Raw genomic sequence first — 55,953 nt, forward strand, 5'->3', positions numbered from 1 at the left:
TCGCTGGCGCGCTTCATCGCCGCGTTGATCTCCTTGGCGTCGGTGGCGCGCTTGGCGACGATCTTGAGGTCGACGACCGAGACGTTCGGGGTCGGCACGCGGATCGCGACGCCGTCGAGCTTGCCCTTCAGCTCGGGCAGCACGAGGCCGATCGCCTTCGCAGCACCCGTCGAGGTCGGGATCATCGACATCGCCGCCGCGCGGCCGCGGTAGAGATCCTTGTGCATCGTGTCGAGCGTCGGCTGGTCGCCGGTATAGGCGTGGATCGTGGTCATGAAGCCGGTCTCGATGCCGACGAGATCGTTCAGCACCTTGGCAACCGGCGCAAGGCAGTTGGTGGTGCAGCTGCCGTTGGAGACGACGAGGTGATCCTTGGTCAGCGTGTCGTGGTTGACGCCGTAGACGATGGTGGCGTCGGCGCCGTCGGCGGGCGCGGAGACCAGCACGCGCTTGGCGCCGGCGGTCAGATGCGCGCTAGCCTTGTCCTTCGAGGTGAAGATGCCGGTGCATTCCATCGCAATGTCGACGCCGAGATCCTTCCAGGGCAGCTTCGAGGGATCGCGCTCGGCGGTGACCTTGATCTTGCCGTTGCCGAGGCTGATGGAGTCGCCGTCGACGGTGACGGTGCCGGGAAAGCGGCCATGGACGCTGTCGAAGCGGAGGAGATGAGCGTTGGTCTCGACCGGGCCGAGGTCGTTGATGCCGACGACCTCGATGTCCTTGCGGCCGGACTCGGCGATAGCCCGCAGGATGTTGCGGCCGATGCGGCCAAAACCGTTAATTCCGACGCGGACTGCCATGTTTCGTCTCCTTCAATGACCGTTGTCATCCCGCACAACGCGCTATACGCGCCTGCGAGGGTTTTTTAGGGGCGGACGCCCGGTTCGGCCGGGCGGTGCTTGATCATATGAGAGATTAGGTAGTCCTTTTTTGCGGCAAGCTCAACTCTCAGGAAACGCGCTTCAGCACAGCGTTAACCGCGGCCTCGGCGGTAATGCCGAAATGCTTGTAAAGCTCCTTGGCAGGGCCGCTTTCGCCGAACGAATGCATGCCGATGAATTCGCCATCCTGGCCAATCACGGCGTCCCAGCCCCAGCGCACGGCGGCCTCGATCGCGATCTTCACCGGCGCGTTGCCGATGATGGCGGCGCGCTTGGCCTCTGGTTGCGCTAACAACAGCTCCAGCGAGGGAACGGAGACAACGCGCGAAGCGACGCCGCGTTCCGCCAATTGTTTCTGGGCCGCGACCGCGATCTCGACCTCCGAGCCCGAGGCGAACAGCGTCGCCTTGGCTTCGCCCTGGGCGGCGACCAGCTCGTAGGCACCAGCCGCGCAGGGATTGTCGTTCGGTGCGGTGGTCCGCAGCTGCGGCAGGTTCTGCCGCGTCAGCGCCAGCACGGTCGGGCCATCGACGCGGTTGAGCGCGAGCTCCCAGCACTCGGCGACCTCGATGGCATCGCAGGGACGGAACACGCGCATGTTGGGAATGGCGCGGAGCGCTGCGAGATGCTCGACCGGCTGATGGGTCGGGCCGTCTTCGCCGAGACCGATCGAGTCATGGGTCATGACGTAGACGACACCGGCGCCCATCAGCGCGGCAAGGCGCATCGCCGGACGCGCATAATCGGTGAAGACGAGGAAGGTCGCGCCGTTCGGCGCGAAACCGCCGTGCAGGAAAATGCCGTTCATCGCGGCCGCCATGCCGTGCTCGCGGATGCCGTAATGGATGAAGCGGCCCTTCGGCGTCTTGGCCGAGAAGGCGGTCGCCGACTTCGCCTTGTTGTTGTTGGAGCCGGTGAGGTCGGCCGAGCCTGCCAGGAATTCCATCGGCATGGCGCCGGCGATGACTTCGATCACCGCTTCCGACGACTTGCGGGTGGCCGCGGTCATCGGCTTTTCCAGCAGCTCCTTCTTGTAGGCGCGAACGGCCTTGGCGAGCGAAGCGGGACGCTCGTGACGCAGGCGGCGCTCGAACTCGGCGCGCTTGCGGCTGCCGAGCTCACCGAGCCGCGCTTCCCATTCCTGGCGTGCCGCGGCGCCTCGGCTGCCGGCCGCGCGCCATGCCTTCAGCACGTCGTCGGCGACCGCGAACGGCTCGAGCGAAATGCCGAGATTTTCCTTGGCAGCCTTGAGCTCGTCGGCGCCGAGCGCTTCGCCGTGCACCTTCGAGGTGCCTTGCTTGTGCGGCGCGCCGAAGCCGATCGTGGTGCGGCAGGCGATCAGCGTGGGCTTGCTGGATTTCTTCGCGCGCGTGATCGCATCGGCGATCGCGGCCTGGTCGTGGCCATCGATCTTCTCGGCCGCCCAGCCCGCCGACTTGAAGCGCTTCACCTGGTCGACGGAATCGGAGATCGAGGTCGGGCCGTCGATCGAGATGCCGTTGTCGTCGTAGAGCACGATCAGCTTGTTGAGCTTCCAGTGGCCGGCCATCGCGATCGCTTCCTGCGACACGCCTTCCATCAGGTCGCCGTCGGAGGCGAGCACATAGGTGTGGTGGTCGACGATCTTCTTGCCGAATTCGGCGGCGAGCATCTTTTCGGCCAGCGCCATGCCGACCGCAGTCGAGATGCCCTGGCCGAGCGGGCCGGTGGTGGTCTCGATGCCCTTGGTGCGGAAGTTCTCGGGGTGGCCGGGGGTCAGCGAGTCGACCTGGCGGAACTGCTTGATCTGGTCCAGCGTCATCTCGGCATTGCCGGTCAAATACAGCAGCGAATAGAGCAGCATCGAGCCGTGGCCGGCCGAGAGCACGAAGCGGTCGCGGTCCGGCCAGGCGGGCGCAGTGGCATCGAATTTCAGGAACTGCGTGAACAGCACGGTGGCGATGTCGGCGGCGCCCATCGGCAGGCCGGGATGGCCCGATTTCGCCTTCTCGACAGCGTCCATCGAAAGGCCGCGGATCGCGTTGGCCATACGGGTGTGATCGACCTGCGTCATGTCTGAAATCCGTCTGAAATGAAGCGCTTGGCGATGGTTGCCCGCGCGGGGAGAAGCCTGGCGGCCACTGAAGGTTGGCGCTGGGATAGCACCTCGGTTCCGGGAGTCCAAGGCAATCGAACGCCGGTTTGGCCGCAAAAGTTGCCTGTGTGGACATCGGTTTTCCGCCGGGATCGCGCCGGGCGGAAGCGACGCAGCGACACGTCGTCCCGATTGAACAGTGCATAGTTTTGCGGCGGCGTTGCGCTTGGCTAGCTTGCTTTGTAAATTTCTGCTTCTAACCGCTTGCCGAACCGAGTCTTTTGCCGGACGGCAAGCTCCAGGGAAAGGCCACTGGGCAAAGGCCGCCAGGTTCCGCCGCTGACTGCATGAACGATCGCGTATCCAACAGTTCCGCCATGACGGAGTCGTCCGCCGTCGAGATCGAGATTGCGACCCGCAGACTCATGGCGGCGCTCGATGCGCTCGAAAGTGCGGTGGAGCGGCGTCGCGATGCCGATCGCGACGAGAACGAGCTTGCGGCGCGCATCCAGGCGCTCGGCGCGGATCGCTCGCGTCTTGCCGACGAGCTCGACGGCGCGCTGGTGAAGGCACGCAAGCTCGAGCGCACCAATCGCGAGATTTCTGACCGGCTGGATTCCGCGATCGTGACGATACGCTCGGTGCTCGATACCGGAGAGGACGGATGAGCCACATCAACGTCACCATCAACGGCCGGCAATATCGCATGGCCTGCGAGGAGGGCCAGGAGGTGCGGCTGCTCAAGCTCGCCGAGACGCTGGAGACGCGCATCCAGTCGCTGCGCGGAAAATTCGGCGAGATCGGCGATGCGCGCCTCACCGTCATGGCTGCGCTCACCGTGTGCGATGAGCTGATCGACACCACCAACCGCGTCCGCACCCTCGAGCAGGAATTGACCGAGCTCAGGGATTTCCGCAATGCCGCCGTCGAGCGCGCCAGGATGACGCAGACCGCGGTGGTCAACGCGCTGAACGCCGCCGCCGAGCGCATCGAGAAATCGACCCAGGTCCTGAACCGGACGGTGGGGAACGGCATCGCGATCGGCTGAAGCTCGATAGGAGCCGTGCCCTTACCCTCCCCTGGAGGGCCCTGGAGGGGGAGGGTCGATCGCGCGTAGCGCGAGCGGGGTGGGGTGATCTCTCCACACGGACAGTGCCCGTGGGGAGAGATCACCCCACCCCGCTCACATTTCGCTGCGCTCCATGTGAGCCGACCCACGGGCGAGCTTCGCTCGTCCCGGACCCCTCCAGGGGAGGGTAAGAAAGCGCGCAGCGGAAGCCGCACTCTCGTCGCACTGGCGATTCGTCAGTACAGTTGTTACATTGCCTCCGCGAGGCTGCGACGTGCGTCAGGAGCCATATATCCCCGGGGCCTTATCGATCCTTTAGGGAACTGTCCCTGGCCGGGCCCGTGGGCTCGGACATATGGTGCCCACCTACTTTCGTAGGGAACTCCGGGATCGAGTGCTTCAACGGCGTTCGCGGCTTCGCACTTTCGTTTGCTTCGTTTGTGCTTGTTGAAACGACTGCGGCCAATTCAACAGGTGTCATTCCCCCCGAGTGCGCAATTGCGCACGGGGCGGGGAATCCAGTACGCCGCGGCCCTTGTGTGAATCACCACCGCCTCTGGAATACTGGATCACCCGCATTCGCGGGTGATGACGTGGGGACCAAAGCACATGTCCAACTCCAAAGCCGAGCTCCGTGCCAAAGCCCTCGCCAAGCGCGATGCGCTGAGCGAGAAGAAACGCATCGCGGCCGCCGCAAAGCTCGCCAAGCGCGGGCTACCGTTCAAGCTGCTGCCCGACAGCATCGTCTCCGGCTATTCGCCGATCCGCAGCGAGATCGATCCGATGCCGCTGCTCGCAAAGCTCGCGGAAGAGGGCGCCAGGCTGGCGCTGCCCTGCGTCACCGCGCGCGGCCAGTCGCTGATCTTCCGTCTCTTCCATCCGAACGACCGCCTGATGCTCGGCCCGCTCGGCATTCCCGAACCTTCACCTGCTGCGGCCGAAGTCATTCCCGACATCATGCTGACGCCGCTCGCCGCCTTCGACCGCCTCGGCCATCGCATCGGCTATGGCGCCGGGCATTACGATTTCACCTTCGCGCATTTGCGCAAAGCCAAGCACATCGTCGGCATCGGCCTTGCGTTTGCAGTGCAGGAGATCGAGGCGGTTCCGGCACTATCCCACGACGTGGCGCTCGATTATGTGCTAACGGAATCGGACGTGTTCGATTTCCGGAGTTCTGAAGTTGCGCATTCTCTTCGTGGGTGACGTCGTCGGCCGTAGCGGACGCGAGGCCGTCTCCGAATATCTGCCCGGCATGGTCAAGGACTGGTCGCTCGATCTCGTCGTCGTCAACGGCGAGAATTCGGCCGGTGGCTTCGGCATCACGGAAGCGATCTACCAGGAGTTTCTCGAGGCCGGCGCCGACGCGGTGACGCTCGGCAATCACTCCTGGGACCAGCGCGAGGCGCTGGTGTTCATCGAGCGCGCCGACCGCCTGGTGCGCCCCGCCAACTATCCGCGCGGCACGCCCGGCCGCGGCGCCGCCTTGGTCGAGACCAAGAACGGCAAGCACGCCCTCGTCGTCAACGCGCTCGGCCGCGTCTTCATGACCCCGTTCGACGATCCCTTCGCCGCGCTCGAGCGCGAGCTTGGCGCCTGTCCGCTCGGCGTCGCCGCCGACGCCATCGTCGTCGATTTCCATTGCGAGGCTTCAAGCGAGAAGCAGGGGATCGGCTTCTTCTGCGACGGCCGCGCCAGCCTCGTCGTCGGCACGCACACGCATGTGCCGACCGCCGACCACCAGATCCTGTCAGGCGGCACCGCCTACATGACCGACGCCGGCATGACCGGCGATTACGATTCCATCATCGGCATGCAGAAGGAAGAGCCGCTGCGGAGGTTCACATCAGGAATTCCGTCCGGCCGCTTCGAGCCGGCCGCAGGCGCCGCGACGCTCAGCGGCGTCGCCGTGGAAACGGACGATGCGACAGGGCTCGCGCTCAAGATCGCGCCGGTGCGCGTGGGTGGAAGGCTGGAGCCGACGACGCCGAAATTCTGGTTGAGCTGAAGCGCGAGCGAAATCACCCGGTGTCGTCCCCGGACGATTATATCAAACTTTGCCCTCAGCAGCGGACATCGACGGGCAACAAGGGAACTCCGCTTTGGGCCACAAGCGGAAGTCAACAGTCATTGGCGGCTGCGAGCCCTTCTCTTCGACAGATTGGATTCCGTTCAAGAAGCTGTCCGCAACATTGGTGTCATCGTCGGCGAAGAACCATGTTGTATCTCGCCGATGATCTTGAAGCCGTGGCGTTCATAAAGGGAGATGTTTCGCGGATTCGAACTTTCGAGGTAGGCGGCGATGCCCTCCTCGTCGCATCGTCGAAGAGCGTGCTTCATCAACAATGTGCCGAGACCTTGGCCGATCCAGTTCGGATCGGAGGCAATGAGAGGCAGATACCAATGGGGCTCGTGGGGATGATGTTCGGCCATTCCCTGGAGCATGTGTCCAATATCATCGGCGATCTCCGGACGCAGGGATTGCGCCATGAGTGCGTCCATGGCCGTTTCATCGGGCTCGACGCCGGGCGGCAGCCACAGGGCGGCCGCGCGAGCCCCTTCTGTGATGTAAGCTGTGCCATGCTCGAATGCCCGTCCGCCAAATGCCTTGACGAATTGAGGCATAATCCTGAGATATTCGGATGAATCGGGCCAAACCCAACGCGCCATCGGATCGGCTGCAAAGCCAAGTACAATGGTGCTGATAGTGCTTGCCTGAATGTTGGCGCCCGCAGATTTGATTTCCGAGTCTGCGCTCATGATATCGTCTCCAAGTCGTCGATGGCGTCGGCCACATTCATTCTAAGATGCAGCACAGGATAGTGGCCGGGCGCTACGGCGTCGCGCGCAATCACGCGTCAATCTCAGGTGACCGCGCCCCGCGCCGCGACTGGCCAAAGTGCCTCCACGCGGGAATCCGGCGTGTTGAAGCCGCGCACGCCGACATACCAGTCGTAGAGATTGACGGTCGGGTCGCAATGGCCGGGGATCAGCGTCACCTTGTCGCCGATCGCCAGTCGCGACGAAGCGCTGTCGAAATCGAGCAAGCCATGCTCGTCAGATGGCCGATGATAGCGCAGATCGGGCCGGCCGAGCACGACCGGAAATCCGCTGTCGTTCGACAGAGCCTTGTGGCCGGCATCGATGACCGCGTGTTCGCCGGCGCCTGTGCTCATCACCGTCGCGATCACGAACAGCGCATGCTCGAACGGATTGGCGTTGCGCGCCCCGTCGGCGAGGTTCTTGGCGTAGTCGGCGTCCATGAAGATATAGGAGCCCGCCTGCAATTCGTTCCAGATGCCGCTCGCGCCTTCGAGCTCGAATGTGCCGGTTCCCGCACCTCCAATCGTCCGGCACTGAAAGCCCGCGTCCTTGAGGACGCGCAGTGTCTCCGCGGTCGCGTTCGCGGCACCGGCGATGGCAGCGCGCCGCTCCTCCGGCGTGCGCAAATGCTGGGCAGAGCCGTGATAGGCCTGCAAGCCGCCGAACGATAGGAAGCGTGAAGCCGCCACCTGCCGCGCCAGGGTGGCCGCCGCCGGCCCCGGCCTGACGCCGCAGCGACCGGCGCCGACGTCGATTTCGACCAGGACTTCGATTTGCGATCCTGCCCGCTCCGCGGCGTGCGACAGTTGCTCGACCATGATCGCATCGTCCACGCAAACGCTGATGCGTGCGTGGCGAGCGAGGCCTGCGAGCCGTTCCAGCTTCCGCAGGCCCACCACCTCATTGCTGACGAGCACGTCACTCACCCCGCCCGCAACCAGGATCTCGGCCTCGGCGACCTTCTGGCAGCAGATGCCGATTGCGCCGCGCGCTATCTGCTTGGCCGCAATGATCGGTGATTTGTGGGTCTTCGCATGCGGACGCAAGCGAACGCCGAGCTTGCTCACCGCCGCCGCCATCGTGTCGAGATTGCGCTCGAAGGCGTCGAGGTCGATGATCAGCGCCGGTGTATCGATCTCGGAAAACGGCGCGCCGATTTGGGCGGGTGGACAGGACATCGAAAAGCCCGCTTGCTGTGTTCGGGTTCGCGCGGATGCGCGGCGGCATTTCTACGGCAACGTCGGCCGCCGCACCAGTGCAGTCGGCTTCTGTGCTCGGCGGACGGCGGGGAGAACCGCACGCCTCTCACAATTTCGGAATAATAGCATTTTGCCCCTGTTTTGCCCGACGAGTCAACGCGCGCCGGGGCCCGCCGGCGTAAGCCATTGATTCCGCACACCCCGGCTACTGTGCATGGGGTTGTTTTTTAGGTTTTGAGTCAAAGGCCTTAGCGCCGCCCGTCAGCCCTGCCGCAATCCCATCCGGAAGGCGCCCCAGTGCTTGCCGCGGATCATGATCGGCGAGGACAGGTCCTTCATCAGCACGAACTGCCCGCCGCCCATGTCGCGGCGATAGGTTTGCAGCAGGAAGGGTTTTGTGTTGGCCGCGACCTTCTTCACTGCGCGGTCGGTGAACAGGCGGCGGTTGCGGCAATTGGCGTTGTTCCAGACCGGGTCCTTGCCCTGCGGCAGGCGGTAGTTCGGATTGTGGGTCGGAAGGTAGCCGCCTTTGGCCCAGGCGACGCAGAACACGATGCGCGGATCGGAGTTCTGGATCGGGTCCTGGATCGCGGGCAGCACGCGGTCGGTGAACTCGACGTAGTTGGTCAGGTACTGCTTCGGATCGGTGCCTGATATCTCGCGGTAGGTCTCGTCCATGAGCTGGTCGAGCGTGATCTCGCCGCGGTCGATCGCAGCTTCGAACTCGGCCGAGATCCGCTTCGCGGTGTCGACGACGATGCGGATCAGCGGCGCGTCCGACGTCTCCACGCCGCTGTCGGCGATCAGCGCGATCAGGCCTTCGGAGACGTCGAGCAGCTTTGCTACCCGCTCGTCGGCGCTTCGGAGGTCGCGCGAGGAGAGGTCGACGCCCTTGGCGAGCTCGTTGAGCTCGCTGATCACGGTGTCGCAGTGGCCGAGATTGGAGGTCGCCGCGCGCGCGACGCCGTCGATCTCGGCTTCGACCGAGGCGAAGCCCTGCTGGACCCGCGAGATGATGCCGGAGATCGCTTGCGCGCCTTCGCCGGCGGTCTTGGCGCGCTGCGAGGCGTCGCTGCTCTCGCCGATCAGGCCTTCGATCTGGCCGTCGAGATCGCGCACGGTGTCGGAGATCTCATGCGTGGCCTGGCGCGTGGCCTCCGCGAGGCTCTTGACCTCGCTTGCGACCACCGCGAAGCCGCGGCCGGCAGTGCCGGCGCGCGCCGCCTCGATGGTGGCGTTGAGCGCGAGCAGATTGGTCTGCTTGGCGATCGCCTCGATCGAGCCGGAGACCTTCGCCACCTGCGCCAGCGCCGCGCCGACCGCGGACAGGCGTGCCTCGATCCGCTCCACCGCGGCGACGAGCTCGGAGATGTGGCTGACCGCGGTGTCGACGGCGCCGCGCGACTGCGCGATCTCGCCGACCGCGGCCGACGTCGTGGTTTGCACCGCCTGCGAGGCATTGGCGATGTCGTGGTTGGCCGAGACCATCGTCTCGGCCGTCTTCTGCAAATGGTGAAACCGTTCCGACTGGCTCGCGACGCGGTTGGCGACGTCCTGGACGTTGCCGGCGATGTCGGCGAGCTCGACGCCGAGACCGCCGATGCGGTCGGCGAGCTGGTCGATCAGGCGTTCGGCCAGCGTCCGGTTGGAGGCAGTGTCCAATACGGCAAGTTGTGCAGAGGACATGTACGGGCTCTCTCCAGTCGGAGCCGTTGATCGGCTCCTTGGCGGCATTCCGATTCCAGATCCGACCTTAGAGGATGATTCGCGCCCGGCGTCTTGCCCAGGAGTGCAGGTGCGTGCAGGTGCGTGCACGCGCGGGAGCGCTACAGCTTGTAGGCCGTGCGGAAGCCGCCCCAGTGCCGGCCCTGCACGCGGATCGGGACGTCGATCTCCCGCATCATCACCGTGTTCCCGTTGCCCATGTCGCGCGCATAGCTCTGGACCAGGTACGATCGCAGGTTGCGCGCGGCGGCCAGCCCCGCCGGATCGTTGAAGAGGCGCCGGTTGCGGCAGTTGGCCGTGTTCCAGGCGACATCGCCCGGCCGCTGCGGGTGCGAATAGATCTTGTTGTGCACCGGCAAGAAGCCGTTGCGGTCGACCATGGCGCAGAATGCCATCCGCGGCTCCCGCGCCAGGAAGGACTCCTGGAACGGCGGCAGGGCGCGGTCGGCCCAGTCGAGATATTTGGTGCGGTATTGCTGCGGATTGGTGCCGGCGATTTCCAAATAGTCCGTGTCGAAGAGGTCGTCGAGCTTGACCTCGCCGCGCGCAACCGCCTTCTCGAATATCTGCGTCAGCGCATTGCCGGCTTCCATGGCACGGGTGACGAACTCGGTGTTCTCCTCATGGATCGACCAGAGCTTGTCCTCGATCTTCTCGTTGAGAGCGGCGGTGGCGCCGACGAATTGCGCGCGGGCGCCGGCCTTGGATTGCTCGATCACGCGCAGGCGGCAGGCGCCGATGTCCTCTAAGCTGCCTTCGATCGTCGCTTGCGTTGCCAGCCGGCTTGCGTCCGCGCCGCCGATCAGCACGCCTTCCATCGCGATTTCATAGACCGGCATCACGGCGCGCGCGGTTTCGAATTTGAGGTGGCAGGGCAGCCGCTCGGTCTTGCGGCGGTCGTCGTGCTCGCTCTGGCGCAGCAGCACCGCGCAGCGCGATTTCAGCTTCTGGGCGAAGGTGGTGACGGCCTTGCCGGCGCTGGCGACGCTCTCGCCATGGGTCTCGGCCGCCTTGGTCGCCGCGTCGATCTCGGCCGCGCTCTCGCCGACCGAGATGATGAACTCCGAGGCGCTGGCGGCATTGCCGGAGACTTCGCTGGTCGTGGCATTCTGCTCGGCGACCGCGCCGTTGACGGTGTCGAACACCGGACGGATCGCCTCGATCGCCTGCGAGATGCGGTGCACGGCGTCCGCCGAACCGGCGGCGTCGCGCTGCAATGCGTCGATCTTCTTCGTGATCTCCTCGGTCGCACTCTGGGTCTGCACCGCGAGCGCCTTGACCTCGGTGGCAACGACGGCAAAGCCTTTTCCGGCTGCGCCCGCGCGCGCGGCCTCGATCGTCGAGTTGAGCGCGAGCAGCGTGGTCTGCCGCGCGATCTGCGCGATCAAATTGACGACGTTGCCGATGGCGGCGGAGGATTCGCGCAGGCGGTCGACATTGGCGCGGGCTTCCTGCGCGGCGGCGCTGGCCTCGTCGGCGAGCTTGCCGGCCGCGCGAACCTGTGCGCCGATGCCTTGCGCGGACTGGGTGAACTTGTCGGCGGCATGGGCGAAGGTGGAGGCGGTGGATTGCGCCGCGTTGGTCCGGCCGGTCAGGGCGTCGGTGCGGTCGCGAATGGCAGCGAGGGTCGCCGCGGTCGCCTCGGCGCCGCCAGCCACCGAATTGGCGGCGCGCTCAAGCTGGCGGATCATGGCGCCGAGCTCGAGTTCCAGCAATTCCAGGATTTCCCGGGCCGAATCACTTTCGGCGGTCGGGGCGGGTGCGGCAGGAGCCGCCGGCTGCGCAGCCTCCGGGGCTGCCGCGGGCGCGGCCGTGTCCGGCAGACGCTTCCGAAATAATCCGAACGCCATCGGGTCTCTCTTGTCGGGGGACGGTCGGGCGCTATTTTCGCACTCCGGAATGAAATCAGGGTTAACGGTGCCCATCTAGGCAGGCGCCGTTACGGCGGCTACCTTTACAGTGCTACCTCAGGCGCAGCCGAGCCCTTTGATTCCGGTGGGTTGGCGGCCTATAAGGCCGCGCTTCCCACGCTCATCTTTGGCTGACGATTTCTCAAGAGACCACGCATGGCCGGACATTCCCAATTCAAGAACATCATGCACCGCAAGGGGCGGCAGGATGCCCAGAAGTCGAAACTGTTCGGCAAGCTGGCGCGGGAAATCACCGTCGCTGCCAAGCTGGGCACCCCCGACCCCGCCATGAACCCGCGCCTGCGCGCCGCCGTGATCGCTGCGCGCCAGGAGAACATGCCGAAGGACAATATCGAGCGCGCCATCAAGAAGGCGCTCGGCAGCGACGGCGAGAACTATGACGAGATCCGCTACGAGGGCTACGGCCCCGGCGGCGTCGCCGTCATCGTCGAGGCACTGACCGACAATCGCAACCGCGCCGCCTCCGACATCCGCTCCTTCTTCACCAAGTCCGGCGGCAATCTCGGCGAAACCGGCTCAGTCTCCTTCATGTTCGACCGCACCGGCATCATCGAATACGACCGCAGCGTCGCCTCGGACGATGCGGTGCTGGATGCCGCAATCGAAGCCGGCGCCGACGACGTCGTGTCCGGCGAGAGCGGCCACGAGATCTACGCCTCCACCGAAAGCTATCGCGACGTCGCCAAGGCGCTGGAAGCCAAGTTCGGCGAGCCGCGCAAGGCTGCGCTGATCTGGAAGCCGCAGAACACGGTTGCGGTCGACGACGAGACCGGCGAGAAGCTCCTGAAGCTGATGGACCTGCTCAACGAGCACGACGACGTCCAGAACGTCTACGCCAATTTCGAGGTGTCGGACGCGCTTGTTGCGAAGATGGGCGGATAGGCCGCTCTCGTGTCCCGGACGCGCTGCAGCGTGAAACGCTGCGGCGCTGGGCCGGGACCCATTCCCCTGTTACTTCCGTTCTGTTTCTGTTTCGCATCCCGCAGCCAGCCGCTATCACTGGCGCATGACCGCGCTCCCGATTCGTGGCCCCGTTCGCATCATCGGCATCGACCCCGGCCTGCGCCGCACCGGCTGGGGCGTGATCGAGGCCGAGGGCAATCGCTTGGCCTACGTCGCCTGCGGCTCGGTGGAACCGCCGGACGATTTGCCGCTGGCGAGCCGCCTGCTCGCGATCCATGAGGGGCTCGCTTCCGTCTTGTCCGATCACCGGCCGGTGGAAGCGGCGGTGGAGCAGACCTTCGTCAACAAGGACGGCGTTGCGACGCTGAAGCTCGGCCAGGCCCGCGGCGTCGCCATGCTGGCGCCGGCAATGTTCGGCATCTCTGTCGCCGAATACGCGCCGAACCAGGTCAAGAAGACGGTGGTCGGCGCCGGCCACGCCGACAAGCAACAGATCGCGATGATGCTGAAGATCCTGCTGCCGAAGGCCGAGCCGCCGTCCGCGGACGCAGCCGACGCGCTCGCCATCGCCATCACCCACGCCCATCACCGCCAGAGCACCGCTCTCAGGCTGAAGGTGGTGGGGATATGATCGGCAAGCTCAAGGGCTTGATCGATTCCTACGGCGAGGATTTCGTCATCCTCGACGTTGGCGGCGTCGGCTATCAGGTACATTGCTCCTCGCGCACCTTGCAGCATCTGCCCTCGCCGGGTGAGGCCGCTGTGCTGTCGATCGAGACCTATGTCCGCGAGGACCAGATCAAGCTGTTCGGCTTCCGCACCGATCAGGAGCGCGAATGGTTTCGCCTGCTCCAGACCGTGCAGGGCGTCGGCGCCAAGGTCGCGCTGGCCGTGCTCGGCACGCTGTCGCCGGCCGATCTCGCCAATGCCATCGCGCTGCGCGACAAGGCCGCGGTGGCGCGAACGCCCGGTGTCGGCCCGAAGGTCGCCGAGCGGATCGTCACCGAATTGAAGGACAAGGCGCCGGCCTTTGCCAATGTCGATCCCGCCGTCGTGCATCTCGCCGGCGCCGTCGACGACCAGCGCGCGCCGCGCCCCGTCGCGGATGCGATCTCTGCGCTGGTCAATCTCGGCTACGGCCAGCCGCAGGCCGCCGCGGCGATTGCATCGGCCTCGCGCAGCGCGGGTGAGGGCGCCGAGACGGCGCAGCTGATTCGATTGGGTTTGAAGGAACTGGCCAAGTGAACAACGGCCAGCGCCTCTCCGAGTGGGGTCAAGGTGCGGCACGCCAGCATTTGCGGCGCCTCGGCCGTATGTTCGTCGTCGTCTTCTGCGGAACACTTTTTGCCGGGTATCTTGCAATGCTGGCGTTCTCGGCATCAGGTTGTTTTCTTAGTCGTGTCATTCGATGCTTTTCGGTCTCGCGCGACCTGATCGGGTTCAGCTGGTTTGCCGTGAAAGGCTTGTTCTTGCCTGCGGCCGTTGTGGCCTTGATGGTTGCAATCTTCCTGCAAATCCGAGGCTCCGTTGTCTGGTGGGACGTTCTCGTTGCAAGCTTGCTTTCGGCGCTGGTGATTGGCTCTGTTGGAAGAGCACTGAGTGAACCGGCTGAGGCATTTGTCTTGCTTGTGGTAAGTTTGATCTTCTTTGCAGGTGCTCAAGCTGCCCTTCTTATCGACAAGCGACTGTGCAGGACTTCCGCATGACCACTCCCCCCCGCATGGTCTCGCCGGAGCGCCGCAGCGACGATGTCGGCGACACCGCGCTGCGGCCGCAATCGCTGTCCGACTTCGTCGGTCAGGCGCAGGCGCGCAAGAATCTCTCGATCTTCATCGAAGCGGCGCGCAAGCGCGGCGAGGCGCTGGATCACGTGCTGTTCGTCGGTCCCCCCGGCCTCGGCAAGACCACGCTGGCGCAGATCGTGGCGAAGGAGCTCGGCGTCGGTTTCCGCGCCACCTCGGGGCCCGTGATCGCCAAGGCCGGCGATCTTGCCGCCCTCTTGACCAATCTCGAAGAGCGCGACGTGCTCTTCATCGACGAGATCCATCGCCTCAGCCCCGCGGTGGAAGAGGTGCTCTATCCCGCGATGGAGGACTTTCAGCTCGACCTCATCATCGGCGAGGGCCCCGCGGCGCGCTCGGTCAAGATCGAGCTGTCGAAATTCACACTGGTCGGCGCCACCACGCGCGCCGGCCTTCTCACCAATCCCTTGCGCGACCGCTTTGGCATTCCGGTCCGGCTCAACTTCTACACGATCGAGGAGTTGGAGAGCATCGTCAGCCGCGGCGCGCGCGTGCTCAACGTCGGCATGAGCGCCGATGGCGCCAATGAGATCGCGCGCCGCGCCCGCGGCACGCCGCGCATCGCCGGCCGCCTGCTCCGCCGCGTGCGCGATTTCGCCTCGGCGGCCGATGCCGACAAGATCGACCGTAAGATTGCCGACCATGCGCTGAGCGCGCTCGAGGTCGATGCCGCAGGGCTGGACGCGATGGATCGGCGCTATCTCTCGACCATCGCGCTCAACTATGGCGGCGGACCGGTCGGCGTCGAGACCATGGCTGCGGCCTTGTCGGAGCCGCGCGACGCCATCGAGGACATCATCGAGCCCTATCTGATCCAGTGCGGCTATCTGCAGCGCACGCCGCGCGGCCGCCTGCTGACCTCGCACGCCTTCCGCCATCTCGGTCTCGCCGAGCCCTCGCGCGATGCGGCGGCGCAGTTCGGCCTGTTCGGCACGGATGACAGCGACGAGTGATCTGCCGAACCTCGCGCTGTTCCGGCTTGATGAATTTCCGTTAACCTCGTGCAGACGATCTGCACGAACGCACCCCAATTCCGCTCCAATCGGATATCATCAAGGCGCCGCATCATCATCGGGCTTCCATGATCACGCGCCGTCATCTTATCCGTTCCATTGGCGGTCTGTCCGCCCTCGGCGTCTCGACCGCAGCCTACGGCGTCGGTGTCGAGCCGGTGCTGCGCCTTCGCGTCACGCGCTATCATCCGATGCCGCGGCAGTGGCCGGCGGATTTTCCGCTGAAGATTGCCGCCATCGCTGACATCCATGCCTGCGATCCCTGGATGTCGCTGGAGCGCATCGAGGGCATCGTCGACCGGACCAACGCGCTGAACGCCGATCTCATCGTGCTGCTCGGCGACTATGTCGCCGGCCTTCACCACGTCACGCGCTTCATTCCGTCGAGCGAATGGGCAAGGGTATTGGGGCGCCTGAAGGCGCCCCTCGGCGTTCATGCCGTTATGGGCAACCACGACTATTGGGATGACAGAACCGTGCAGCGGGCCGGGCACGGGACGACCATCGCACATCGGGCGCTGGAGACGGCCGGCATTCCCGTCTACGAGAACGATGCTGTGCGTCTTACCAAGGACGGCCGTCCGTTCTGGCTTGCCGGCCTCGGCGATCAACTGGCCTTCCTGCCGGCGCGGCGCTTCCGGAGCATGGCGCACTTCGGTGCCGACGATCTCAACGCCACGCTGGCCAAGATCACCGACGATGCGCCGGTCATTCTGCTCGCGCACGAGCCCAATGTCGCTCCGCTCGTGCCCGCGCGCGTCGCGCTGCAATTGTCCGGCCATACCCATGGCGGCCAGGTTCGCCTGCTCGGCTGGTCGCCGGCCGTCGCGCCCAAGAACGGTCTGCGGCTCGCCTATGGCCATTTCCGCCTGAAATGCGATCTCATCGTCTCCGGCGGCCTCGGTTGCAGCATCATGCCGCTCCGCTTCGGCGTGCCGCCTGAGATCGTCGAGGTGACGCTGGGAAGGTCAGGACCGGTCGTGTCCTAACACGCTTGCGCGTCCGGCTGTTTTTGCGCAAAACGTGCCGGTTACCGACCAGCGAAGAGGCTCCGGACGTGACAGCTCATCTCGACGGCGAGATCCGCGACGGCCGCCACCACATGCAGGTCCGGGTCTATTACGAGGACACGGATTTTTCCGGCATCGTCTATCATGCCAATTACCTGCGCTACATGGAGCGCGGACGCACCAATCATCTCAGGCTGATGGGTGCCGAGCAGCAGGTGCTGTTCGAGCAGACCGAGACGGACGGCGCGGGCTTCGCCTTCGTGGTGCGCTCGATGCATCTGGACTTCCTGAAGCCCGCGCGAATGGACGACGTGCTCGACGTCGTGACCTGGCCGGTCGCGGTGAAAGGGGCGTCAATCATGCTGGCGCAGGAGGTGCGGCGCGGTGATGACGTGCTGGTGAAAGCCGAGGTCCGCGTTGCCTTCATCAGCGGCGGCCGCGCCCAGCCGATCCCGAAATCGATCCGCCAACTGATGAAGGCCGATCTGGTTTCGTGATCGCTCGATAGCGGATCGCCTATCGACTCCGCCAATTGCGACGATACATTCGCGGTCCCGATCACCGATGAGGCCACCATGTCGCGCCCGCCGCTTCCACCCTTCACCCGCGAGACCGCCGCGCAAAAGGCCCGGATGGCCGAGGACGCCTGGAATTCACGCGATCCGGTGCGGGTCTCGCTCGCCTATACCGAGGACAGCCGCTGGCGCAACCGTTCGGAAGTGTTTCAGGGCCGCGAGGCCATCGTCGCCTTCCTCACCCGCAAATGGGAGAAGGAGCAGGATTACCGCCTGATCAAGGACCTCTGGGCCTTCGACGGCAGCCGCATCGCGGTGCGCTTCCAGTACGAATGGCACGATGCAAGCGGCCAGTGGTACCGCTCCTACGGCAACGAGCAATGGGAGTTCGACGAGCACGGCCTGATGAAGCGGCGCGAGGCCTCGATCAACGACATCGCCATTGCGGAGAAGGATCGCCGGTTTCACTGGGCGGCGCCGGGCCCGCGGCCGGCCGATGTGCCGGGGCTGGGAAGCGAGCCGTTCTGAAATTAACAAAGCGACCGCTGCTTCACCCTCTCCCCTTGCGGGAGAGGGTGGCTCGCCGCATAGCGGCGAGACGGGTGAGGGGTCTCTCTCCTCACGAGCAGTCCGGCGAATGGATAGAACCCCTCATCCGGCGCTTCGCGCCACCATCTCCCGCAAGGGGAGAAGGGAAGACGAGTGCGTCTCGAGCTTCGTAGTCAGGTGCGCTTAGCCAGAAACCGCGTAATCGCCCCGCCGAGCTTCGCATTATCCATCGGCTCCGCCAGCGACGCCCTCGCCGTGGCAACGACATCCTCAGGTGCCTTGCCATCGCGCAGATCGCAGCACACTTGCGCGAACCCGACATCGAATTCCGGATGCGGCTGCACTGTCAGCGTCGCGCCATTGGCATAGAGCAGGCCGGCATGCGGGGTGAATTCGGAGGAGAGGATCGTCAGCGCATCGCTTGGCGGCTCGATCACCTGGTCCTGATGCGAGGCGGCGACCGCGACCGCTTCACCGTCGATGACGCCGTTCTCCGGCAGCACCTGATAGACATGCCGGCCGATGCCCCAGCCCTGTTCTGATTTGCGCACGGTGCCGCCGAGCGCCTGCGCGATCAGCTGGTGGCCAAAGCAGACACCGACCATCGGTGTCTTGTTGGCGTAAGCCGTTCGCACGAAATCTTCCAGCGGCGCGATCCAGTCGAGCCCGTCATAGACCCCGGCCGCCGCGCCGGTAATGAGGATGGCCTCGAGCTTGCTCGGATCGGGCAGCGCATCGCCGCTGGGGATGCTGACGACCTCGATCGTCGCGGCCGGCTCCTCGGCGCGGATCATGCGCGCGAACATGTCCGGAAATGAACCGTGGCGCTCGCGGTATTTTTGCGGCACCTCTCCGGTCTCGATGATGGTGATGCGTGCCATGGGCCTCCCGGTCAAAAGGTTGCGAAGCTCAGCCGCTTTCTGCCCCATGTTGCTGGTGCGGCGCTGCCCGCTCGAGCAGAGCGCTCTCCTTGCGGATCTCGTTGAGAAAGGCCTTGGCCAGACGCGACAGCGGCTCGGCTTCAGACCATAGCATATAGGCGATCGCCTGCGTCGTCGGCGAGAACGGACGGACGACGAGGCCGCTGCCGCCGTTCTGCCGCGGCGAGAAAGGATCGACCACCGCCGCGCCGACGCCGGCGGCGGCCAGCACGCAGGCCGTGTTGCAGTAGCGCACCTCGATCGTCGGCCGGAACGGCGCGCCGGCGCGGGCAAAGCTGTCGCGCACGGCTTCGCCGAGCCGCGTGCCGCGTTCGAGCCCGATGAAGGGTAGGCCGGAGAGATCGGAAGCGGAGATCATCGGCCGGTCGGCGAGTGGATGCTGTGGCGGCAGCACGCAGACCATCTCGCCGGTGTGCACCACCTCATGCGCGATGCCGGGATGATGCGTGAGGCCGAGCGCGAAGCCGAGCTCGGCGACGCGGCTCAGCACACCCTCGATGATGCCCTCGTAGCGCCGTACGTCGAAGAACACCCGCGTCTCCGGGCGGCGTCGCAGGAAGCCCGACAACGCGGACGGAATGATGCTGTAGGCGAGCGGCGGCGTCGCCACGATGGCGAGATGCCCGGACCGGTTCTCGCGCAAATCGCGCATGCGGTTCTCGAGCTTGGCGTGCAGCGCGAAGATCGCCTCGCTCTCCTTGTAGAGCGCCATCGCTTCGGCGGTTGGAAACAGCCGGTTGTTGACGCGCTCGAACAGCGCAAAGCCCGCCTGCGCCTCCATCGTCTTCAGCGCGTTGCTGACCGCCGGCTGCGACAGCGCCAGCTCGTCCGCCGCCGCCACCGTGGTGCGGTGGCGGATCACGGCGCGAAGGATCTCGAGCTGACGCAGGTTCATATCACTGCCGATTATAGTCAGGGCCAAAACATCATAGCAACGCGAATTGATTTTGCAGCAGTGCTTGCCCGTAATGGCAGCCGATTTGCACGTCGCATCAAAGGGTTCGTTCGCCCATTGAGGCAGCACTGCGCACAGATTGGAGGCAATCTTGGTTCGTGTCCTTCGCGCCGCCGCCGCTCAGATGGGGCCGACGCAAAAAGCCGATACGCGCGAGCACACGTTGTCGCGGATGCTCGACATGCTGGAGGAGGCGGCCGGTCGGGGTGCGAGTCTTGTGGTGTTTCCGGAGCTCGCCTTCACCACCTTCTTCCCGCGCTGGCTGCTCGAAGGCGAGGCCCTCGACCGGTATTTCGAGCGCAGCATGCCGAACCCCCAGGTGGCAAAGCTATTCGATCGCGCACGTGCGCTCCGCGTCGGCTTCTATGTCGGCTATGCCGAGCTGACGCCGGAGGGGCGGCGCTACAATTGCTCCATCCTGGTCGATCGCGACGGCGAGGTTCTCGGCCGCTATCGCAAGGTGCATCTGCCGGGCTCGGTCGAGCCGCGTCCGGGCGCGCGCTACCAGCAACTCGAGAAGCGCTACTTCGAATATGGCGACCTCGGCTTTCCCGCCTTCCGCGCCGGCTCGTCCTGGGCCCATGCCATCATGGGCATGATGATCTGCAATGATCGTCGTTGGCCGGAATCCTGGCGCGTGCTCGGTCTGCAAGGCGTCGAGCTCGTCTGCATCGGCTACAATTCGGCGGCCTACGATCCCAACGGCGGCACGACCGAAGACGGAGCCTTGCGCACCTTCCACTCGACGCTGGTGACGCAGGCCAACGCCTACATGAACGCGACCTGGGCGATTTCGGTGGCGAAGGCGGGCGAGGAGGACGGGTCCGGCCTGATCGGCGGCTCCTGCATCGTCGATCCCAACGGCCGCATCGTCGCGCAGGCTCAGACGCTGGCCGACGAGGTGATCGTCGCTGACATCGATCTCGACCTCTGCCGCCAGGGCAAGGACAAGATGTTCAACTTCGCCGCCCACCGGCGGCCCGAGCAATACAGGGTGATCACCGAGCGTGCCGGCATCATCGAGCCGGCCGTTCTCGACGCAGATTGACCAACGGCCGGTCGCAGCATTGGCAAAAGGAGCTGACATGACACGCCTCTCGTATTTGCTTGCCTGCGCAGCGCTGGCCGCGGCGACGTCGGCGCGAGCCGCCGAGCTGCCGGCGGAGATCAAGCAGGCCGGCACGCTGAAGCTCACGGTCAACTCCACCTACGCGCCGATGGAATATCGCGATCCCGCAACCAACGAGCTGGTCGGGCTCGACATCGATCTGGCGAAAGAGCTCGCCAAGCGGCTTGGCGACCTCAAGATTGTCTGGAGCGAGACGCCGTTCGCCGAGCTGATCCCCTCGCTCCAGACCAAGCGCGCCGACTTCATCATTTCCGGCATCTCCGATCGTGCCTCGCGGCGCGAGACCGCGGATTTCGTCGATTACCTCGCAACCGGACCGCAGTTCTTCGTGACGGCGGACAGCGCGGCCAAGGACGCCACCGATCTCTGCGGCAAGAAGGTCGGCACCACCCGCAGCACCAGCTTCCCGGTCGAGATCGAGAAGTGGAGCAAGCAGAATTGCGAGCCGGCCGGCAAGCCCGCGATCCAGTACGTTCCGGGCGAGAATTCCATCGACGTCCGCAACCAGCTCAAGCAGGGCCGCATCGACGCCGCCGTGCAGGGCAGCGAGACGTTGCCTTATGCGCAGCAACAGGAGCCCGGCAAGTATCGCATCGTCGGCGAGCCCTTTGCCAGGGGCTATCAGGGCATCATGTTCCGCAAGGACGATGCCGCCTTGCGCGAAGTCGTGACCGAGAAACTCGCGGCGATGATCGCTGACGGCTCGTACAAGGCCATTCTCGACAAATGGGGCCTAGGGACAAATGCAGTCGCCCAGCCCATGCTGAACGCGGCGCCGCAATGAAGCCCGCGCCGGCACTCGCGCAAGGATTTCCCGACCTGTCAGGCCTGCGGATCGCGCGCGAGCCGCACTGGTTTCGCTGGATCAGCGCGGCCCTGATCGTCCTCGTGCTGGCGGCGATCGCGCGCGCCTTTGCGAACGGCCAGATCGAATGGTCCTATGTCAGCCGCTTCCTGACCGCAAAGGTCATCCTCGAAGGCATCGTCAACACCATGGTGATGGCGGTGCTGGCGATGATGCTCGGCATCTTCCTCGGCATCGTCGTCGCGATCATGCGGCTGTCGCCCAATCCGGTGCTGAAGTCGGTCGCCGCCGGCTACACATGGCTGTTTCGCGGCACGCCACTGATCTTGCAGCTGCTGCTGTGGTTCAACCTCGCGCTGGTGTTTCCGACCATCGGTATCCCCGGCCTGTGGTCTGCACGCGCCGTCGATGTCATGACGCCGTTCCTTGCCGCGCTGCTCGGGCTCGGCATCAACCAGGGCGCCTACACCTCCGAAGTCATGCGCGCCGGCATGCTGTCGGTCGATATCGGGCAATATGAAGCGGCGCAGGCGATCGGCATGGGACGGCTGCGCGCGTTGCGCCGGATCGTGCTGCCGCAGGCGATGCGCGTGGTGATCCCGCCGCTCGGCAACGAGTTCATCGGCATGGTGAAGGCGACTTCGCTCGCCAGCGTGATCCAGTATCCGGAGCTGCTGCACAATGCCGAGAACATTTACTACGCCAACTCGCGCGTGATCGAGCTCCTGATCGTCGCGGGGCTCTGGTACCTGCTCGCGGTCTCGATCCTGACACCGCTCCAGATGTTGCTCGAACGCCGCTTTGCGCGCGGCACATTGCGGCTGGCGCGATGACAAAGCCGCTCGTCGCGATCCGCTCCGTAGCCAAGAACTTTGGAGAGTTTCAGGCTCTCAAGAACGTCTCGCTCGACGTCTGGCCCGGCGAGGTGATGTGCCTGATCGGCGCCTCCGGCTCCGGCAAGACCACGCTGCTCCGCTGCATCAATCAGCTCGCCACGATCGATGCCGGCGGCATCTGGCTCGACGGCGAACTGCTCGGAGTGCGCGAGCAAGGCGGGAAGCTCCATCGCCTCAGCGAGCGCGAGATCGGGCGGCAGCGGCTCAAGACAGGCATGGTGTTCCAGCGCTTCAACCTGTTTCCGCACAAGACCGCGCTGGAGAACATCACGGAAGGCCCGACCCAGGTGCAGGGGCGGAAGCCGGATGAGGTGCGCGCCGAGGCGACCGAGCTGCTTCGGCGCGTCGGATTGTCGGCCAAGGCCGACTGGTATCCGGCGCAGCTCTCCGGCGGCCAGCAGCAGCGCGTCGCGATCGCGCGGGCGCTCGCCATGAAGCCGATGCTGATGTTGTTCGACGAGCCCACCAGCGCACTCGATCCCGAGCTGGTCGGCGAGGTGCTCGCGGTCATGAAGGAGCTGGCGCGAAGCGGCATGACCATGATGGTGGTGACGCACGAGCTCGGCTTCGCCCGCGAGGTCGCCGACCGCGTCGTCTACATGGACCAGGGCGCGATCGTCGAGCAGGGCCGGGCCTCCGACGTGTTGGGCGCGCCGCGCGAGGAGCGCACCAAGGCATTTCTTTCGGCAGTGATCTGACATTGGGGGTATGGTGATGAAGAGATTCTTGCTTGCGGCGGCGTTCCTGGGCGCCATGAGCGTGTCGGCAATGGCGGCCGAACTGCCGCCTGAGATCGTAAAGCGCGGCAGCATCAAGGTCGCGGTGGTGCCGAACTATCCGCCGATGGAGTTCCGCGATCCCGCCACCAACGCGCTCTCCGGCTTCGACGTCGATCTTGGCGAGGCGATCGGCCGCAAGCTCGGCGTCAAGATCGAATGGACCGAGACCAGCTTTGCCGAGTTCATGCCCTCGATCTCGACGGGGCGGGTGGATGCGATCCTGTCCGGTTTCACCGACTATGCGAGCCGGCACGAGGTCGCGACCTTCGTCGATTATTTGCGCAGCGGCCCGCAGTTCTTCGTGCAGGCGTCACGCAAGGCGGAATTCAAGGATGCGACGTCGCTGTGCGGCAAGAAGGTCGGCGCCAGCCGACGCACCATGTTCCCGGCCCAGATTGCGGCGTGGAGCGAGAAGAATTGCGGCAGCTCTCCGATCCAGTTCGTCGGCACCGACGGCTCGGCCGATGCACGCACCCAGCTGAGGCAAGGCCGCATCGATGCCGCCGCCCAGGGCAACGAGACGCTGCCCTACATCATGGACCTCGAGCCCAACACCTATGCGACCGTGGGCGCGCCCATCGCACAGCAATTTACCGGCATTGCTCTGCCGGTGAAGGAGAAGGCATTGCAGCAGGCAATGCTGGAGGCGGTCGACGCGCTGATCGCGGACGGCACCTACAAGACGCTGTTGGCGAAGTGGAAATTGAGCGACAACGCAATCGAGAAGGCGACCATCAATGCTGGACAGTAAGGCACTCCAGAGCATTCCGCTCGTTCCGGCCAACACCGCGGATCCCGCGCCCGAATATCCGTGGCCGAAGCCGTACACATCCGCGATGTTCCTGTCGTTCGACGTGGACGCCGAGAGTGCCTGGACCAGCAAGGACGCAGGTCATGCGCAGCGGCTCATCACCATGAGCTATGGCGGCTATGAGGCGCGCGTCGGCACGCCGAAACTCCTGGAGTTGCTCGACCAGCTCGATCTCAAGGCGACGTTCTTCGTCACGGGGTGGTCGGTCGATGCGCATCCGGCGATGGCGGAGTCCATCCTCAAGGCCGGTCACGAGATCGGCCATCACGGCTATCACCATCTGCTGCCAGATCCCGGCGATCCCTGGATCGAGGAGGAGCTGGAGCGCGGCTTCGAGGCGCTGAAGCGCCGGCTCGGCGTCAAGCCGACCGGCTATCGCGCGCCCTATGGCGAGTTCACGGAGGAGCTGCGCGTCGCGCTGGTGCGGCACGGCATCGTCTACACGTCTTCGTTCCGCGACGACGTCAGGCCCTATCGCCATCGCCTCGCCGACGGCAAGCCCGGCACGATCGAGCTGCCGGTGACCGCGAGCTATGACGACTGGATGCACGGCCTGTCCGCGCGCTTCAGTCCGCGCTCGATCTTTCCGAAGGAGCACGTGCTCTCGATGTGGAAGGACGAGCTGGATGAGGTCCGCGACTGGGGCGCGATGGTGACGACGGTGCTGCACCCCCAATGCAGCGGCCGCCCGATGCGGCTGCGCCTGCTGCGCGAATTCCTGACCTACGCAAAATCGTGCCCTGATGTCTGGATCACCACTGGCGAGAACATCGCGGAGAACTTCCTGCGCCACGAAGCGGGTCACCGCTAATGTCGATCTCCCGCCGTTCGCTCCTCAAGGCCGGCGCGGCGCTGCCGGCGCTGTCGCTGCCGGGCATCGTCCGCGCTGAATCGCAATCCACGCTGCGCTTCATCCCCGTCATCGATCTCGCCTTCGTCGATCCCATCTATTCGACGGCACAGGTGTCGCGAAACCACGGCTTCATGGTCTACGACACGCTGTACGGCATGAGCTCCTCGCTCCAGGTCTCGCCGCAGATGCTGTCGGGCCACGCCATCTCCGCCGACCAGCTGCAGTGGGACCTCACGCTTCGTGATGGTCTGTTCTGGCACGACGGCGAGCGTGTGCTCGCCCGCGATTGCGTTGCCAGCATCCGCCGCTGGGCCGCGCGCGACGGCTTTGGCGGCGAGCTGATGGAGGCGACCGCCGAGCTCTCGGCTGCCAACGACCGCACCATCCGTTTCCGTCTGAAGCGTCCTTTTCCGCTGCTGCCGCAGGCGCTCGGCAAGGCCGCGATCAATGCCTGCTTCATGATGCCGGAGCGGCTGGCGAGCCAGGATCCGTTCAAGCCGCTCACCGAGGTGATCGGCAGCGGCCCGTTCCGCTATCTCGCCGACGAGCGCGTACAGGGCGCGCGCAACGCCTATGCCAAATTCGAGCGCTATCAGCCGCGCACCGACGGCAAGCCGGACTGGACCGCGGGGCCGAAGATCGTGCACTACGATCGCGTGGTCTGGACCACGACGCCCGATGCCGGCACCGGCGTCGCCGCGCTCCAGACCGGCGAGCAGGATTGGCAGGAGACTACGCCGCACGATCTGCTTCCGGTGATCAAGGCGGCCGGCGATATCGAGACGCGCATCCTCGATCCCCGAGGCTACGCCTGCATGCTGCGCCTCAACCACCTGCAGCCGCCGTTCGACAATCCCGCCATCCGCCGCGCGCTCCTGGGTGCGATCGACCAGTCCGCATTCATGACCGCCGTCGCCGGCACCGATCCGGCGTTCCAGGTCTCACCGGTCGGCTATTTCGCACCCGGCACCCCGATGGCAAATGAGGTCGGCCTCGACGTGTTCCGCGGCCCGCGCGACTACGCCAAGGTGAAGGCCGACCTGAAAGCCGCGGGCTACAACGGCGAGAAGATCGTGCTGCTCGTTCCGACCAACTCGCTGGCGCAAAAGCCGCTTGGCGAGATCGCGGTGGACTCGTTGCGCAAGGCCGGCATGAACGTCGAATATGCCGGCCTCGATTTCGCCGTGGTGCTGCAGCGCCAGCTGAAGAAGGATCCGCTTCCGCAGGGCGGCTGGAGCGCCGCGGTCGGCAACTGGCAGGGCATCGACTGGCTCAACCCGGCCGGCAACACCAACATTCGCGGCGAAGGCAAGGTCGCCGGCTGGTACGCGAGCACGAAGATGGGCGAGTTGCGCAGCCAGTGGCTGGCGGCCTCCGAACTCGCCGAACAGCAGCGCATCTGCCGCGAAGTCCAGAGGGTGGCGTTCGAGGAAATCCCCTATATTCCGATCGGCCTCTACAAGCAGCCGACGGCCTATCGCAAGGCCATCACCGGCATTCTCGACGGCACCGCCGTGTTCTGGAACGTGCGCCCCGCATGAGCACCACAGCAATCTTCGGCAGCTATGTGCTGTCACGGAAAGACGGCGCGCAGGACGTGCTGCGCGACCGCTGGGTTCTGGTCGAAGGCAAGAAGATTGCAGCGATCACACGCGACAAGCCGCGCGCCGATCGGGTCTATGATCGTCCGGGCCGCTTCGTCCTGCCGGGCCTGCTCAACCTGCACAATCATTGCTTCTCGGAAGCGGTGGCGCGCAGCCACACCGAGGACGGCAATGGCCGCAAGAACAACCAGAGCATCGTCTACACGGTGCTGCTGCCGCTGACCAAGCGCGGCGCCGATATCCTGTCGGCGGAAGAGCGCCTTGCGGTGGCGCGGCTCGGCATCCTCCAGCTGCTCAAGGGCGGCGCCACCACGGTGATGGAGCCGTTCCGCAACTCGATCCCCGAGATGTTCGACGCGGCGGAAAAGATGGGCATCCGCTTCTACGGCGCGCCCTATCTGTTCTCGACCTCCGACGCCAAGGCCGGGCCTGACGGTGTGGTCCAATATTCCGGCGATGACGGCGCTGCGGATATGGCGGCGTGGGACGCGCTCTATCAGCGCTGGAATAATCGCGGCGACGGCCGCATCAGTCTTGCGATGAGCCCGCACGCCACCGACACCTGCGGCCCCGATCTCTTGAAAGCCTGCGCCACGCGGGCGCGCGAGCTCGGCGTTCCCATCACCACGCACATGGCGCAGAGCCGCGCCGAGGTCGAGACCATCGGCAAGCGCTATGGCGGCCGCACGCCGGCAGAATATCTGGACTGGCTCGGCCTGCTCGCGCCGGATCTGATGGCGGCGCACTGCATGTTCAGCAGCGATGACGATCTCAAGCTGATGGCCGCGCGCGGCATGACCGTCTTGAACTGCCCGCGCGTGTTCGCGCGTGCCGGCATCACCGCGGCGTTCAGCCGCTTCGCCGCGCACGGCGTGCGCACCGTGGTCGGCACCGACGGCTACAACATGGACCTGCTCGGCGAGCTCAATGCGGCGTCGCTGATCTCCAAGATCATTTCGGCGCGCCCTGACGTCGCGAACTCACCCGAGCTGATCGAGGCGAACACGACGGTCGCCGCCGACGTCATCAAGCGGCCCGATCTCGGCCGCATCGAGCCGGGCGCGACCGCAGATCTCACCGTCGTCGATCTCACCCATCCGCATCTGCAGCCGCTGTTCGACCCGCGCCGCGCGCTGATCGCACTCGCCAACCGCGCCAATATCGATCAGGTCATGGTCGATGGCCGCGTGCTGGTCGATGAGGGGCGCTATCTCGGCGCGGATGAAGCTGCGATCATTGCGGCGGGCACCGCCGCGATCGGCAAGATCTGGGATCTGCCGGAGGCGCAGGCCGCGTTCAGTGGTTGAGTGCCGCTGGTGCCACGAAGACGGTGCGCTCCCTCTCCCCGCTTGCGGGAGAGGGCAGGGGAGAGGGCTCTCTCCAATCGGGGACACTCCCCGTGTTGAGAGAACCCTCTCCCGGCGCTACGCGCCGACCTCTCCCGCAAGCGGGAGAGGTTGAAGCGAGCCTGTAGCTGCACTGTTCGAACCGAAGCCCTAATCCTCAAACTCCACCAGCGCCTTGCGCATGGTCTCGACCAGGTCCAGCGCCACCGGGGACGGGCTGCGCTGCGCCGGAAAGACCGCGGAGAATTCGAAATCGATGCGCGGCAGGAAGCGGCGCACGACGACGCCGCGCGTTGCAAATTCCTGCGCCGTGAAGGGATCGCAGATCGCGACGCCGAGGCCTGACGACACCATGCCGCACATGATTTCCGACAGCGTGGTCTCAACCCGCAGCACGCGGCGGACATCGTGGCGGTGGAAGACCTGGTCGACGAGATGCCGACTCGACGATCCCGCCGACAGCGAGATGAAGGTCTCGCCCTCGAAATCGCGCGGCTCCAGCACTTCCTTCTCCGCGAGGCGATGACCGGTCGGCAGCACTGCGACGCGCGCCGGCGCCGGCAGCCGCTGGCTCGGCAGACCGGAATGCGCGATCGGCACCTCGGCAAAGCCGACGTCACATTGATTGTTCAGCACCCAGTCGACCACGATCGGCGAGATGACACCGAAGAAGGCGAGGTTGAGGTTTGGCCGCTCCTTCAGGAAGTGACCGGTGAGCCGCGGCAGATAGCCGTTCGACAGCGCCGGCAGTGCTGCGATGCGTAGGGAGCCCGTGCGCCGGCCGCGGATTTCTTCCGCCGCCGCAGTGATGCGTTCCAGCCCGACGAAGGAGCGCTCGACTTCGGTATAGAGCGCCATCGCCGCGGCGGTCGGCACCAGGCCGGTGCCGCGCCGTTCGAACAGCTCCATTTTGAGCAGGGCCTGGAGGTCGCGCAGCAAGCGGCTGACGGCCGGCTGCGTCACCTTCATCAGCGCCGCCGCCTCGGTCACACTGCCGGTCAGCATCATCGCGCGGAAGGCCTCCACCTGCCGCGAATTGATCCGCGCCATTCCACCACCCAATCATAACATTTCGGCATGCAGAGGGTGCCATTATTCATTGGACGATGGAAGCTTGGGTCTGCGATCTTTTTCATCAGGACTGGAGACAGCCCGCTTTTTCGGCAGATTGGAGGTGTTCAACCCTCCAGATCGCGCCAAAACCCGCCGAATGGGGGCCGGAGCCCTGATCGGAGAGTGATTCGCGCGGAAGGAAATGCGGCAACGCGCTTCAGCCAGCGAGACTCGTCGGCACGTCACCTCATTCCGGTATTGGAGATCGGTCCACATGAAGACTCTTCGCCTTCTGACCGCGGTCAGCATCGCAGCGCTCATTGCCGTCCCCTCGGTCGCCTCGGCCCAGCAGAAAACGCTCTACGTCGCCGGCTATGGCGGCTCGTTTGAGAAGACCATCCGCGACGAGGTGATCCCGGCCTTCGAGAAGGAGAACGGCGTCGAGGTCGAATACGTCGCCGGCAATTCCACCGACACGCTGGCCAAGCTCCAGGCGCAGAAAGGCAACCAGCAGATCGACGTTGCCATCGTCGATGATGGCCCGATGTACCAGGCCATCCAGCTCGGCTTCTGCGGCAAGCTCGACGGCTTGCCCGCCGATCTCTACGACACTGCACGCTTCAAGGACGATCGCGCGGTTGCGATCGGCATCGTCGCCACCGGGCTGATGTACAACACGAAGGTGTTCAAGGAGAAAGGCTGGGCGCCGCCGACCTCGTGGAACGACCTGAAGGACACGAAATACGCAAAACAGCTCGTGATTCCACCGATCAACAACACCTACGGTCTCGAAGCGCTGGTGATGCTGTCGAAGATGAACGGCGGCGGCGAGACCAACGTCGAGTCCGGCTTCAAGATCTTCAAGGAGCAGATCAATCCGAACGTGCTGGCCTATGAGCCGTCGCCGGGCAAGATGACCGAGCTGTTCCAGTCCGGCCAGGCCGTGATCGCGGTATGGGGCACCGGCCGCGTGCAGAGCTTCGCCAATACCGGCTTCCCCGTCGACTTCGTCTACCCGAAGGAAGGCGCAGCGACGCTGCTGACCACGGCGTGCCCGATCAACAAGCCCAATGCTTCGCCGCTGGCTGCGAGCTTCGTCAAGATGCTGCTCGATCCGAAAACCCAGCTCGTGATGCTGAAGGACTACGGCTACGGCCCGGTGCTGAAATCGCTGGTGATCCCGCCCGAGCTCGGCAAGATGGCGCCGATCGGCGAGCGCGCGGCCAAGCTCTACAATCCGGACTGGACCGTGATCAACGAGAAGCGCGAGGAGTGGACCAAGCGCTGGAATCGCGAGGTCGAACGCTGATCGGTCGCCGCGGAGACAGCGTCATGGCCTATCTCGAGCTCGATCGGGTCGCAAAGCAGTTCGGCACGCAGACTGTGGTCGATGACTTCAGCCTGTCGGTGGGGAAGGGGGAGTTCATCTCCTTCCTCGGCCCGTCCGGCTGCGGCAAGACCACGACGCTGCAGATGATCGCGGGCTTCCTCGATCCGACGCGCGGCGCGATCCGCCTTGAGGGCAAGGACCTGACCGTGATCCATCCGGCCAAGCGCGGCCTCGGCATCGTGTTCCAGAGCTACGCGCTGTTTCCGCACATGACCGCGGCGGAGAACGTTGCCTTTGGCCTAGAGATGCGTGGCGTGCCGCGCGCTGAAAGGTCCGAACGCGTCCGCGCCGCACTCGCGATGGTGGGCCTCGCCGGATACGAGGATCGCCATCCGCGTCGCATGTCCGGCGGCCAGCAGCAGCGCGTGGCACTGGCGCGTGCGCTGGTGATCAAGCCCAGCGTGCTGCTGCTCGACGAGCCGCTGTCGAACCTCGACGCCAAGCTGCGCGAGGAGATGCAGATCGAGCTGCGCCAGATCCAGCGCACCGTCGGCACCACCACGATCCTGGTCACGCATGACCAGAACGAGGCGATGTCGCTGTCGGATCGCATCGTGGTGATGAGTCAGGGCAAGATCGAGCAGATCGGCACGCCACAAGAGACCTATGAAAGGCCGGCCTCGGCCTTCGTCTCGCAATTCCTCGGCAAGACCAACGATTTTGCCGGAACGATCGACCGGACCGTCGCGCCGACGCAGTTGGTGGCCGGCTCCTGGCGCGCACCGGCGCCGGCTGGGCTCGGCGGTCCCGTCACCGTCAGCGTTCGCCCCGAAAGAATCGGCTTTGGCGATACAGGGCTCAGCGCAAAAATCATCACGCGCATCTTCCAGGGCAATCACTGGCTGTTCCAGTGCGACAGTGAATGCGGCCCGGCGATCGTGATCCGCCAGAACGACGGCAAAGCGCAGCCGGCCGAAGGGGACGCGGTTCGCCTCACCTGGCGGCCCGAAGACATGAGCGTTCGCGTGAGGGCCGGCGCATGAGCATGGCGGCCGAGGAGCGCAGCCTGCCCGCGCCGTGGGTGCTGACCGCACCCGCCTTGATGCTGTTCGTCGGCGTGCTGCTGATTCCGCTGGCGATGACGGTGATGCTGTCGTTCCACGATTGGGGCCAGTACAAGGGCATCGAGCCGGTCTTCATCCTCAAGAACTGGCACGAGATCGCGACCGATCCGTATTACGCCGAGATGTTCTGGCGGACGTTCCGCATCGCCATCCTGACCACGCTGCTCACGGCGCTACTCGGGGCACCGGAAGCCTATATCCTCAACCGCATGAGCGGCCGCTGGAAGAGTTTTTTCCTCCTGGTCATTCTGGGGCCGCTTCTCATCTCCGTGGTGGCGCGCACGCTGGGCTGGGCCCTGCTGTTCGGTGGCAACAACGGCCTCGTCAACAAGCTGCTGATGTCGCTCGGGCTGATCGGCTCCCCCATTCCCTTCATGTTCACCGAAACAGGCGTGGTGATCGCGCTCGCGCATGTGATGATGCCGTTCATGGTGCTCTCGGTGTGGGCGGCGCTGCAGCGGCTCGATCCGCAGATCGAGAATGCTGCGATGTCGCTCGGCGCGGGCCCTGCGACCATCATCCGCCGCATCATCATGCCCCAGATCATGCCGGGCGTGCTGCCGGGCGCCATCATCGTGTTCTCGCTCTCGGCCAGCGCCTTCGCGACGCCGGCGATCATCGGCGGCCGCCGCCTCAAGGTCGCCGCGACGCTCGCCTATGACGAATTCCTCAACACGCTGAACTGGCCACTCGGTGCCGCCGTCGCAACGCTGCTGCTGGCCGCATTGGTGCTGATCGTCGTCGGCAGCAACGCACTGATCGAACGCCGCTATGCGGAGGTGTTCCGATGAGCCGGAACGGTCCGCTCGCGCTGATCTTCCACACCGTCTTCGTCATCATCATGGTGGCGCCGATCCTGGTGGTCTGCCTCGTCGCCTTCACGCCCGAAGGTTTTCTGTCGCTGCCGACCAACGGGTTTTCGCTGCGCTGGTTCAAGACGATCCTGAATTACCCCGAATTCATTCACGCCTTCTGGGTCAGCCTCGGCCTTGGCGCGTTGTCCTCCCTCGTGGCGCTGCTGTTCGCGGTGCCGGCGGCGCTGGCGATCGCGCGCTATCGCTTCCGTGGTCGTGATGTGCTGGCGGCGCTGTTCCTGTCGCCGCTGATGATCCCACATGTGGTGCTCGGCATCGCCTTCCTGCGCTTCTTCACTTCGGCCGGTCTCGGCGGCAGCTTCGCGGCGCTGATCGTCGCGCATGTCATCATCGTGTTCCCGTTCGCGCTGCGGCTGACGCTGGCGGCGGCGACCGGCATGGACCGCACGGTCGAGATGGCGGCGGTCTCGCTCGGCGCCGGCGGCTGGACGCTGTTCCGCCGCGTGACCTTGCCGCTGATCCTGCCCGGCGTGATTAGCGGTTGGGCGCTCGCCTTCATCCAGTCCTTCGACGATCTCACCATGACCGTCTTCCTTGCTGCGCCCGGGACCGAGACGTTGCCGGTCCGCATGTTCCTTTACATCCAGGACAACATCGATCCGCTCGTGACGTCGGTCTCGGCCTGCGTGATCGCAATCACCATGGCCGCCCTCATTTTGCTCGACCGCTTCTACGGGCTCGACCGTGTGCTCGCTGGCAAGGGCGATACGGGACGATAGGAGAACTCATGTCAGGAGATTACGACGTCGCCGTCGTCGGCGGCGGACTGCTCGGCTCCGCCATTGCCTGGGGCCTCGGCCGGCTCGGCAAGAAGGTCGCCGTGCTCGACGAAGGCGACATCACCAAGCGCGCCTCGCGCGCGAACTTCGCATTGGTGTGGGTGCAGAGCAAAGGGCTCGGCATGCCGGCCTATACGCGGTGGACCGTGCAGGCCTCGCAGGCGTGGGGCCGGCTGGCCTCCGAGCTGAAGCAGCAGACCGGCCTCGACGTCGCCCTGCAGCAGAACGGCGGTTTTCATCTCACGCTCGGCGAGGACGAATTCGGCCAGCGCACCGAGCTCGTCAAGCGCATGCACAACCAGGTCGGCGCGGCCGACTACAAGATGGAGATGCTGCGGCCGTCCGAGGTGAAGGAGGCGCTGCCGCTGATCGGCCCCGAGGTCTCCGGCGGCAGCTATTGTCCGCTCGACGGCCACGTCAATTCGCTGCGCACCTTCCGCGCCTTCCACACCGGCTTCATTGCGTTCGGCATCGACTATTTTCCGGAGCGTCCGGTCTCGGCGATCAGCAAGAGCGGGGGCGAATTTCGGCTGATCACGCCGCAGGGCGAGCTGCGCGCCGCCAAGATCGTGCTCGCCGCCGGCAACGCCAACCAGACGCTGGCGCCGATGGTCGGCCTCTTTGCGCCGATGGGCCCGACTCGCGGCCAGATCGTCGTGACCGAGCGCACCATGCCGTTCCTGCCGCATCCGCTGACCACGATCCGCCAGACCGACGAGGGCACGGTGATGATCGGCGACAGCAAGGAGGACGAGCTCGATGATCGCACGCTGAAGCCGTCGATCAGCGGCGTCATGGCCGATCGCGCGCAACGCATGTTCCCGCATCTGGCGCGGCTCAACGTGGTCAGGAGCTGGTCCGGCATTCGCGTCATGCCGCAGGACGGCTTTCCGATCTACGACCAGTCGGAGACGCATCCCGGCGCCTTCGTCGCCTGCTGCCATTCCGGCGTGACGCTCGCCTCCAACCACGCCTTCGAGATCGCGCGCATGGTGGCGCAGGGCGCGCTCGAGCCGGAGCTGGTCGGCGCGTTCTCGGCCAGCCGTTTTGGCGGCGCAGGTGCTGCGAACAGCAGCGGCTACTAGAGATTCTGAGAAGGAGCCAAGAGGCATCCCCATGTTCAAGCGATCCGAACAGGACAAGCGGCCACAGGTGCAGATCTTCGTCGATGGCGTCGCGGTCGCAGCGCGCCAGGGCGACACCGTCTCCGCCGCACTGCTGGCCTCCGGCGTTGACGCACGGCGTTCCACCGCGGTGAGCGGCGCGCCGCGTCTGCCTTATTGCATGATGGGCGTCTGCTTCGACTGCCTCGTCACCATCGACGGCGTCGGCAACCGGCAAGGGTGCCTCGTGCCCGTCGCCGAGGGCATGCAGATCGAAATCCAGAAGGGCAAGCGGGAGATCGGAAAATGAGCGTGGCTCCCAAGCGCGAAAACTATGACGTCGTGGTGATCGGCGCCGGGCCCGCGGGCCTTGCGGCTGCCGCAACATCCGCCAAGGCCGGCCTCTCGACGCTGCTGCTCGACGAGAACATCGGCCCCGGTGGCCAGGTGTTTCGCGCCATCGCCTCGACGCCGGTTACCGAGCGCAATCAGCTCGGCGCCGATTATTGGGTCGGGGCCGATCTCGTGCAGTCGCTGCGCGCGAGCAATGCGGAGGTCATTCACCGCGCCACCGTCTGGAGCCTCGACCGCAATCTCGATATCGCCGTCTCGATCGGCGGCGCCTCGGCCTTTGTCAAGGCGAAACGCGTGATTCTCGCGACCGGTGCGCTGGAGCGGCCGTTCCCAATTCCCGGCTGGACGCTGCCGGGCGTGATGACCGCCGGCGCGGCGCAGACCATGCTGAAGTCCTCGGCCCTGGTGCCCGACGGACGCACGGTGATCGCAGGGCAGGGGCCGCTGCTGTGGCTGCTCGCCGCGCAGATACTGCGGCTTGGCGGCCGCATCGATCGCATCCTCGACACCACCCAGCGCGGCAATTATTTCGCCGCGCTCCCGCACGCTTTCGCCTTCCTCACCTCGCCCTATTTCGCCAAGGGCCTGTCGATGATGCGCGAGGTGAGGGCGAAGGTGCAGGTCGTCTCCGGCGTCACCGAGCTTGCGGCTTCCGGTGATGGCCAGCTTGCCAGCGTGAGCTACGTCGCCGGCGGCAAGCGCGAGACCATCGCTGCGGACCTGTTGCTGCTGCATCAGGGCGTCGTGCCCAACGTCAATCTGGCGATGTCAGCCGGCATCGAGCATCGCTGGGATGATCTGCAATTGTGCTGGTCGCCAGTGCTCGACGCGAGCGGCAATTCGTCGGTCGCCGGCATCGCGATCGCCGGTGACGGGGCCAGCATCGGCGGCGCGAGTGCAGCCGTGGTGCGCGGTCGCATTGCCGCGCGCGCCGCCGTCGAAGCACTGGCGCCCGCTTCTGCCGCAAAACTTCCCGCAATGGCGACGCTCCGTTCCGACCTCGCCAAGGCTGAGCGTGGTCGCCTGTTCCTCGACACGCTGTTCCGCCCCGCGCCGCAGTTCCGGATTCCTTCAGGCGATACCATCGTCTGTCGTTGCGAAGAGGTCACGGCAAAGGACGTTCTCGATTCCGTCGCGATCGGCGCGACCGGGCCGAATCAGCTCAAGGCCTATCGCCGCACCGGCATGGGCCCGTGCCAGGGCCGGCTCTGCGGCCTCACCGTCACCGAGCTGATGGCGGGGGCGCGCGGCAAGACCCCGCAGGAGATCGGTTACTACCGGCTGCGCGCGCCGGTGAAGCCGATCACGCTGGCCGAACTCGCCGCCGTTCCCAAGAGCGAGGCCGACGTCAAGGCTGTGGTGCGCGGATGAGCACAAATGTGGATGCGATCGTCATTGGCGGCGGCATTCACGGGTGCTCGACCACGCTGCATCTGTGTCTCGCCGGCCTGAAGCCGGTGCTGATCGAGAAGGACTATGCCGGCCGTCACGCCTCGGGCGTCAATGCCGGCGGCGTCCGGCAGCTCGCGCGGCACATTCCCGAGATTCCGCTGTCGATCCGCTCGATGGACATCTGGGAGAAGATCACGGATCTCGTCGACGACGATTGCAGCTTCGAGAGCTACGGCCAGGTGCTGGTCGCCGAGAACGAGGAAGAACTCGCCCTCTGCCGCGCGCGCGTCGCCGAGCTCAATGCGCTGGGCTTCACCCACGAGGAGCTGATCGACGCCGCCGAACTGCGCCGGCTGGTGCCGGCGGTGGCCGAGACCTGTCCCGGCGGTGTGGTTTCTCGGCGTGACGGTGCGGCCAATCCGGCGCAGACGACGACGGCGTTCCGCCGCAAGGCCGAGCAATTGGGCGCAACTGTGCGCGAAGGCGTAGCTGCCGGCAGCATCCGGCACCGTGACGGCCTCTGGCACGTCGATGCCGGGTCGGAGAGCTTTGCCGCGCCGGTGCTGGTGAATGCTGCCGGCGCCTGGGCCGGCAGGATCGCGGCTCATCTCGGCGAGCCCGTCGCGGTCGAAACCGTGGCGCCGATGCTGATGATCACCTCGCGCGTGCCGCACTTCATCGACCCCGTCGTGATCCTGCGTGGTCGAAAGCTGTCCTTCAAGCAGTTCAAGAACGGCACCGTGCTGATCGGTGGCGGCCATCTGGCGACGCCCTATCAGGATCGCAACGAGACGGTGCTGGACTGGAAGAGCCTTGCGACCAGTGCGCAGACCGTGTTCGAGCTGTTTCCGGTGATGCGCAGCGCCAACATCGTCCGTGCCTGGGCCGGCATTGAAGCCAAGATGAAGGACGACATTCCCGTGTTCGGGCCGAGCTCGCGTCACAAGGGCCTCTATCACCAGTTCGGCTTCTCGCTGCACGGTTTCCAGCTCGGCCCTGGCGCCGGCGCCGTGATGGCGGAACTGATCGTCAACGGCGGCACCCAGACCCGTATCGGCGAACTCGGCATCGACCGCTTCCACCCTTCCACGCTCTAAACAAGAGGATATCATGAGCATCACCCGCAGCATCCGCACGCCCATCATGCACCGCGCCGTCGAAGCCAATGGCTTCGTCTTCCTCGGCGGCACGATCGCCGACGACACCTCGGTCTCGATGGGCGAGCAGACCCGCAACATCCTCGGCAAGATCGCCGGCTATCTGAAAGAGGCGGGAACCGACAAGAGCCGCGTGGTCAGCGCCTCGATCTTCGTCACCGATCTCTCCAAGAAGAAAGAGATGGACGCGGCCTGGACCGAATTCTTCGGCGACAACCTGCCGACCCGCGCCACCGTCGGCGTCGCCGATCTCGGCGGCGGCGCGCTAATCGAGGTGGTGGTGACCGCGCTCAAGGGCTGATGGCGCACGGCGAGGAAGGACGACAGCGCCAATCACGCTGTTGTCTCCTCGAGCCGCGCCTTGATCTCGCCTTTTGATGGGACTAGTTAGAGAGTTCCTCAATCAGGATCTTCGCAGCCATGGATTTCTCTCCGACCGCAACGCCCATCCGCCTTGCTCACGGGGAATTCCATGCCTGCTTCAATCGTCCTGTCGAACCTGTCGCTGTCCACGCCTGACGGGCGCTCTCTTTTCTCAAACCTCGATCTGACACTCGGCGCCGAGCGAACTGGTCTCGTCGGCCGTAACGGCGTTGGCAAGACGACGCTGCTTGCGTCGATGCTCGGCGAACATGTTCCTCAGTCGGGACGCGTTCTGATCAACGGCACTATCGGCTTGTTGCGCCAGGACGTGCAGGTTCTTGCCGGCGCGACCGTGGCGGATCTGTTCGGCGTGCGGCCGGCGCTCGAGTTGCTGCGCCGTGCCGAGCGGGGCGACGCCTCCGCCGACGAGGTCGCTGCGGTCGACTGGACGCTCGAGACGCGGCTTGAGGCCGCGTTGGCGCGCCTCGGGTTCGATCCGTCTCCCGATACGGCGCTGTCGTGCCTGTCCGGTGGCCAGATCACGCGGGTTCGTCTCGCCGCGCTGGTGTTCGCTGCGCCTGACTTCCTGCTGCTGGACGAGCCCACCAACAATCTCGACCAGGACGGACGCAAGGCCGTCACCGATCTGCTGTCTGCCTGGCGCGGCGGCGCGATTATCGTCAGCCACGACCGGACACTGCTCGACACCATGGATGCGATCGTCGAACTGACGTCGCTCGGCGCGACGCGATATGGTGGCAATTGGAGCAGCTTTCGAACGCAGAAGGCCATCGAGCTCGCGGCTGTGAGGCACGATCTCGCGCATGCCGAGAACCGCCTGTCCGAGATCGACGGGAGGGCGCAGGAGGCCGCGGAGAAGAAAGCGCGCAAGGACAGCGGCGGCAGAAAGAAGCGCGCCAAGGGCGACATGCCGCGCATCCTGGCCGGCGCCCGCAAGGATCGCAGCGAGGACACCGGCGGCAAGAATGCGCAAATCGCGGAGCGGCAGCGCGCGGAGGCGCTTCAAGCCATCGACACGGCGCGCCGGCGCATCGAGGTTCTTCAGCCGCTCTCGGTCAAATTGCCCGCAACCGACCTGCCGGCGGGGAGGGAAGTGCTTTGGCTTGACGGTGTCAGCGCTGGCTTTTGGCCGGAGCAGCCTGTCGTGCGCGACCTCTCATTTGCGGTGGTCGGGCCGGAGCGCGTCGCGCTGGTCGGGCCCAATGGCTCCGGCAAGACGACGCTGCTGAAGCTCATCGTGGGCGAGCTGCGTCCGCTTGCGGGCATCGTGCGGCTCAGGCCGGATTTCGCGTTGTTCGACCAGAAGGTCAGCCTGCTCGACCCGGCGCGCTCCATCCTGGACAATTTTCGGCGTCTCAATCCGAAGGCCGGTGCGAACGAGTGCCATGCCGCGCTGGCCCGGTTCATGTTTCGCGCCGATGCCGCCTTGCAAATCGCCGGGAGCCTGAGCGGCGGGCAAATCTTCCGCGCGGGCCTCGCTTGCGTGCTGGGCGGGCAGCCGCCGCCGTCGCTGCTGATCCTGGACGAGCCGACCAATCATCTCGACTTCGAGTCCATCGAAGCCGTCGAGGCCGGCTTGCGGGCCTATGACGGCGCACTGCTGGTCGTCAGCCATGACGAGGCGTTCCTGCAGGCGATCGGGATCACGCGGCGGATCGAACTTGCCGCCAATTTGCCGCGCATCGATGGCGGGATCGTCTGATCCCGCTTGGCGCTCTGGATCTGGCTGTGATTTTCAAAAGCCCGACGCCCTGCCCCCAGCGCGTCGGGCGGAAAAAAATGAGTATAAATCCGTGATCCCAACGCCATTGTTGTGACGCGGGCCGCATCGATTTTCTACTCCGGGAAACTACCGCATCGGAACCAGGCTTCGTCTGCCCACCGATTGCGCGGCCTAGGATGCCGCGCCTCCACCCGGCTCCAGCGCCTCGCCGATCTCCAGCGGATGCGCCATGGTCTCGTGCAGCGCGTCGCGGTCGAGCTCGCCTTCGGAGATGCTGATGACCACGCAGGCAACGCCATTGCCGATCAGGTTGGTGAGCGCGCGGCATTCACTCATGAACTTGTCGATGCCGACCAGGATCGCGATCGACTGGATCGGGATATCAGGCACGATCGACAGGGTCGCAGCGAGCGTGATGAAGCCGGCGCCGGTCACGCCCGAGGCCCCCTTGGAGGTGATCATGGCGATGCCCAAAATGCCGAGCTCCTGCCAGATGGTCAGATGGGTGTTGGTCGCCTGCGCCAGGAACAGCGTCGCCAGCGTCATGTAGATGTTGGTCCCGTCGAGGTTGAAGCTGTAGCCGGTCGGGATGACGAGGCCGACCACGGAGCGTGAGGCGCCGAGATGCTCCATCTTCTGGATCATCTGCGGCAGCACGGTCTCGGAGGACGAGGTGCCGAGCACGATCAAGAGTTCGTCCTTGATATAGGCGATGAAGCGCAGGATCGAGAAGCCGGCGAGCCGGGCGATCGAACCCAGCACGATCAGCACGAACAGGATACTGGTCAGATAGAACGTGCCGATCAGCGCGGCGAGATTGAGCAGCGAGCCGAGGCCGTAGGCGCCGACGGTGAACGCCATGGCGCCGAAGGCGCCGATCGGCGCGACGCGCACGATGATGCGGATGATGCCGAAGAACATCTTCGCCGCCTTGTCGATCGCGTCCGCGATGGGCTCGCCGGCCTTGCCGAGAAAGGCGATGGCGAAGCCGGAGAGAATCGAGATCAGCAGCACCTGCAAGAGGTCGCCGCGCGCGATCGCCCCGAGATAGCTGTCGGGAATGATCGCCATCAGGTGGGCGACGATGCCCTCTTCCTTGGCCTTGGTGACGTAGGTCGCCACCGAATTCGGGTCGATCGTGGCTGGATCGATGTTGAAGCCGTGCCCGGGCTGGAGAATCTCCCGACCAGAAGGCCGACCGCGAGGGCCACGGTCGAGACCGTCTCGAAATAGATCAGCGATTTCAGCCCGACCCGGCCGACCCGCTTCAGATCGCCCATCGAGGAGATGCCGTGCACCACGGTGCAGAAGATCACGGGCGCGATCATCATCTTGATCAGCGCGATGAAGCCGTCGCCGAGCGGCTTCAAGGCCTTGCCGAGATCGGGATAGACATAGCCGATGAGCACGCCGAGTGCGATCGCGATCAGCACCTGGACGTAGAGGATCTTGTACCAGGGCTGGTGCCGGCGCTGGATGGCTGACGGGATCGCAATCTGTGTCATAATGTAGGCTCGGGAACGGATTGATCGTGGATGATTTGCATCATGTGATGGGCGCCGCAGAAGCGACAATCACATTTTTGTCTGTTGGCACGACCATCGGTCGTTGCGTCGAACTTGGGTGGGAACATGACGATCGCAACAGGCTCGGACGAGCAGAGCTATTTTCCACGTTGGAAGCTCAAGACCTCGGGCGTGATCATGCCGGAGGAGCGGCTGTCCTGGGGCCAGACCATCGTCTCGGGTCTTCAACATTGCGTCGCGATGTCCGGTGCGACGATCATCGCGCCGCTGTTGATGGGGTTCGATCCCAACGTTGCAGTTCTGTTCTCCGGCGTCGGCACGCTGATCTTCTTCGTCATCGTCGCCGGGCGCGTGCCGAGCTATCTCGGCTCGAGCTTCGCCTTCATCGCCGTCGTCATCGCCGCCACCGGCTATGCCGGGCAGGGGCCGAACCCGAACCTGTCGGTTGCGCTCGGCGGCATCGTCGGCGCCGGAGTGCTGTATGGCCTGATTTCGCTGGTCGTGATGTGGTCCGGTGTCGGCTGGATCGAGCGGCTGCTGCCGCCGGCCGTTACCGGCGCTGTCGTCGCCGCGATCGGTCTCAATCTCGCGCCGGTGGCGGTCAAGGCAGTGAGCGCCAATGCCTTCGACACCTGGATCGGGCTCGCCACCGTGCTGATCATCGGCGTGGTGGCCGTTGCAGCGCCAGGCCTGTGGCGCCGCCTGCCGATCATCCTCGGCGCTGTCGGCGGCTATCTCTTGTACCTGCTTTTCGCGAACGGCCTCGGTTTCAGCAAGCCCATCGATTTCACGCAATTGTCGGCCGCGCCGTGGCTCGGGCTGCCGAACTTCACTGCGCCGAGCTTCCATGCCGATGCGATCTTCCTCATCGCGCCGGTTGCGGTCATTCTCGTTGCCGAGAATCTCGGGCACATCAAGGCCGTTGGCGCCATGACCGGCCGAAGCCTCGATTCTTATCTTGGCCGCGCCCTATTCGCCGACAGCTTAGCTACCATCGTGGCAGCGTGCGGCGGTGGTACCGGCGTCACCACCTATGCCGAGAACATCGGCGTGATGGCGGCGACCAAGGTCTATTCGACCCTGCTGTTTGCGTTCGCAGCCTTGGTGTCGATCCTGCTCGGCTTCTCGCCGAAATTCGGCGCGCTCATCCTGTCCATCCCGGGTCCCGTCATCGGGGGGCTTTCGATCGTGCTGTTCGGATTGATCGCGGCGATGGCCGGACGAATCTGGGTCGAGAACAAGGTCGACTTCGCTAATCCTGCGAACCTCATCACGGTCGCGGTGGCGCTGATCGCAGGGGCCGGCGATCTCACGCTCAAATTCGGTGCATTCACGATCGGCGGCATCGGCACCGCGACCTTCGGCGCGATCATCCTCTATCAGATCTTGACCTCGCCGCGCGCGCAGCGAGCCGACTAGATCCCGGCATCTGCGAGGGATGGAACAAAACGCCGGTTCCATCCATGATGATGCATCCCGGAGAAAACACATGCCGCAAACCGAACGCTCGACCCCGTTTCCCTCGCGCCTCGTCGGCCAGTACGCGCTGGTGACCGGCGCCTCACAAGGCATCGGCCGTGCCGTCGCCATCCGGCTCGCCCAGGAAGGCGCGACCGTCGCCATCAATTATTTCGGCAGTCCCGAGGGGGCGGACGAGACGCTCGCGCTCGCACGAACCGCATCGAGCGATCGCGGCCACGGCAGGCTCGACCATATCGTCGTCAAGGCCGATATCGGCAATGAGCAGGACATCGCCGCGATGTTCGAGACGGTCCTGGCGCGTTTCAAGCGCCTCGACTGTCTCGTCAACAATGCTGGCTTCCAGCGGGAATCGCCGAGCGAGGCGCTCGACGTCGAAACCTATCGCCGCATCATCGACGTCAACCTGAACGGCGCCGTGCTGTGTGCGCAGAAGGCGCTGGCGCATTTCGTCGCGCGCGGGGCAGGCGGCAGCATCATCAACTGCTCCAGCGTCCACCAGATCATCCCCAAACCCGGCTATCTCGCTTACTCGATCAGCAAGGGCGGCATGGCCAATCTGACGCGCACGCTGGCGCTGGAATTCGCCGGCCAGCGCATCCGCGTCAATGCGGTTGGTCCCGGCGCGATCGACACGCCGATCAATGCGGCCTGGACCGGCGATCCGGAGAAGCGCGGCGTCGTCACCTCCCACATTCCGATGGGGCGCGTCGGCACGCCGGAAGAGATCGCCGCGGTGTTCGCCTTCCTCGCCTCGGACGACGCCAGCTACATCACCGGGCAGACTATCTATGCCTGCGGGGGCCTGACGCTGTTTCCAGAGTTTCGGGAGAACTGGGCAAGCTGAAAACCGGCTTGGGGTTGCGCGCGCCTCGCGTGGGATAGAGGGGCGCGACCGGTTGGGGATCTGCGGCGCCGTGTGCTATCGACCGTGGATGGCGCTGCCGCTATTGGCGGGCGCCGACACGTGAAGGGCCCGTGACCACAACCATCAACATCAATGCCTATAGTGACGCGCTGGTGGTGCTCGGGACTGCCGGCGTGGTGGTGCCAATGGTCCGGCATTGGGGCATCAATCCCGTGCTGGGCTATCTCGGGGCCGGCGCCATTCTCGGTCCGCTCGGGCTCGGCTCGCTCGTCAAGGACGTCCCGGTCCTGTACTGGTTCACCGTGACGGACGCCCAGAACGTCGAGGGTATCGCCAATCTCGGCATCGTGTTCCTGCTATTCCTGATCGGGCTCGAGCTGTCTTTCAGACGGCTCATGACGATGCGGCGTCTGGTGTTCGGGCTCGGCGGCCTGCAAGTCCTCGCGACGTCGGCCATGATTTTCGGCGTGGCGCTTCTCTTCGGGCAGAGCTCCGATACGGCCGTGATCCTCGGCGCGAGCCTTGCGCTGTCCTCGACGGCGATCGTGCTCGAGCTCCTGTCCGCCGAGAGGCGGCTTTCCACCTCGGCCGGGCGCGCCAGCTTCTCGGTGCTGCTGGCTCAAGACCTCGCAGTCGTCCCCATTCTGGTTTTCGTCTCGGTGCTCGGCGCGGGAAGCGGTGGCTCGGTCGTGGCGCACATCTCCAGTGCGGTCCTGAAGGCTGTGCTGGCGGTAGCCTTCCTCACTCTGGTCGGACGGCTGCTGATGCGTCCGCTCTTCCAGATGGTCGCAGGCACCCATTCGACGGAGTTGTTCGTTGCCGCGACCTTGTTCGTCATCGTCGGCGCAGGCCTTGCCGCCCACCAGGCTGGCCTGTCGATGGCGCTCGGAGCCTTCGTTGCAGGACTGATGCTGGCGGAAACCGAATATGGCAAGGCCATCGAGGCCACCGTCGAGCCGTTCAAGGGCCTGCTGCTGGGCATCTTCTTCTTCACAGTCGGGATGGCGATCGACGTCCGTGTGTTCCTGCGCGAGCCCGGCTGGCTGTTGGCCGCCGTCGTCGGCATTCTCGTCGGCAAGGCGATCGTGCTCATCATCCTGGGACGCCTCTTCAGGCTGTCATGGCCGGCGGCGATCGAGATCGGCTTCCTGCTGGGCCCCGTCGGCGAATTTGCCTTCGTCAGCATCGGAATGGCGGCGGCCGGAGGCATGATCGAGCCCCCCGTGTCGAGCTTTGCCGTCGCCGTCACCGCCGTGACGATGGCCCTGACGCCGCTTCTGGGCATGCTCGGGCGACGATTGGCCGCGAAGCTGAGCAGCGAACGCACGCCCGATCCCGAGCTCGCGGTCCGGCCGCCCGGCGACCGGGCGCAAGCCATCGTGGTCGGCTATGGCCGTGTTGGAAAGGTGGTCTGCTCCCTGCTGACCAGCCATGGCCTGAACTACATCGCGGTCGATCACGCGGCCGTCGACGTGGCGCGTGATCGCCGCGGCGGTCACAAGGTCTATTTTGGCGATGCGACAGAGCCGGGTTTCCTCGAAGCCTGCGGCTTGATGCAGACGACCGGCGTGATCATCACCATCCAGTCGCGGCCGGCGATCGATGCCGTCGTCGAGCGGATCCGGGCGGTGCGGCCGGACGTGCTGATCGTCTCGCGTGCGCGAGACGCCGATCATGCCCGGCACCTCTACGCGATCGGCGCAACCGATGCGGTGCCGGAAACCATCGAGGCGAGCCTGCAGCTCTCCGAAGCCGCACTGGTCGGCCTCGGCGTTGCAGTCGGGCATGCGATCGCCTCGGTGCACGAGAAGCGGGACGAGTTCAGGCTGACGCTGCAGCAGGCCGCGCGGATCGCGGGACAAGAGAAAGCTCGTCCGCTCGATCTCACGGGACGGCGGTCGCCGCGATAGCGGCTATGCGGCCGCCATGCGCCGGGATTGTCGTCATCTGGCAAAACGGGCCGGCGCGAACTACATCATGCGCCATGACGAATGCCCCTCCGGCAAAACCTCCGCTCCAGGATTTCATCGGCCGGCACGAACGCCTGTTCGTGCTGACGGGCGCCGGCTGCAGCACCAATTCCGGGATTCCCGACTATCGCGACAGCCAGGGCAATTGGAAGCGGACCCAGCCCGTCAACTTCCAGGCCTTCATGTCGGACGAGCAGACCCGCCGGCGCTATTGGGCGCGCAGCCTGATCGGCTGGCGGCGGTTCGGCCGGGCGAGGCCCAACGATGCGCATCGCGCGCTGGCCCGGCTCGAGGCGAACGGCCGGTGCGGGATGCTGCTGACCCAGAACGTCGACCGGCTGCATCAGTCGGCCGGCCATCGGCAGGTGATCGACCTGCACGGCCGGCTCGATCTGGTCCGCTGCATGGGCTGCGGGGCGAAGACGTCGCGCGAGGAGTTTCAGCACGCGCTCGGCCGCGCCAATGCGGCATGGCTGACGCTCGATGCCGCGGATGCACCCGACGGCGACGCCGATCTGGAGCACGAGGATTTTTCCTCCTTCGAGGTGCCACCTTGCCAAGCCTGCGGCGGCATCCTCAAGCCCGACGTGGTGTTCTTCGGTGAGAACGTGCCGCGCGAGGTGGTGGCCACGGCGCAGGATCATCTGGCAGAAGCCGATGCCATGCTGATCGTCGGCTCGTCACTGATGGTCTATTCCGGCTTCCGCTTCGTCCAAGCCGCCGCGCGGCGCAATATCCCCATCGCCGCGGTCAATCTCGGCCGCACGCGCGCCGACGATCTCCTGACGCTGAAGGTTGAGGAGCGCTGTGAAGCGGCGCTTGCATTCCTGCTCTGATCGCTCAGGCGCGAACACGCCTTGCCTATTGCATAGGTGCCGCGCAAAATAGCCGGGCACAGCGTTGCAGGCATGCCTCATGGCACGGGAATTGCTGTGCTTTTGGACCCGAACTTGACGATCAGCACGGAGAAATTGGAATGCTCGAGGGAGCCGAGGTGCGGCTTGCCGTTGATATCGGTGGCACGTTCACCGACATCGTGCTGGACGTGGGACAAGACCGCAAAACCCGCAAGGTGCTGACGACGCCGCAGCGGCCCGAGCAGGCGGTGCTGGGCGGCATGCGGCTCATTCTTGCCGATGCACGCGCGCATATCAGCGATATCGACGTCTTCATCCACGGCACTACGCTTGCGACCAACGCGATCATCGAGCGGCGCGGCGCCAAGACGGCGCTGATCGCAACCGAAGGCTTTCGCGACGTGCTCGATATCGGCACCGAGAGCCGCTACGACCAGTACGATCTCAGCATCGACAAGCCGAAGCCGCTGGCGCCGCGCGGCCTCCGCTTCACCGTGCCCGAGCGCATCGACGCCCACGGCGCCGTCCGCCTCCCGCTCGACGAGACGGCCGTGCGCGCGCTCGCGCCGAAATTGCGTGAACTCGGCGTCGAGAGCGTCGCGGTCGCCTTCCTACACTCCTACGCCAATCCCGAGCACGAGCGACGCGCAGCGGCGATCATGGCCGAGGAGATGCCCGGCATCTCCGTCACATTGTCTTCCGCCGTCTGTCCCGAAATTCGCGAGTATGAGCGCACATCGACTGCGGTCGCGAACGCCTATGTGCAACCCCTGATCGACGGTTATCTCGCCCGCATGGCCGACGCCCTGCAGGTCGAGCAGTTCCGCGGCGCGATCTACCTCGTCACGTCAGGCGGCGGCGTCACCTCGATCGAGACCGCGCGGCGCTTTCCAGTGCGTCTCGTCGAATCCGGTCCGGCCGGCGGCGCGATCTTCGCGGCGCAGATCGCGGCGAGGCTTGGCGAGAGCAAGGTGCTGTCCTTCGACATGGGCGGCACCACCGCAAAAATCTGCCTGATCGAGAAATACCAGCCCGAGACCTCGCGCGTGTTCGAGGTCGATCGCGCCGCGCGCTTCCTCAAGGGCTCCGGCCTGCCGGTGCGCATCCCCGTGATCGAGATGGTCGAGATCGGCGCCGGCGGCGGTTCGATCGCCCATGTCGACGCGATGAAGCGCGTCACCGTCGGCCCGGAGAGCGCCTCGTCGGAGCCGGGACCGGCCTGCTATGGCCGCGGCGGTCAGCGCCCCGCGGTGACGGATGCCGACGTTGCGCTCGGAATGATCGATCCTGACGCCTTTGCGGCCGGCACGATCAAGCTCGATCCGGAGCTGTCGAAACAGGCGCTGCTGCGCGATGTCGGTGCGCCGCTCGGCCTGTCGGCGGAAACAGCGGCTTATGCCGTGCACGAGGTGGTCTGCGAGAACATGGCGAGCGCCGCGCGCGTGCACGCTGTCGAGCGCGGCGCGGTGGTCGGCCAGCACACGCTGATCGCCTTCGGCGGCGCCGCGCCGCTGCATGCGGCGCGCGTTGCCGAGAAGATCGGCGTCTCCCGCGTGATCGTGCCCTCGAACGCCGGCGTCGGCTCGGCGGTCGGATTTCTGGCGGCTCCCATCGCGTATGAATTGGTGCGCAGCCGTCACGTCCGGCTCGATGATTTCGATACCGAGGCGGTCTCTGACTTGCTTCAGGAGATGGCGACCGAAGCGCGTGCGCTGGTCGAGCCTGGAGCTGCCGGCGCACCGGTGCGCGAGCGCCGCGCGGCCTTCATGCGCTATGTCGGCCAGGGCCACGAGATCACCGTCGAGCTGCCGAACCGGCCGCTGACGACGGCCGATCTCGCCGGTCTGCGGCAGCAGTTCGAGGCCGACTATTCGGCGATGTTCGAGCGACCGATCCCGGGCGCGGCGATCGAGGTGTTGAGCTGGTCGGTGCTCGCGACCACCGAGGCGCGCAATCCGCCCGCCGTCGCTTCCGTGGCGCGCCAGCCCGCGGCCAAGGCGTCCGGCAGCCGAAAATTCTTCGACGGCCGGGCCGGCGAAGTGATCGAGATCCCGCTCTATCGGCGCGAGGACATGGCGCCAGGGGCGACCATCGCAGGCCCCGCCGTGATCGCGGAAGACGAAACCTCGACCTTCGTCTCCACCAGTTTCGACGCCCATATCGACGGTGCCGGCAGCATCGTCATGGAACGAAAGGCGGCCTCATCATGAGCAAGGCAAATGGCGCGAGCCTGATCGACCTTCAGATCATGTGGCACCGGCTGATCGCCGTGGTCGAGGAGCAGGCGCAGGTGCTCTTGCGCACCGCCTTCAGCCCGATCGTGCGCGAATGCGGCGACCTCTCCGCCGGCGTGTTCGACCTCAGGGGGCGGATGCTGGCGCAGGCGGTGACCGGCACACCCGGCCACGTCAACTCGATGGCGGAATCGGTCAAGCACTTCATCGCTCACTTCCCGATCGAGACGATGAAGCAGGGCGATGCCTACATCACCAACGATCCCTGGATGGGGACCGGTCATCTCAACGATTTCGTCGTCACCACGCCCTGCTTCAAGGACGGCAAGGTCGTCGCACTGTTCTCCTGCACCAGCCATCTCATGGACATCGGCGGCATCGGCTTCGGGCCCGATGCCACCGACGTGTTCATGGAGGGGCTCTACATCCCCATGCTGAAGCTGATCGACCAGGGCGTCGTCAACGAGACGCTGATGGCGATGATCCGCACCAATACGCGGCTTCCGATCGACACCGAGGGCGACACCTATTCGCTCGCCGGCTGCAACGACGTTGGCTGCGAGCGCCTGGTCGAGATGATGAGCGAGTTCGGCATCGAGACGCTCGACGAGCTCGGCGACTACATCTGCGACCGCTCGCGCGAGGCCGTGCTGGCCGAGATCGCAAAGCTGCCGAAGGGCAGCTGGCGCAACACCATGGTGGTCGACGGATATGATGCCCCGGTGACGCTGGCGGCGACGCTGACGATCTCGGATACCGGCATCCACGTCGATTTCGACGGCACGTCCGCCGCGTCAAAATTCGGCATCAACGTGCCGCTGTCCTACACCACCGCCTATACCGTGTTCGGCCTCGGCTGCGTCGTCGCCTCGCAGATCCCGAACAATGCCGGCTCGCTCTCGCCGCTGACGGTGTCGGCGCCGGCCGGTGCCATCCTCAATGCGCCGAAGCCGGCGCCCGTGGCGTCGCGCCACGTCATCGGCCAGATGCTGCCGGACGTCGTGTTCGGCTGCCTGCGCCAGATCATTCCCGAGCGCGTGCCTGCGGAAGGCACCTCCTGCCTGTGGAATCTCAACGTGCGCGGCCAGACCCGCTCCGGCGCCGGCGGCAATTACGGGTTCTCGATGGCAGTCACCTCCAACGGCGGCACCGGTGCGCGCTTCGGCAAGGACGGGCTGTCGGCGACCGCTTACCCAAGCGGCGTGCGCGGCACGCCGGTCGAGATCGCGGAGACGCAGACGCCGCTGATCTTCTGGCGCAAGGAGCTGCGCCCGGATTCCGGTGGGGCAGGGCGCACCCGCGGCGGCCTCGGCCAGATCATCGAAGTCGGCAGCGGGGTCGATGCGCCGTTCGACATCCTCGCCGCGTTCGACCGCATCGACCACCCGCCGCGCGGGCGGGACGGCGGCCAGAACGGCGAGGCCGGCTATGTCGGTCTCAAATCCGGCAAGAAGCTGCGCGGCAAGGGCTTTCAGCAGGTGCCGCCGGACGATCGGCTGGTCGTGCTGACGCCCGGCGGTGCCGGCATCGGCGATCCCAGGGAGCGCGATCGCGCGGCCGTCAACGACGACGTCGCAAGCGGTCTCGTGTCTTCGGAGAACGCAGTCAAGGTCTATGGGTACGCGCGTTGATGCATCGGCGCGCTTGGTAAACGGAGGGGAGCAATGATTACGCGACGGAACTTCACTGTGGGCGCAGCAACGCTGCTCGCCGCCGGCCACATCTCGACTCGCGCACGGGCGGCAACGAGCTGGGATATGTCGACGGTCTGGCCCGACGGCAATTTCCACACCCAGAACGCGATGTCCTTCGCGGAGGAAGTGAAGAAGCAAAGCAATGGTGCGGTCGCCATCACCGTGAAGGCCGGCGGCCAGCTCGGCTTCAAGGGGCCCGAGCACTTGCGGGCCGTGCGCGACGGCCTGGTGCCGCTCGCCGACGTCCTCAACATCCAGCAGGTCGGCGACGAGCCCTTCATGGGCGTCGAGAGCATCCCCTTCCTCTGCGGCTCCGTGGACGAGCTCAAGGTGCTGCACAAATATGTGCGGCCCGAATATGAGAAGATCGCCGCGCGTAACAATCAGAAGATCCTCTACATCGTGCCGTGGCCGACGCAATATCTGCATCTGAAGGCGAAGGTCGCCGACGTCGAGGGCCTCAAGAACATCAAGATCCGCGTGCCCGACAAGAACGCGGTCGAGATGCTCAATGCCATCGGTATGGCGGCGGTGATGATCCCTTGGGGCGAAACGATTCCCGCACTCGCCTCCGGCGCGGTGGCCGGGGTGTCCACCTCGTCGGTGTCCGGCGTCGACGGCAAGTTCTGGGAGTTCCTGAAATACGTCTACCCGACCAACCATGTCTGGTCGTCGCAGATGCTCACCGTCAATCTCGATGCCTGGAAGGCGCTCGGCGCCGATCAACAGAAGCTGGTCGCTGACATCGCGGCGAAGATGGAGCCCGGCTTCTGGGCCAATTCGCTCAAGGCCGATGTCGACAGCCTCAACCGCCTCAAGGAGGGCGGCATGGAGGTGGTGCCGGTCTCGGACGCCATGATGAAGGACATCCGGGCCAAGACCGCGCCGCAGTTGGATGCCTTCCTCAAGCGCGTGCCGGCAGCGGACAAGCCGGTGCGGGCCTATCTCGCCGAAATCAAGCGCGGCTGAGGGCGAGGCGTGGTGAGCCTTTCGCCCGAAGCATCGCAAAGCCTCAACGCAGCGGCGCCCGCGCCGCTGCGCATCGTCCTCGACGCCATCGATCGCCTCGGCCGGCTCGACGGCTGGATCGGCGGCTTCTGTCTCTTGATGCTGACGCTGTTGATGCTGTGCGAGGTCGCAACCCGCTTCCTCTCGAACTTCCTGCCGTTCTTCCCGCCGACAATCTCGATCGCGTGGGAATACTCCTCCTATCTGATGGCGGCGGCCTTCACTTTCGGCGCCGCCATGACGCTGCGCGTCGGCGGCCACATCCGCGTCGTGCTGCTCCTGAAGAACGCACCCGTGCCGGTGCAGCGCGCGCTCGAGATCCTCTCGGCGGCGGCCGGCTTCGCCTTCATGGCGTTCCTGACCATGGCCATGGCGAAATTCGCCTGGAGCGCCTTCCTGCGCGGCCAGGTCTCGACCTCGAGCGACACGCCGCTGTGGTTTCCGCAAGCGATCGTCACCTTCGGCATGTTGCTGCTGACGCTGCAGTTCCTCGCGCGTGCGATCCAGGCCGCGCTCGGGCTGCCGCTGGAGGATCATCGCATGAAGGCCTCGCCCGTCGAATGATCGCCTTGCCCGCATCCGGATCCAAGATCGCATGACCATTGAAGTCGTCGCCCTGTTCGCGATCCTGTTTGTGCTGCTGGCTTGCGGCGTCTGGATCGGCCTCACGCTTGCGCTGACCGCGACGCTGCTGCTCGCGATGTTCCGTTCGGTCCCGCTCGACAAGCTGCTGCCGCAATACGCCTGGAACATCCTGACCACGCAGGAGCTGCTGGCGCTGCCGTTGTTCATCCTGATGGGCGAGTTGCTATTCCGCACCCGCCTGTCGCGCTCGCTGTTTCAGGGATTGGCACCGTGGGCCGGGCTGTTGCCCGGCCGCCTGCTGCATGTGAACGTGATCGGCTGCACCATCTTCGCGGCGATCTCGGGCTCGTCGGCTGCGACCACGCAGGTGATCGGCCGCATGTCGCTCAACGAGCTCACGCGCCGCGGTTATTCCCGCGACATCGCGATCGGGTCGCTCGCCGGCGCCGGCACGCTCGGCTTCCTGATCCCGCCGTCCAACATCATGATCATCTACGGGGTGCTCGGCGACGTCTCAATCCTGAAGCTGTTCACCGCCGGCGTGTTGCCGGGCTTCCTGCTGGCCGCGACGTTCATGGCCTGGGTGATGCTGCACACCACCCTCAAACCCGCGATGGTGCCCGAGACCGAAGCCAAGCTCTCGCAGGTGCCGTGGAGCGAGCGCTTTGCCGCACTGAAGGATCTCGCGCCGGCGCTGTTCCTGATCGCATGCGTGCTCGGCTCGATGTATGGCGGGCTCGCAACGCCCTCGGAAGCTGCCGCCGTCGGCGTGCTCGGCGCGGCCCTGGTCGCCTGGGCGCAAGGCGCAATGTCGCAGCAGGTGATCCGCGACGTCTTGATCGGCTCGGTCGTCACCTGTTCGATGATCGCGCTGATCGTGCTGGGAGCCTCGATCCTCGGCAATGCCGCGGCCTTCCTCGGCATCCCGCAGGCGGTGGCCGCGTTCGTCAAGAGCCTCGGCCTGTCGCCCTTCATGCTGATCGTGGCGCTGATCGTCTTCTATCTCGTGCTCGGCTGTTTCCTCGACGGCTTCTCGATGATCGTGATGACGCTGCCGATCGTGCTGCCGATCGTGAAGGGTGCCGGCTTCGACGAGGTCTGGTTCGGCGTCTTCCTTGTGCTCGCCGTGGAGATGGCGCAGATCACGCCGCCCGTCGGCTTCAACCTGTTCGTGATCCAGGGGCTGACCGACGACGGTCTCGGCTATATCGCCCGCGTCACGATGCCGTACCTCATGATCATGATCGGATTCGTGCTGCTGCTGACGCTGTGGCCGGGCATCGTCACGATTCTGCCGAAGGTGCTTTACGGATAAGACGACTTGTTCCGGGATCGGCGGATCGAAAGCAAAACGGTCAGCGCCGCTGCCGTTTCAAGTCGCCCTGCATCGAAGCGACTTCGGCGCGCATTCCATATTTGCAGGCCCTGTGATCCGTCGTACAGTGTGACGGCAAGCAGAAGTACAACAGCAACCACTCCGGTGAACGTGGCTCCTCAGCGCGATGCGCCGAGGAGGGGACGTCTGTTGACGATTCGGTCCGATGGAGGACGATCGACGCACACTGAACTGCAAATACCCCTCGCAAGCCGCATTCACGAGACGCAATCAACAAACACAAGAGCGGGAGGAAGTGCAAATGAGGAAACAGTGGCTCAGCTCGGCCTTGGCTGTCGTTGTCGTTGCGACACTTGCAGCGACGGCGGCATTGGCTCAGTCCGTGGATACGGCCCGGATCGAGGCCGCCGGCCAGAACGATTGGCTCACCTATCACGGTTCGTACAAATCCCATCACTACAGCCCGCTTACACAGATCAATACGAGCAATGTCGGCAATCTGGGCGTGGCATGGATGCACATTCCCGGGCGATCGACGCGCGGCCTGCAGTCGATGCCGCTCGTCGCCGACGGCGTGCTGTACTATTCGGGCTCTTACAGCCGGGTCTTCGCGCTGAACGGCGCCAGCGGCGAGGTGATCTGGTCGTTCTTTCCGGAGCTGGATGAAGCGCTGATCAGCCGCCAGACCCACTCGCCCTATAACCGCGGCGTCGCTCTCGGCGAAGGCAAGGTCTTCGTCGGCACCATGGACGGTCGTGTCTTCGGGCTGGACGCCAAGACCGGAAAGGTTCTCTGGGAGACCAGGCTGATCGACTCGCAGAAGCTGACGGTCGGCTTCACCGGCGCGCCGCTCTACGCCAAGGGCAGCGTGATCATCGGCGCGCAAGGCGGCGAATGGCCGGGCCGCGGCCCGATCTTCGCGCTCGATGCCGCAACCGGAAAGAAGAAGTGGGAGTTCCTCACGGTCGCAGGCACCGAAGAGGCGATGAAGACCTGGGGCAACGAGTCCTGGCGCACCGGCGGTGGTGGCGGCTGGATGCCGGGCACCTACGATTCCGAGACCAACACTGTCCTGTGGGGCACTGCGAATCCGGCGCCGCTCTACGATTGGTCGGGTCCGGACTACAAGACCCAGGGGGCGCGTCCCGGCGATAACCTCTATACGAGCTCGGTGATCGGGCTCGACATCGATACCGGCAAGCTGAAATTCTACCATCAGGAACTGCCGCACGATGCCTGGGACTTCGACAGCTCGGTCGGCGAATTCGTGATGCTCGAGCGTGACGGCCAGAAATACGTCGTCCATCCGAACAAGGGCGGCTTCGTCTTCGTCTACGACCGCAATCTCAAAGTGAAGAACGTCTGGCGGCTGGTCGAGAACATCAACTTCGTCAAGGACATCGATCCCAAGACCGGCGCCCTGATCGGCCGTCGCGATTTCCCGGTCGGCAAGGTCACCGAACCGCCGCTGTGTCCGTTCATCGGCGGCGGCATCAGCTGGAACGCCGGCTCCTACAGCCCCAAGACCGGTCTCTATTACAAGATCGGACAGGAATGGTGCATGACGCTGGATATCCAGAAGACGACGCCGGTCACCACGCCGCAGGTCCAGCTCAACATCGGTGCCGATTTCAAGATGGTGCCTCCTCCGGGTGGCGAGATCTACGGACATCTCGACGCGCGCGATCCCATCACGGGCGCGAAGAAATGGGAGGTTCGCTATCCCGAGCCTCCGCTCGGAAGCGTGCTGTCGACCGCAGGCAACCTCGTCTTCGTGCCTGATTCGCGTGGCGTGCTGCACGCCTATGATGCCGAAACTGGCGCCGAGCTATGGAGGCACAACAACGGCACCGGCCATCAGGGCGGGATCGTCAGCTACTCCGTCGGCGGCAAGCAATATATCGCGGTGACGGCGGGCTTCGGCGGGATGCTGGCGGACGAATATGCGCCGAACTTCGGCGGCGTCTACAAGAGCATGCCGCGTGACGACGGCGCCCTGGTCGTCTTCAGCCTGAAATAGTCTGCCGCAGATGTTCTGATCATGGAGCGGGCGCAAGCCCGCTCCTCGATCGATGTCGCGGCCGCGTGGCTCAGGAATGGAGCGTAGCTGTTGAGACTGTCTTGCAAGACGATTTTGGCGGGGCTGGGCGCCTCGTTGCTGTGGGCTGCGATGGCCCAGGCCCAATCCGCCACACCCGTGCCGGAGAACGCGGCGTTCGAGGCCGAGCAGGTGTTTGCGGGGACTTGCGGCTTCTGTCACTCCGACGGTGGCCGGGCCGCTGGGAAGGGGCCGCAACTGATGAATTCGCCGCGCGACGACGACTACATTCGCAGTCGCATCAAGCTCGGCAAGCAAGGAGCGATGCCGGCCTTTGACGGCGCCTTCACCGACGCCCAGATCGACCAGATGGTCAAGTACATCCGCGCCCTGAAACCGCGCGACGGCTGACTAGCATAGAGTGTGGAATGAAGACATTTGCCCCGGTCATCGTCGCTGCCGCCATCGTCCTGTCGGGGCAGGCGGCGGCGCGCCCCCTGGAGGCGATCCGCTCCAGCGGCGTGATCGGGCTCTGCGCACATCCCAATTCGCTTCCCTTCGCGCACAAGACCGGCGATCCGCCCGGCTTCCAGGTCGAACTCGGTCGGGTGCTGGCACGCGAGCTCGGTGTCTCGCTGCGGCTCGACTGGATCATCACGCAGTACCAGATGCGCAGCGCCGGCTGCGACATTCTCCTGGACGTCATCGCCGATCGCGAAGCGCAAGGCGAAACCCGTCTGAGAATCTCCAAACCGTATTATCGCACAGGCGTCGCGCTCGCCGTGCCGTCATCCAGCACGCTCACGTCCTTCGCCAGCCTCAACGAATCGACCAAGGTGGGCGTGCAGGTTGGATCGATCGCAGCCATGATCATCGGTCAGCGGCGCGTGCCGATATCGACCTTCGGCTTCGAGAGCGACAGCCTGGAGGCCGTGTCGAACCGCGAGATCGACGCCGCCGCGGTCACGCCCACCGCCGCCAGCTATTTCAATCTGACCCACCCGGACAAACCGCTCCGGATCCTCGATCGCGACGAGAGCACGGCCGATCTGAACTGGAACGTCGGCGTCGGCATGGTCCGCCCGGACGATGCGTTGCGCGAAGCCATCGACGCAGCCGTGGAGCGGCTGCGCAGCGACGGCACGATCGACCGGATCTACCGCCGCTACGGCATCGCGCTGCAGGCGCCGAGATAGCGCGCTGCCGCGCGATTACGGAGCTCGCGTGCGGCCTCAGGCCGCGGCCTTCTTCCGCGCGAGCTCGGCCTTGTACAGCTCGAACTCCTCCGCGATCGCCTTGGCAATCGAAGGTCGCTGACGCAGCCGTTCGTGATACGCCTTCAGGTTCGGCCATTTCGCAAGCTCGATCGGCGGCGTCGCCATGGTCCAGTTGATGACCGTGACGAGATAGGCATCGGCCACGCTGAAATGGTCGAGCAGGAACTCGCGTCCCTTCAGGTAATTGTCGAGAT

General features: G+C 65.3%; 52 protein-coding genes, 1 other RNA gene and 1 pseudogene (2 of these 54 cut by a window edge). 43 read left to right on the plus strand and 11 right to left on the minus strand.

The features are described from left to right. Positions 1-800 carry the 5' portion of a type I glyceraldehyde-3-phosphate dehydrogenase gene (gap, locus tag ACTEK7_RS19090; RefSeq protein WP_035998321.1) on the minus strand. It extends 208 nt beyond the left edge of the window, so only the first 800 of its 1,008 coding nucleotides appear in the window; it begins with the start codon at positions 798-800; its stop codon lies beyond the left edge, outside the window. A gap of 148 nt (positions 801-948) precedes the next feature. Then, entirely contained in the window at positions 949-2,934 is a 1,986-nt protein-coding gene (gene tkt / locus ACTEK7_RS19095; protein ID WP_225141107.1) for a transketolase, read from the minus strand. 368 nt (positions 2,935-3,302) lie between these two features. Here tkt and ACTEK7_RS19100 point away from each other — a divergent pair, with 368 nt between their 5' ends. The 5 genes from ACTEK7_RS19100 (at position 3,303) to ACTEK7_RS19120 (ending at position 6,032) form a co-directional block, all read left to right on the plus strand. Continuing rightward, a complete protein-coding gene (locus ACTEK7_RS19100; RefSeq protein ID WP_020608063.1) occupies positions 3,303-3,623 on the plus strand; it encodes a DUF4164 domain-containing protein in 321 nt (106 codons plus the stop codon). Further along, a complete protein-coding gene (locus ACTEK7_RS19105; RefSeq protein ID WP_035998340.1) occupies positions 3,620-4,003 on the plus strand; it encodes a cell division protein ZapA in 384 nt (127 codons plus the stop codon). Before ACTEK7_RS19100 ends, ACTEK7_RS19105 begins: the two co-directional genes overlap by 4 nt. A 282-nt stretch (positions 4,004-4,285) precedes the next feature. Beyond that, positions 4,286-4,446: non-coding RNA, 6S RNA (gene ssrS / locus ACTEK7_RS19110), on the plus strand. Between the two features lie 187 nt (positions 4,447-4,633). Further along, positions 4,634-5,230, plus strand: coding sequence for a 5-formyltetrahydrofolate cyclo-ligase (locus tag ACTEK7_RS19115; protein ID WP_225141109.1), 597 nt, complete (start codon positions 4,634-4,636; stop codon positions 5,228-5,230). Beyond that, positions 5,208-6,032 (plus strand): TIGR00282 family metallophosphoesterase, encoded by an 825-nt coding sequence (locus ACTEK7_RS19120; RefSeq protein WP_035998346.1) that lies wholly within the window; start codon positions 5,208-5,210, stop codon positions 6,030-6,032. The genes ACTEK7_RS19115 and ACTEK7_RS19120 overlap by 23 nt, the downstream gene beginning before the upstream one ends. 164 nt (positions 6,033-6,196) lie before the next feature. Here the strand turns inward: ACTEK7_RS19120 and ACTEK7_RS19125 are convergent, their stop codons facing one another. From ACTEK7_RS19125 to ACTEK7_RS19140, 4 genes are all read right to left on the minus strand, one after another. Beyond that, positions 6,197-6,784, minus strand: a complete 588-nt coding sequence (locus ACTEK7_RS19125) for a GNAT family N-acetyltransferase (RefSeq protein ID WP_085971997.1) — start codon at positions 6,782-6,784, stop codon at positions 6,197-6,199. A 104-nt stretch (positions 6,785-6,888) separates the two neighbouring features. After that, entirely contained in the window at positions 6,889-8,025 is a 1,137-nt protein-coding gene (locus ACTEK7_RS19130; RefSeq protein WP_225136330.1) for a DSD1 family PLP-dependent enzyme, read from the minus strand. A 282-nt stretch (positions 8,026-8,307) separates the two neighbouring features. Continuing rightward, positions 8,308-9,732, minus strand: a complete 1,425-nt coding sequence (locus ACTEK7_RS19135) for a methyl-accepting chemotaxis protein (protein WP_225146413.1) — start codon at positions 9,730-9,732, stop codon at positions 8,308-8,310. Between the two features lie 140 nt (positions 9,733-9,872). Next, positions 9,873-11,621 (minus strand): methyl-accepting chemotaxis protein, encoded by a 1,749-nt coding sequence (locus ACTEK7_RS19140; protein WP_225146414.1) that lies wholly within the window; start codon positions 11,619-11,621, stop codon positions 9,873-9,875. 216 nt (positions 11,622-11,837) lie between these two features. Between ACTEK7_RS19140 and ACTEK7_RS19145 the strand changes: the two genes are divergently transcribed. The 8 genes from ACTEK7_RS19145 (at position 11,838) to ACTEK7_RS19180 (ending at position 17,473) form a co-directional block, all read left to right on the plus strand. Next, on the plus strand, positions 11,838-12,584 hold the full coding sequence (locus ACTEK7_RS19145; protein WP_225146415.1) for a YebC/PmpR family DNA-binding transcriptional regulator: 747 nt from the start codon (positions 11,838-11,840) through the stop codon (positions 12,582-12,584). Between the two features lie 124 nt (positions 12,585-12,708). Continuing rightward, entirely contained in the window at positions 12,709-13,236 is a 528-nt protein-coding gene (gene ruvC, locus ACTEK7_RS19150) for a crossover junction endodeoxyribonuclease RuvC (protein ID WP_057028112.1), read from the plus strand. Next, positions 13,233-13,850, plus strand: coding sequence for a Holliday junction branch migration protein RuvA (gene ruvA, locus ACTEK7_RS19155; protein ID WP_035998377.1), 618 nt, complete (start codon positions 13,233-13,235; stop codon positions 13,848-13,850). Before ruvC ends, ruvA begins: the two co-directional genes overlap by 4 nt. Beyond that, entirely contained in the window at positions 13,847-14,311 is a 465-nt protein-coding gene (locus ACTEK7_RS19160; protein WP_035998380.1) for a hypothetical protein, read from the plus strand. The genes ruvA and ACTEK7_RS19160 overlap by 4 nt, the downstream gene beginning before the upstream one ends. After that, on the plus strand, positions 14,308-15,360 hold the full coding sequence (gene ruvB, locus ACTEK7_RS19165; protein WP_035998383.1) for a Holliday junction branch migration DNA helicase RuvB: 1,053 nt from the start codon (positions 14,308-14,310) through the stop codon (positions 15,358-15,360). Before ACTEK7_RS19160 ends, ruvB begins: the two co-directional genes overlap by 4 nt. Before the next feature lie 128 nt (positions 15,361-15,488). Then, complete coding sequence (locus tag ACTEK7_RS19170; protein ID WP_225146416.1) at positions 15,489-16,409, plus strand: metallophosphoesterase; 921 nt, start codon at positions 15,489-15,491, stop codon at positions 16,407-16,409. A 68-nt stretch (positions 16,410-16,477) separates the two neighbouring features. Beyond that, complete coding sequence (gene ybgC, locus ACTEK7_RS19175) at positions 16,478-16,927, plus strand: tol-pal system-associated acyl-CoA thioesterase (protein ID WP_197960645.1); 450 nt, start codon at positions 16,478-16,480, stop codon at positions 16,925-16,927. Positions 16,928-17,005: 78 nt separating this feature from the next. Beyond that, entirely contained in the window at positions 17,006-17,473 is a 468-nt protein-coding gene (locus ACTEK7_RS19180; protein ID WP_036021747.1) for a nuclear transport factor 2 family protein, read from the plus strand. Between the two features lie 194 nt (positions 17,474-17,667). Here the strand turns inward: ACTEK7_RS19180 and ACTEK7_RS19185 are convergent, their stop codons facing one another. Then, entirely contained in the window at positions 17,668-18,375 is a 708-nt protein-coding gene (locus ACTEK7_RS19185) for a type 1 glutamine amidotransferase (RefSeq protein ID WP_225146417.1), read from the minus strand. A gap of 28 nt (positions 18,376-18,403) precedes the next feature. Next, on the minus strand, positions 18,404-19,330 hold the full coding sequence (locus tag ACTEK7_RS19190; protein WP_225146418.1) for a LysR family transcriptional regulator: 927 nt from the start codon (positions 19,328-19,330) through the stop codon (positions 18,404-18,406). 151 nt (positions 19,331-19,481) lie between these two features. Between ACTEK7_RS19190 and ACTEK7_RS19195 the strand changes: the two genes are divergently transcribed. The 8 genes from ACTEK7_RS19195 to ACTEK7_RS19230 are packed head-to-tail and all read left to right on the plus strand — an operon-like array spanning position 19,482 to position 27,574. Further along, on the plus strand, positions 19,482-20,438 hold the full coding sequence (locus tag ACTEK7_RS19195; protein WP_225146419.1) for an N-carbamoyl-D-amino-acid hydrolase: 957 nt from the start codon (positions 19,482-19,484) through the stop codon (positions 20,436-20,438). A 37-nt stretch (positions 20,439-20,475) separates the two neighbouring features. Then, the gene (locus ACTEK7_RS19200; RefSeq protein WP_225146420.1) at positions 20,476-21,303 is read left to right on the plus strand and encodes an ABC transporter substrate-binding protein; all 828 of its coding nucleotides are present in this window, start codon (positions 20,476-20,478) and stop codon (positions 21,301-21,303) included. Next, positions 21,300-22,157: an amino acid ABC transporter permease gene (locus tag ACTEK7_RS19205; protein ID WP_036041414.1), complete on the plus strand. Its 858-nt coding sequence runs from the start codon at positions 21,300-21,302 to the stop codon at positions 22,155-22,157. The genes ACTEK7_RS19200 and ACTEK7_RS19205 overlap by 4 nt, the downstream gene beginning before the upstream one ends. Then, a complete protein-coding gene (locus ACTEK7_RS19210; protein WP_057028105.1) occupies positions 22,154-22,918 on the plus strand; it encodes an amino acid ABC transporter ATP-binding protein in 765 nt (254 codons plus the stop codon). Before ACTEK7_RS19205 ends, ACTEK7_RS19210 begins: the two co-directional genes overlap by 4 nt. Positions 22,919-22,934: 16 nt before the next feature. Continuing rightward, positions 22,935-23,750, plus strand: a complete 816-nt coding sequence (locus tag ACTEK7_RS19215; RefSeq protein WP_035998422.1) for an ABC transporter substrate-binding protein — start codon at positions 22,935-22,937, stop codon at positions 23,748-23,750. Next, positions 23,737-24,621, plus strand: a complete 885-nt coding sequence (locus tag ACTEK7_RS19220; protein ID WP_225146421.1) for a polysaccharide deacetylase family protein — start codon at positions 23,737-23,739, stop codon at positions 24,619-24,621. The genes ACTEK7_RS19215 and ACTEK7_RS19220 overlap by 14 nt, the downstream gene beginning before the upstream one ends. Further along, positions 24,621-26,204: an ABC transporter substrate-binding protein gene (locus ACTEK7_RS19225; RefSeq protein ID WP_225146422.1), complete on the plus strand. Its 1,584-nt coding sequence runs from the start codon at positions 24,621-24,623 to the stop codon at positions 26,202-26,204. Before ACTEK7_RS19220 ends, ACTEK7_RS19225 begins: the two co-directional genes overlap by 1 nt. After that, positions 26,201-27,574 (plus strand): amidohydrolase family protein, encoded by a 1,374-nt coding sequence (locus ACTEK7_RS19230; protein ID WP_225146423.1) that lies wholly within the window; start codon positions 26,201-26,203, stop codon positions 27,572-27,574. The genes ACTEK7_RS19225 and ACTEK7_RS19230 overlap by 4 nt, the downstream gene beginning before the upstream one ends. Positions 27,575-27,763: 189 nt before the next feature. On the opposite strand, the gene ACTEK7_RS19235 is transcribed toward ACTEK7_RS19230, so the two are convergent. Then, positions 27,764-28,663 carry a LysR substrate-binding domain-containing protein gene (locus ACTEK7_RS19235; RefSeq protein ID WP_225146424.1) on the minus strand — a complete coding sequence of 300 codons (900 nt, stop codon included), beginning with the start codon at positions 28,661-28,663 and terminating at the stop codon, positions 27,764-27,766. Positions 28,664-28,940: 277 nt separating this feature from the next. Here ACTEK7_RS19235 and ACTEK7_RS19240 point away from each other — a divergent pair, with 277 nt between their 5' ends. The 10 genes from ACTEK7_RS19240 to ACTEK7_RS19285 all read left to right on the plus strand — a co-directional run bounded on the left by ACTEK7_RS19240 (position 28,941) and on the right by ACTEK7_RS19285 (position 38,866). Continuing rightward, on the plus strand, positions 28,941-29,975 hold the full coding sequence (locus ACTEK7_RS19240) for an ABC transporter substrate-binding protein (protein WP_225146425.1): 1,035 nt from the start codon (positions 28,941-28,943) through the stop codon (positions 29,973-29,975). A 23-nt stretch (positions 29,976-29,998) separates the two neighbouring features. Beyond that, positions 29,999-31,039, plus strand: coding sequence for an ABC transporter ATP-binding protein (locus tag ACTEK7_RS19245; RefSeq protein ID WP_225146426.1), 1,041 nt, complete (start codon positions 29,999-30,001; stop codon positions 31,037-31,039). After that, positions 31,036-31,911 carry an ABC transporter permease gene (locus tag ACTEK7_RS19250; RefSeq protein ID WP_225146427.1) on the plus strand — a complete coding sequence of 292 codons (876 nt, stop codon included), beginning with the start codon at positions 31,036-31,038 and terminating at the stop codon, positions 31,909-31,911. Before ACTEK7_RS19245 ends, ACTEK7_RS19250 begins: the two co-directional genes overlap by 4 nt. Further along, positions 31,908-32,714 carry an ABC transporter permease gene (locus tag ACTEK7_RS19255; protein WP_225146428.1) on the plus strand — a complete coding sequence of 269 codons (807 nt, stop codon included), beginning with the start codon at positions 31,908-31,910 and terminating at the stop codon, positions 32,712-32,714. The genes ACTEK7_RS19250 and ACTEK7_RS19255 overlap by 4 nt, the downstream gene beginning before the upstream one ends. An 8-nt stretch (positions 32,715-32,722) precedes the next feature. After that, a complete protein-coding gene (locus ACTEK7_RS19260; protein WP_036021801.1) occupies positions 32,723-33,859 on the plus strand; it encodes an NAD(P)/FAD-dependent oxidoreductase in 1,137 nt (378 codons plus the stop codon). Positions 33,860-33,890: 31 nt separating this feature from the next. Next, entirely contained in the window at positions 33,891-34,187 is a 297-nt protein-coding gene (locus ACTEK7_RS19265) for a (2Fe-2S)-binding protein (RefSeq protein WP_025034065.1), read from the plus strand. Continuing rightward, positions 34,184-35,602: an FAD/NAD(P)-dependent oxidoreductase gene (locus tag ACTEK7_RS19270; protein WP_225146429.1), complete on the plus strand. Its 1,419-nt coding sequence runs from the start codon at positions 34,184-34,186 to the stop codon at positions 35,600-35,602. The genes ACTEK7_RS19265 and ACTEK7_RS19270 overlap by 4 nt, the downstream gene beginning before the upstream one ends. After that, positions 35,599-36,720: an NAD(P)/FAD-dependent oxidoreductase gene (locus tag ACTEK7_RS19275; protein WP_225146430.1), complete on the plus strand. Its 1,122-nt coding sequence runs from the start codon at positions 35,599-35,601 to the stop codon at positions 36,718-36,720. The genes ACTEK7_RS19270 and ACTEK7_RS19275 overlap by 4 nt, the downstream gene beginning before the upstream one ends. A gap of 13 nt (positions 36,721-36,733) precedes the next feature. Then, on the plus strand, positions 36,734-37,081 hold the full coding sequence (locus ACTEK7_RS19280) for a RidA family protein (protein WP_028138431.1): 348 nt from the start codon (positions 36,734-36,736) through the stop codon (positions 37,079-37,081). 171 nt (positions 37,082-37,252) lie between these two features. Next, the gene (locus tag ACTEK7_RS19285; protein WP_225139276.1) at positions 37,253-38,866 is read left to right on the plus strand and encodes an ABC-F family ATP-binding cassette domain-containing protein; all 1,614 of its coding nucleotides are present in this window, start codon (positions 37,253-37,255) and stop codon (positions 38,864-38,866) included. A 192-nt stretch (positions 38,867-39,058) separates the two neighbouring features. Here the strand turns inward: ACTEK7_RS19285 and ACTEK7_RS19290 are convergent. After that, a pseudogene (locus ACTEK7_RS19290) lies at positions 39,059-40,392 on the minus strand (dicarboxylate/amino acid:cation symporter). A 126-nt stretch (positions 40,393-40,518) separates the two neighbouring features. Between ACTEK7_RS19290 and ACTEK7_RS19295 the strand changes: the two are divergent. From ACTEK7_RS19295 to ACTEK7_RS19350, 12 genes are all read left to right on the plus strand, one after another. After that, on the plus strand, positions 40,519-41,832 hold the full coding sequence (locus ACTEK7_RS19295) for a solute carrier family 23 protein (RefSeq protein ID WP_035998458.1): 1,314 nt from the start codon (positions 40,519-40,521) through the stop codon (positions 41,830-41,832). 70 nt (positions 41,833-41,902) lie between these two features. Next, the gene (locus ACTEK7_RS19300; protein ID WP_035998460.1) at positions 41,903-42,739 is read left to right on the plus strand and encodes an SDR family oxidoreductase; all 837 of its coding nucleotides are present in this window, start codon (positions 41,903-41,905) and stop codon (positions 42,737-42,739) included. A 131-nt stretch (positions 42,740-42,870) separates the two neighbouring features. After that, positions 42,871-44,670 carry a cation:proton antiporter domain-containing protein gene (locus tag ACTEK7_RS19305; RefSeq protein WP_225146431.1) on the plus strand — a complete coding sequence of 600 codons (1,800 nt, stop codon included), beginning with the start codon at positions 42,871-42,873 and terminating at the stop codon, positions 44,668-44,670. A 74-nt stretch (positions 44,671-44,744) separates the two neighbouring features. Beyond that, positions 44,745-45,566: an NAD-dependent protein deacetylase gene (locus ACTEK7_RS19310; protein ID WP_035998466.1), complete on the plus strand. Its 822-nt coding sequence runs from the start codon at positions 44,745-44,747 to the stop codon at positions 45,564-45,566. Positions 45,567-45,706: 140 nt separating this feature from the next. Beyond that, the gene (locus tag ACTEK7_RS19315; protein ID WP_225146432.1) at positions 45,707-47,797 is read left to right on the plus strand and encodes a hydantoinase/oxoprolinase family protein; all 2,091 of its coding nucleotides are present in this window, start codon (positions 45,707-45,709) and stop codon (positions 47,795-47,797) included. Beyond that, a complete protein-coding gene (locus tag ACTEK7_RS19320) occupies positions 47,794-49,452 on the plus strand; it encodes a hydantoinase B/oxoprolinase family protein (protein WP_225126338.1) in 1,659 nt (552 codons plus the stop codon). Before ACTEK7_RS19315 ends, ACTEK7_RS19320 begins: the two co-directional genes overlap by 4 nt. A gap of 33 nt (positions 49,453-49,485) precedes the next feature. Then, a complete protein-coding gene (locus ACTEK7_RS19325; RefSeq protein WP_225146433.1) occupies positions 49,486-50,484 on the plus strand; it encodes a TRAP transporter substrate-binding protein in 999 nt (332 codons plus the stop codon). 9 nt (positions 50,485-50,493) lie between these two features. Beyond that, positions 50,494-51,087: a TRAP transporter small permease subunit gene (locus tag ACTEK7_RS19330; RefSeq protein ID WP_225146434.1), complete on the plus strand. Its 594-nt coding sequence runs from the start codon at positions 50,494-50,496 to the stop codon at positions 51,085-51,087. Positions 51,088-51,118: 31 nt separating this feature from the next. Continuing rightward, the gene (locus ACTEK7_RS19335) at positions 51,119-52,423 is read left to right on the plus strand and encodes a TRAP transporter large permease (protein WP_225136364.1); all 1,305 of its coding nucleotides are present in this window, start codon (positions 51,119-51,121) and stop codon (positions 52,421-52,423) included. A 322-nt stretch (positions 52,424-52,745) separates the two neighbouring features. Further along, entirely contained in the window at positions 52,746-54,464 is a 1,719-nt protein-coding gene (locus ACTEK7_RS19340; protein WP_035998486.1) for a pyrroloquinoline quinone-dependent dehydrogenase, read from the plus strand. Between the two features lie 114 nt (positions 54,465-54,578). Further along, complete coding sequence (locus tag ACTEK7_RS19345; RefSeq protein WP_225146435.1) at positions 54,579-54,893, plus strand: c-type cytochrome; 315 nt, start codon at positions 54,579-54,581, stop codon at positions 54,891-54,893. Positions 54,894-54,910: 17 nt separating this feature from the next. Beyond that, positions 54,911-55,678 carry a substrate-binding periplasmic protein gene (locus ACTEK7_RS19350; RefSeq protein ID WP_035998489.1) on the plus strand — a complete coding sequence of 256 codons (768 nt, stop codon included), beginning with the start codon at positions 54,911-54,913 and terminating at the stop codon, positions 55,676-55,678. A 36-nt stretch (positions 55,679-55,714) separates the two neighbouring features. Here the strand turns inward: ACTEK7_RS19350 and ACTEK7_RS19355 are convergent, their stop codons facing one another. Then, a protein-coding gene (locus ACTEK7_RS19355; RefSeq protein ID WP_225146436.1) for a glutathione binding-like protein crosses the window boundary here: on the minus strand, positions 55,715-55,953 show its 3' portion. 406 nt of this gene lie beyond the right edge of the window; only the last 239 of its 645 coding nucleotides appear in the window; its start codon lies beyond the right edge, outside the window — the gene reads right to left on this strand; it ends in the stop codon at positions 55,715-55,717.

It is taken from the genome of Bradyrhizobium sp. JHI2711, assembly GCF_056156565.1.

What these genes read in the sequence shown, in the direction of transcription:
- tkt (WP_225141107.1), bottom strand. Translation starts at nt 2,934, where the DNA reads ATGACGCAGGTCGATCACACCCGTATGGCCAACGCGATCCGCGGCCTT.
- ACTEK7_RS19100 (WP_020608063.1), top strand. Translation starts at nt 3,303, where the DNA reads ATGAACGATCGCGTATCCAACAGTTCCGCCATGACGGAGTCGTCCGCC.
- ACTEK7_RS19105 (WP_035998340.1), top strand. Translation starts at nt 3,620, where the DNA reads ATGAGCCACATCAACGTCACCATCAACGGCCGGCAATATCGCATGGCC.
- ACTEK7_RS19115 (WP_225141109.1), top strand. Translation starts at nt 4,634, where the DNA reads ATGTCCAACTCCAAAGCCGAGCTCCGTGCCAAAGCCCTCGCCAAGCGC.
- ACTEK7_RS19125 (WP_085971997.1), bottom strand. Translation starts at nt 6,784, where the DNA reads ATGAGCGCAGACTCGGAAATCAAATCTGCGGGCGCCAACATTCAGGCA.
- ACTEK7_RS19130 (WP_225136330.1), bottom strand. Translation starts at nt 8,025, where the DNA reads ATGTCCTGTCCACCCGCCCAAATCGGCGCGCCGTTTTCCGAGATCGAT.
- ACTEK7_RS19135 (WP_225146413.1), bottom strand. Translation starts at nt 9,732, where the DNA reads ATGTCCTCTGCACAACTTGCCGTATTGGACACTGCCTCCAACCGGACG.
- ACTEK7_RS19140 (WP_225146414.1), bottom strand. Translation starts at nt 11,621, where the DNA reads ATGGCGTTCGGATTATTTCGGAAGCGTCTGCCGGACACGGCCGCGCCC.
- ACTEK7_RS19145 (WP_225146415.1), top strand. Translation starts at nt 11,838, where the DNA reads ATGGCCGGACATTCCCAATTCAAGAACATCATGCACCGCAAGGGGCGG.
- ruvC (WP_057028112.1), top strand. Translation starts at nt 12,709, where the DNA reads ATGACCGCGCTCCCGATTCGTGGCCCCGTTCGCATCATCGGCATCGAC.
- ruvA (WP_035998377.1), top strand. Translation starts at nt 13,233, where the DNA reads ATGATCGGCAAGCTCAAGGGCTTGATCGATTCCTACGGCGAGGATTTC.
- ruvB (WP_035998383.1), top strand. Translation starts at nt 14,308, where the DNA reads ATGACCACTCCCCCCCGCATGGTCTCGCCGGAGCGCCGCAGCGACGAT.
- ACTEK7_RS19170 (WP_225146416.1), top strand. Translation starts at nt 15,489, where the DNA reads ATGATCACGCGCCGTCATCTTATCCGTTCCATTGGCGGTCTGTCCGCC.
- ACTEK7_RS19180 (WP_036021747.1), top strand. Translation starts at nt 17,006, where the DNA reads ATGTCGCGCCCGCCGCTTCCACCCTTCACCCGCGAGACCGCCGCGCAA.
- ACTEK7_RS19185 (WP_225146417.1), bottom strand. Translation starts at nt 18,375, where the DNA reads ATGGCACGCATCACCATCATCGAGACCGGAGAGGTGCCGCAAAAATAC.
- ACTEK7_RS19190 (WP_225146418.1), bottom strand. Translation starts at nt 19,330, where the DNA reads ATGAACCTGCGTCAGCTCGAGATCCTTCGCGCCGTGATCCGCCACCGC.
- ACTEK7_RS19200 (WP_225146420.1), top strand. Translation starts at nt 20,476, where the DNA reads ATGACACGCCTCTCGTATTTGCTTGCCTGCGCAGCGCTGGCCGCGGCG.
- ACTEK7_RS19205 (WP_036041414.1), top strand. Translation starts at nt 21,300, where the DNA reads ATGAAGCCCGCGCCGGCACTCGCGCAAGGATTTCCCGACCTGTCAGGC.
- ACTEK7_RS19210 (WP_057028105.1), top strand. Translation starts at nt 22,154, where the DNA reads ATGACAAAGCCGCTCGTCGCGATCCGCTCCGTAGCCAAGAACTTTGGA.
- ACTEK7_RS19215 (WP_035998422.1), top strand. Translation starts at nt 22,935, where the DNA reads ATGAAGAGATTCTTGCTTGCGGCGGCGTTCCTGGGCGCCATGAGCGTG.
- ACTEK7_RS19220 (WP_225146421.1), top strand. Translation starts at nt 23,737, where the DNA reads ATGCTGGACAGTAAGGCACTCCAGAGCATTCCGCTCGTTCCGGCCAAC.
- ACTEK7_RS19225 (WP_225146422.1), top strand. Translation starts at nt 24,621, where the DNA reads ATGTCGATCTCCCGCCGTTCGCTCCTCAAGGCCGGCGCGGCGCTGCCG.
- ACTEK7_RS19230 (WP_225146423.1), top strand. Translation starts at nt 26,201, where the DNA reads ATGAGCACCACAGCAATCTTCGGCAGCTATGTGCTGTCACGGAAAGAC.
- ACTEK7_RS19235 (WP_225146424.1), bottom strand. Translation starts at nt 28,663, where the DNA reads ATGGCGCGGATCAATTCGCGGCAGGTGGAGGCCTTCCGCGCGATGATG.
- ACTEK7_RS19240 (WP_225146425.1), top strand. Translation starts at nt 28,941, where the DNA reads ATGAAGACTCTTCGCCTTCTGACCGCGGTCAGCATCGCAGCGCTCATT.
- ACTEK7_RS19245 (WP_225146426.1), top strand. Translation starts at nt 29,999, where the DNA reads ATGGCCTATCTCGAGCTCGATCGGGTCGCAAAGCAGTTCGGCACGCAG.
- ACTEK7_RS19250 (WP_225146427.1), top strand. Translation starts at nt 31,036, where the DNA reads ATGAGCATGGCGGCCGAGGAGCGCAGCCTGCCCGCGCCGTGGGTGCTG.
- ACTEK7_RS19255 (WP_225146428.1), top strand. Translation starts at nt 31,908, where the DNA reads ATGAGCCGGAACGGTCCGCTCGCGCTGATCTTCCACACCGTCTTCGTC.
- ACTEK7_RS19260 (WP_036021801.1), top strand. Translation starts at nt 32,723, where the DNA reads ATGTCAGGAGATTACGACGTCGCCGTCGTCGGCGGCGGACTGCTCGGC.
- ACTEK7_RS19265 (WP_025034065.1), top strand. Translation starts at nt 33,891, where the DNA reads ATGTTCAAGCGATCCGAACAGGACAAGCGGCCACAGGTGCAGATCTTC.
- ACTEK7_RS19270 (WP_225146429.1), top strand. Translation starts at nt 34,184, where the DNA reads ATGAGCGTGGCTCCCAAGCGCGAAAACTATGACGTCGTGGTGATCGGC.
- ACTEK7_RS19275 (WP_225146430.1), top strand. Translation starts at nt 35,599, where the DNA reads ATGAGCACAAATGTGGATGCGATCGTCATTGGCGGCGGCATTCACGGG.
- ACTEK7_RS19280 (WP_028138431.1), top strand. Translation starts at nt 36,734, where the DNA reads ATGAGCATCACCCGCAGCATCCGCACGCCCATCATGCACCGCGCCGTC.
- ACTEK7_RS19285 (WP_225139276.1), top strand. Translation starts at nt 37,253, where the DNA reads ATGCCTGCTTCAATCGTCCTGTCGAACCTGTCGCTGTCCACGCCTGAC.
- ACTEK7_RS19295 (WP_035998458.1), top strand. Translation starts at nt 40,519, where the DNA reads ATGACGATCGCAACAGGCTCGGACGAGCAGAGCTATTTTCCACGTTGG.
- ACTEK7_RS19300 (WP_035998460.1), top strand. Translation starts at nt 41,903, where the DNA reads ATGCCGCAAACCGAACGCTCGACCCCGTTTCCCTCGCGCCTCGTCGGC.
- ACTEK7_RS19310 (WP_035998466.1), top strand. Translation starts at nt 44,745, where the DNA reads ATGACGAATGCCCCTCCGGCAAAACCTCCGCTCCAGGATTTCATCGGC.
- ACTEK7_RS19315 (WP_225146432.1), top strand. Translation starts at nt 45,707, where the DNA reads ATGCTCGAGGGAGCCGAGGTGCGGCTTGCCGTTGATATCGGTGGCACG.
- ACTEK7_RS19320 (WP_225126338.1), top strand. Translation starts at nt 47,794, where the DNA reads ATGAGCAAGGCAAATGGCGCGAGCCTGATCGACCTTCAGATCATGTGG.
- ACTEK7_RS19325 (WP_225146433.1), top strand. Translation starts at nt 49,486, where the DNA reads ATGATTACGCGACGGAACTTCACTGTGGGCGCAGCAACGCTGCTCGCC.
- ACTEK7_RS19335 (WP_225136364.1), top strand. Translation starts at nt 51,119, where the DNA reads ATGACCATTGAAGTCGTCGCCCTGTTCGCGATCCTGTTTGTGCTGCTG.
- ACTEK7_RS19340 (WP_035998486.1), top strand. Translation starts at nt 52,746, where the DNA reads ATGAGGAAACAGTGGCTCAGCTCGGCCTTGGCTGTCGTTGTCGTTGCG.
- ACTEK7_RS19350 (WP_035998489.1), top strand. Translation starts at nt 54,911, where the DNA reads ATGAAGACATTTGCCCCGGTCATCGTCGCTGCCGCCATCGTCCTGTCG.